We start from the raw sequence: 55892 nt of genomic DNA, 5'->3' as shown, positions 1-55892 counted from the left end.
GGCCGCGCCGAGCGCGGGAGCGGCGGAGCTGGTGGTGAGCCGGGCACCGGAGGTGTGTCTGCTGGGGACGGCGGCACCCGCCGATCCGGGCGTGTTCGAACCGGTCGTGCGGATCAAGAAGGAGCGGCCGCAGGTCGCTGTGGTGGTGCTCGGCCCGGTGCCGAACCCGCGCGGCATCGCCGCCGCGTTCGCCGCGGGCGCCTCCGGTTACGTCCGGCACGACGAGCGGATCGAGGGCGTCGAGCGCGCCATGATGAAGGCGCGCGCGGGCGAGGCGGCGGTGGCCCCGCAGCTGTTGCAGGGGGCGTTCGCGGAGCTGCTGAACCCCGCGGCCCAGCCGGACGACGAGGGGGCCCGGCTGCTGCGCATGCTGACCCCGCGCGAGGTCGAGGTCCTCATGCGGGTCGCGGAGGGCGAGGACACCCGGCTGATCGCCGCGGGCATGGGGATCGCGCCCAGCACGGCGCGCACCCATGTGCAGCGGGTGCTGATGAAGCTCGGCGTGGGGTCCCGGCTGGAGGCGGCGGCGCTGGCGGCGCGCACCGGCCTGCTGGACCGGGCGGCCACGCGCCGCACCCCCTAGATCACTCTTCCGCGTCCCCGGGCCGGGCGGGGCCCTGCTCGGGGGCGGGGTGCGGGGCGGGCAGCGGCCTGAGTTTCATCCAGAGCAGGAAGAGCAGGCCGAGGACGAGCATGCACACGCCCGTCCACAGGTTGATGTTGATGTTCTCGGCCTTTTTCAGGTCCGCGTCGGAGGCGGTGATACCGGCGATCGTGACGATGATCCCGTAGATCACGAACAGCCCGCCGATGATGCGCCGCACGTCGAAGAGCCGGGCCGCGGTCGCCGACCTCCCCTCCAGCTCCTCGACCTCGTGCTGGTACTCGTAGTCGTCACTCATGGCGCGGGTTCCTTGTCCGCAGGAGGGTCACAGGGAGAACGGGATGTAGCACAGGGCCGCGAGGACGATCGCGCTCCAGCCCAGCAGCGCGGGCCGCCGGTACCAGGCCTCGTCGCCCGGCGCCGCGGGTTCGGCCAGGCCGGGGGCGGTGGTTCCGTAGACCAGACCGGCCAGCGACTGCTCCGGCTTGGGCTTGGTGAACGGGGTGATCGCGACCATCACCACCCCGCCGACCACGAACGCCACGATGGCGGAGACGAAGTTGGCGCCCTGGTCGCTGGGGATGGAGATGACGCCCTCCTTGTAGAACCAGAAGTAGTTGATCATCGCGGCGACGGTGCCGGAGAGCAGCCCCCAGAACCCGGCCGGGGCGGTGGCCCGCCGCCAGAACATGCCGATGATGAAGACGCAGAACAGCGGCACGTTGAAGAACGAGAACAGGGTCTGCAGGTAGTTCATGATGTTGCTGAACGAGGACGCGATGAACGCCGTCCCCATCCCGGCCAGGACGCCGATCGCGGTCACCACCCGCCCCGTCAGCAGGTAGTACTCGTCCACGCGGCCCTTTCTGATGTACGCCCGCCAGATGTCGTTGGTGAAGACCGTGTTGAAGGACGAGACGTTGGCCGCCATGCCCGCCATGAAGGCGGCGAGCAGCCCGGTCACCGCCACGCCCAGCACGCCGTTGGGCAGCAGTTCGCTCATCAGCAGCGGGATCGCGTCGTTGTACTGCAGACCGCTCTTGGTGGAGCCGATCTTCGGCGCGATGACCAGGGCGATGAGCCCCGGGACCACCACGATCAGCGGGATGAACATCTTGGGGAAGGCGGCGATCAGCGGGGTGCGCTGGGCGGCCGAGAGGTTCTTGGCGGACAGCGCGCGCTGCACCTCGGCGAAGTTGGTCGTCCAGTAGCCGAAGCTCAGGCAGAAGCCGAGGCCGAGCACGATGGTCAGCCAGTTGGCGCCCAGCGGGTTGTCCGAGCCGATGCCGGTGCCGCCCCAGGCGGAGGTGAAGTTCGGGCCGTGGGACGCTTCGAGGGAGTCCTTGAGCCCGCCGAAGCCGCCGACCCGCCTGAGGCCGACGACGGTGAGCGGGATGAGCGCGGCGAGGATGACGAAGAACTGCAGCACCTCGTTGTAGATCGCCGAGGAGAGCCCGCCCAGGGTGATGTACGCGAGCACGAACAGCCCGGCGACGACGATGGCCACCCACTGCGGCCAGCCGAGCAGCGCCTCGACGACGATGGCCATCGCGTAGAGGTTGACGCCCGCGATCAGCACGGACGCCACGGAGAAGATGATCGAGCTGAGCAGATGCGAGGACGGCCCGTAGCGGTGCAGCAGGAATTCGGGCACCGACCTGACCTTGGAGCCGTAGTAGAACGGCATCATGACCAGGCCGAGGAAGACCATGGCCGGAATGGCGCCGACCCAGTACCAGTGCACGGTGTAGACGCCGTACTGGGCGCCGTTGGCCGCCATTCCCAGGATCTCCAGGGCGCCCAGGTTGGCGGCGACGAAGGCGAGGCCGGTGACCCACGCGGGCAGTGACCGGCCGGAGAGAAAGAAGTCCAGGCTGGTCTTCACACTGCGTCTGGCGGCGAATCCGACGCCGAGGACGACGGCGAAGTACAGGATCAGGATCGTGTAGTCGAGGGCATTGGTGGGGAGCCGTAGACCTGCTGCCAGAAGGTGCATAAATCACAATCCTGCTCTATTCGGACGCCTTCCTGGTGCATTGACGTCACTGTTGACTTGTGGTTCATTATGTTTAGTTGTGTTGGGTGAGGCGGACAGGAGCTGGCGGACGTGAAGAAGACGGCGACGCGGCTCGCGGACGGACGCGAGCTGATCTACTACGACGCGCGCGACGACGCGGTGCGCGACGCCGTCGACCAGCGGCCGCTCGACCCCATATCGACCCGCTCCGAGGTCCGCCACGACCGCCTCCTCGGCGACGACGTGGCCGTCGCCTCCCACCGCCAGGGGCGCACCTACCTCCCGCCGGCCGACGAATGCCCGCTGTGCCCCTCGCGCGACGGGCGGCTCAGCGAGATCCCCGCCTCCGACTACGACGTCGCCGTCTTCGAGAACCGCTTCCCCTCGCTGGCCGGTGACGCGGGGCGGTGCGAGGTCGTGTGCTTCACCTCCGACCACGACGCCTCCTTCGCCGATCTCACCGCCGAACAGGCCGCCCTGGTGCTCGACGCCTGGACCGACCGGACCGCCGAGCTGGCCCAACTCCCCTCCGTCGAGCAGGTGTTCTGCTTCGAGAACCGGGGCAGGGAGATCGGCGTCACCCTCGGCCATCCGCACGGCCAGATCTACGGGTATCCCTTCCCGACGCCGCGTACCCGGCTGATGCTCCGCTCCCTCGCCGAGCACCGTGAGCGCACCGGTCGGAATCTGTTCGATGATGTGGTCGCCGATGAGCGGTCCGACGGACGGCGCATCGTGCTCGACGGCGAGCACTGGACCGCCTTCGTCCCGTACGCCGCGCACTGGCCGTACGAGGTGCACCTCTACCCCAAGCGCCGGGTCCCGGACCTGACCGCGCTGGACGATGACGCGCGCACAGAGTTTCCACAGATGTATCTGGAACTCTTGAAGCGCTTCGACCGGATTTTCGGGGAGGGTGAGCCGCCGACGCCGTACATCGCCGCCTGGCACCAGGCGCCGTTCACGGCGGACAACCGCGACGATTTCGCGCTTCACCTCGAGCTTTTCACCATCCGCCGCACTTCCGGCAAGCTGAAGTTTCTCGCGGGTTCCGAATCCGGCATGAATGTGTTCATCAATGATGTGCCGCCGGAGGCCGCGGCCGAGCGACTGCGAGAGGTAGCGAGCAAGTGAGTGATGCGCAGCAGAAGAAGTACCTGGTCACGGGCGGTGCCGGTTATGTCGGCAGCGTGGTCGCCGCGCATCTGCTGGAGGCCGGGCACCGGGTGACGGTCCTGGACGACCTGTCCACCGGGCACCGCGAGGGCGTTCCCGAGGGCGCGGAGTTCATCGAGGGCCGTATCCAGGACGCGGCCAAGTGGCTCGACGCCTCGTACGACGGTGTGCTGCACTTCGCGGCGTCCTCGCAGGTCGGCGAGTCCGTCGTCAACCCGGAGAAGTACTGGGTCAACAACGTCGGCGGGACCACCGAACTGCTCGCGGCGATGCGGGACGCCGGGGTCCGCACCCTCGTGTTCTCCTCCACCGCCGCCACCTACGGCGAACCGGACGAGGTCCCGATCACCGAGGACGCCGCGACCGCGCCGACCAATCCGTACGGCGCCACCAAGCTCGCCGTCGACCACATGATCAGCGGGGAGTGCGCCGCGCACGGCCTGGCCGCGGTCTCCCTGCGGTACTTCAACGTCGCGGGCGCCTACGGGGCGTACGGCGAGCGCCACGACCCCGAGTCGCACCTGATCCCGCTGGTGCTCCAGGTCGCGCAGGGCCGCCGCGAGGCGATCTCGGTCTTCGGTGACGACTACCCGACCCCCGACGGCACCTGCGTACGCGACTACATCCACGTCGCCGACCTGGCCGACGCCCATCTGCTGGCGCTGGGCGCGGCGGCCGCCGGTGAGCACCTGATCTGCAACCTCGGCAACGGCAACGGCTTCTCCGTCCGCGAGGTCATCGAGACCGTGCGCCAGGTCACCGGCCATCCGATCCCCGAGGTCGTCGCCGACCGCCGGGGCGGCGACCCGGCCGTGCTGGTGGCCTCGGCCGAGCGCGCCAAGGAGCGCCTGGGCTGGCGGCCGAGCCGCGCCGACCTGAAGGGCATCGTCGCGGACGCGTGGAAGTTCGCGCAGCGCACGCACTGAGCGGCGGAACGCGCGGCCGCCCGGCCGCGGACGGAACACAAGGACAGGGGACAGCGAGTGAGCGACGTGACGGCGGGGTTCCGGGAGGTCTACGGGACCGATCCGGTGGGCGTGTGGGCGGCGCCGGGCAGGGTCAACCTGATCGGTGAGCACACCGACTACAACGACGGCTTCGTGATGCCGCTCGCCCTGCCGCACACCTGCCTGGCGGCCGTCTCGCCGCGCACCGACGGAGTGCTGCGCGTCCACTCCGGGGACGCCCCGGGCGGGGCCGTCGAGCTGCGCGTCGAGGAGCTGACCCCGGTCGCCGCGGGCGGCACCGGCGGCGACCGCGGCGGCTGGGCGGCCTACCCGGCGGGCGTGGTGTGGGCGCTGCGCGAGGAGGGGCTGCTCTCCGGCGCGGCGGCCGGCGGGGCGGACCTGCACTTCGCGTCCACGGTGCCCACCGGCGCCGGGCTGTCCTCGTCCGCCGCGCTGGAGGTGGTGACCGCCACCGCGCTCAGCGAGCTGTACGGGCTGGAGCTCACCCCGCAGCGTGTCGCCCAACTGTGCCAGCGCGCGGAGAACCAGTTCGTCGGCGTGCCCTGCGGGATCATGGACCAGATGGCCTCCGCCTGCTGCACCGAGGGCCATGCGCTCTTCCTCGACGCCCGCGACCTCACCCAGCGGCAGGTGCCGTTCGACCTCGCGGCGGAGGGGCTGCGGCTGCTGGTGGTGGACACCCGGGTCAAGCACGAGCTGGGCGACGGCGCGTACGCCAACCGGCGCGCCGCGTGCGAGTCGGCCGCGCGGGCGCTCGGCGTGCCCGCGCTGCGCGAGGTGTCGTTCGAGACCCTGGACGCGACCCTCACCACCCTCACCACCCTCGCCGACCTGGGCGAGGACGACACCGTGCGCCGCCGGGTGCGCCATGTGGTGACCGAGAACCAGCGGGTGCGGGAGGTCATCGAGCGGCTGGACGCGGGCGACACCCGGTCCATCGGCCCGATCCTGACCGCCGGACACGCCTCGTGCCGCGATGACTTCGAGATCTCCTGCGCCGAGCTGGACCTCGTGGTGGAGTCGGCGAACACGGCGGGCGCGCTCGGTGCGCGGATGACCGGCGGTGGCTTCGGTGGCTCGGCGATCGTGCTGGTCGAGGTGGCGGACGCGGACGCGGTGGCCAAGGCGGTCACCGAGGCCTTCGCCGCCGCCGGACACCGGGCCCCGCGGATCTTCCCGGCGGTCCCGAGCGCGGGCGCCCGGCGGCTGTAGGAGGCCGGGGCTTCTCTTCCCTCCCGGCCCCGGGGTCTCGCTGCCTTCGGCCGTTGACCGATCAGATTTCGCCGTTCTTGGCCTGCTTACTCCCCAAGACCGAACACAAAGACCACCGTAAACAGGCGAGGCCGGGCAGTTTCGCTCATTCGCTCCGGATGCCGGAGCCCGGTCGTACGCTGAGTACAGCGTCGGTGGGGGCCGACGTGTATCAGGGGGCGAGACAGTCAGGTACGACGCCCGGGGTGGGGTAGCGATCTCAGCACGGCGGCGGCCGTGCGGTTGCGGTGATCCCTTCCCGGGCGCCGTACCCGTACTGGTTCTCGGGGTATCCGGGTGTATCCGGCGACGTGGGGGGTTCCGTGGCACGTATTCGGGTTCTGGTGGTCGACGACCATCGCATTTTCGCCGAGTCACTGGCCGCCGCCCTCGCGGCGGAACAGGACGTGGACGTGGCGGCGGCAGGAAGCGGCCCGGCGGCGCTGCGCTGTCTGGAGCGCGGAGTGGCCGAGGGGCGACGCTTCGACGTTCTGCTGATCGACGCCGATCTGGGCTCGCTGGCCGGGGAGCCGATCCACGCCCCGCAGCCCGCGCCGGTCGAGGCGGCCCATGGCGGAGCCTTGGGCGCGGGCCCGCCGCGCGCCGTCAACGGGCGGTCGGCGGACGGCATAGCGCTGGTCGGCGGCGTGCGCACCGCCCAGCCGGGGGTGCGTACCGTGGTGCTGGCCGAGCGCGACGATCCGCGCCGGGCCGCGGCGGCCCTCCAGGCCGGGGCGTCCGGCTGGGTGGCCAAGGACTGTTCGCTGGTCCGTCTGCTCGCCGTGATCCGGGGGGTGCTGCGCGACGAGACGCATCTGCCGCCCGCGCTGCTCACCGGCGTGCTGCGGGAGCTGACGGCGGCCCGTAAGCACCGCACCGAGAGCGAGCGGCTGGTCGAATCGCTGACGCCGCGTGAGCGGGAGGTGCTGCGCTGCATGGTGGCCGGGCTCGGCCGCAAGGCGGTGGCCGAGCGGCTGTTCCTGTCCCCGCACACCGTCCGCACCCATATGCAGAACGTGCTGGGCAAGCTGGGCGTGCACTCCACGCTGGCCGCCGTGGCGCTGGCCCGCCGGGCGGGCGTCGGCCCGGTCGACCTAGCCGGGGAAATTGTCGAACGGGGCGGTCAGCTGGCGTAGCAGCGCCGCCAGTTCGGCGCGCTGCGCCTGGGACAGCTCGGCCAGGATCGCCCGCTCGTGATCCAGCAGTCCGGCCAGCGCCTGGTCGGCGCGGTCGCGCCCCTCCGCGGTGAGCCGGACCAGCACCCCGCGCCGGTCACTGGGGTCGGGCAGCCGCTCGACCAGGCCCTTCTTCGCCAGCCGGTCGATGCGGTTGGTCATGGTGCCCGAGGTGACCAGGGTCTGGGTCAGCAGCTGGCCGGGGGAGAGCTGGTACGGGGTCCCGGCCCGCCGCAGCGAGGTCAGCACATCGAACTCCCAGGACTCCAGCTGATGCTCGCTGAAGGCGATCCGCCGCGCCCGGTCGAGATGGCGCGCGAGCCGGCTGACCCGGCTGAGCACTTCGAGCGGTTCGACATCGAGGTCGGGCCGCTCCCGACGCCATGCCGCCACCAGTCGATCGACCTCGTCGTCCATGACGATCAGTGTAGTAGGTCTGTCGACATGAAGTCTCTTGACATCAAGAGAGAATCTGGAGGACGGTAAGGCCTGCTCGTACCGACCGTACCCGCTCAAGGGATTCCGCCATGCGTACGTCACCCAACTGGGACCCGGCCCAGTATCTCCGCCACTCCGGCCACCGCGCCCGCCCGTTCCGCGATCTCATCGACCGGATCCCCGCGCTTCCCGTGGAACCCGGCCGCCCGCCCCGCATCGCCGACCTCGGCTGCGGCCCCGGCAACGTCACCGTCCTGCTCTTCGACCGCTGGCCCGACGCCCACATCACCGGCCTCGACAGCTCCGCCGAGATGCTCGCCGAGGCCCAGCCCCTCGCCGGCCCCACCACCGGCGGCGGCCGCCTCGACTTCCGTACCGTCGACGCCCTGCATTGGGAGCCCGACGAGCCGTACGACCTGATCGTGTCCAACGCCGCGCTCCAGTGGATGCCGGGCCACGCCGACGCCTTCCCCGCCTGGCTCGCCGCCCTGCGCCCCGGCGGCACCCTCGCCTTCCAGCTCCCCGGCAACTTCGGCGCCCCCAGCCACACCCTGCTGCGCGACCTGTGCGCCGCCCCGCACTGGCGCGACCGCCTCGCCGACGCCCCGCGCAGCCCCGCCTCCGCCCTGGAACCCCTCGACTACCTCGACCGGCTCACCGCGCTGGGCTGCGAGGTCGACGCCTGGGAGACCACCTACCTGCAGATCCTCACCGGCCCCGACCCCGTCCTCGACTGGACCAAGGGCACCGCCCTGCGCCCGGTCCTCACCGCCCTCGCCGACGACCCGGCCGCCCGCGACCGCTTCCTCGGCGAATACGCCGCCCTGCTCCGCGAGGCCTACCCCTCGGCCCCGTACGGCACGGCCTTCCCGTTCCGCCGCATCTTCGCCGTGGCGACGAAGAAGGCGTAAAGCGCACTCACGCCTTGCGGTGGCCTATCAGCCGCGGCTTCTGCTCCAGACCGTCCAGACCGTGCCAGGCCAGGTTCACCAGATGCGCCGCCACCTCGGACTTCTTCGGCTTGCGGACGTCCAGCCACCACTGGCCGGTCAGCGCCACCATCCCCACCAGGGCCTGGGCGTACAGCGGGGCGAGCTTGGCGTCGAAGCCGCGGGCCTTGAACTCCAGGCCCAGGATGTCCTCCACCTGGGTGGCGATATCGCTGATCAGTGAGGCGAAGGTGCCCGTCGACTGGGCGACGGGGGAGTCGCGGACCAGGATCCGGAAGCCGTCCGTGTACTCCTCGATGTAGTCCAGGAGGGCGAACGTGGCCTGCTCGCACAGCTCGCGCGGATGGCCCGCGGTCAGCGACGTGGTCACCATGTCCAGCATCCGCCGCATCTCCCGGTCCACCACGACCGCGTACAGCCCCTCCTTGCCGCCGAAGTGCTCGTACACCACCGGCTTGGACACCCCGGCCTTCGCCGCGATCTCCTCCACCGAGGTGCCCTCGAAGCCCCGTTCGGCGAAGAGCGCCCGACCGATGTCCAGCAGCTGCTCCCGGCGCTCCTTGCCGGTCATCCGCACCCTGCGGGGCCGTCGGGGGCCGGATCCGGAGGACCGGACGGCCCGGGCCGTCCGGTCCTTGCTGCCGCTGGTATTACTGTCGGTCTCCACGCCCTCTATCATGCCGCTTCGGCGGGGGCCTCTTTACGGCGGGAGTCGATACGGTCCGGGCTCGGCCACCGGACGTCGTATGCCCAGCCCAGCTTCTCGAACCAGCGGATGATGCGGGCGCTGGAGTCCAGCTGGCCCTTCATCACCCCGTGCCGGGCGCACGTCGGATCGGCGTGGTGCAGGTTGTGCCAGGACTCGCCGCACGAGAGCACCGCGAGCCACCACACGTTCCCGGACCGGTCGCGCGACTTGAACGGCCGCTTGCCCACCGCGTGGCAGATTGAGTTGATCGACCAGGTCACATGGTGGAGCAGCGCCACCCGGACGAGGGACGCCCAGAAGAACGCGGTCGCGGCCCCCTGCCAGGACCAGGTCGCCAGGCCGCCGATCACGGCGGGCAGCAGCAGCGAGACGACCGTCCACACCACGAACTGGCGGGAGATGTTGCGGACCGCGCTGTCCTTGATCAGGTCCGGCGCGTACTTCTGCTGCGGCGTCTGCTCCTCATCGAACATCCAGGCGATATGTGCCCACCACAACCCCTTCATCAGGGCCGGGACCGTCTCCCCGTACCGCCACGGCGAATGCGGGTCCCCCTCCGCGTCGGAGAACTTGTGGTGCTTGCGGTGATCGGCCACCCAGCGCACCAGCGGCCCCTCCACCGCCAGCGAACCCGCGATCGCCAGCGCGATCCGCAGCGGCCGCTTCGCCTTGAACGAGCCATGGGTGAAATAGCGGTGGAAGCCGATCGTGATGCCGTGGCAGCCGATGTAGTACATGACCACCATCAGCGCCAGATCCAGCCAGCTCACCCCCCAGCCCCAGGCCAGGGGGATCGCCGCGATCAGCGCGACGAACGGGACGGTGATGAACAGCAGCAGGGTGATCTGTTCGATGGAACGCTTGCTGTCCCCGCCCAGCGTGGCGGAGGGAAGCGGGGTCTCCTGGGCCTTCGGCGCGTCGTGGGCCACGTCGGGGCTTGCAGTCATGGGATCCCTCGTGGGGCTCGGGGGCTGGGCTACGGATCCGTAACCTACGGCGACGTAAGTATGGCAGGGCGGCGAACCGGGGCAAGAGGGCTCTGGCATCCCCCGAGGGGGTGCCGCCTATCCTGGGGGCGTCGGACAGCGCGGTCCGCACATGGCCGAAAGCACCGGGTGCGGGCCCTGCGGCGCCAGCCGCGCGGGGCTCCACCCCGCTAGGAACCCCCCGTTCACTGCAAGGAGCCCGCACCTGTGAGCAGTGCCGACCACACCAACGCCGCCCTGCGTGCCGATATCCGCCGTCTGGGCGACCTCCTCGGCGAGACCCTGGTCCGGCAGGAGGGCCCCGACCTCCTCGATCTCGTCGAGCGCGTCCGTGCCCTCACCCGCAGTGACGGCGAGGCCGCCGCCGAGCTCCTCGGCGCCACCGACCTGCCCACCGCCGCCAAGCTGGTGCGCGCCTTCTCCACCTACTTCCACCTGGCCAACGTCACCGAGCAGGTCCACCGCGGCCGCGAGCTGAGCACCCGGCGCGCCGCGGAGGGCGGCATCCTCGCCCGCACCGTCGACCAGCTCAAGGACGCCGACCCCGGCCATCTGCGGCAGACCGTGGAGAACCTGGGCGTCCGCCCCGTCTTCACCGCCCACCCCACCGAGGCCGCCCGCCGCACGGTCCTCAACAAGCTGCGCCGCATCGCCGAACTGCTGGACACCCTCGCCGCCGGCGGCGAGAGCCGCCGCGCCGACCTGCGGCTCGCCGAGAACATCGACCTGCTGTGGCAGACCGACGAGCTGCGGGTCGTCCGCCCCGAGCCCGCCGACGAGGCCCGCAACGCCGTCTACTACCTCGACGAACTGCACGCCCACGCCGTCGGCGACGTCCTGGAGGACCTGACCGCCGAGCTGGAGCGCGTCGGCATCGAGCTGCCCGCCACCACCCGCCCCCTCACCTTCGGCACCTGGATCGGCGGCGACCGCGACGGCAACCCCAATGTCACCCCCCAGGTGACCTGGGAAGTACTGATCCTCCAGCATGAGCACGGCATCAGCGACGCCCTGGAGATCATCGACGACCTGCGGGCCGCCCTCTCCAGCTCCATCCGCAACTCCGACGCCTCCGAGGAACTGCTCACCTCCCTCCAGCGCGACCTGGAGCTGCTGCCCGAGATCAGCCCGCGCTACAAGCGGCTGAACGCCGAGGAGCCCTACCGGCTCAAGGCCACCTGCATGCGGCAGAAGCTCGTCAACACCCGCGAGCGGCTCGCCAAGGACGCCCCGCACACCCCCGGCCGCGACTACCTCGGCACCGCCGAGATGCTGGCCGACCTGAAGCTCATCCAGGACTCGCTGCGCGCCCACCGCGGCGCCCTGATCGCCGACGGCCGTCTCGAACGCGCCATCCGCACCCTCGCCGCCTTCGGCCTCCAGCTCGCCACCATGGACGTACGCGAGCACGCCGACGCCCACCACCACGCCCTCGGCCAGCTCTTCGACCGCCTCGGCGAGGAATCCTGGCGGTACGCGGACATGCCGCGCGACTACCGGCGCAAGCTCCTCGCCAAGGAGCTGCGCTCCCGCCGCCCGCTCGCGCCCTCCCCGGCGCCGCTCGACGCCGCCGGGGCCAAGACCCTCGGTGTCTTCCAGACCATCCGCGAGTCCTTCGAGCGGTTCGGGCCCGAGATCGTCGAGTCCTACATCATCTCCATGTGCGCCGGCTCCGACGACGTCTTCGCCGCCGCCGTCCTGGCCCGCGAGGCCGGGCTCATCGACCTGCACGCCGGCTGGGCCAAGATCGGCATCGTGCCGCTGCTGGAGACCACCGACGAGCTGAAGATCGCCGACCAGCTCCTCGACGAGATGCTCTCCGACCCCTCCTACCGGCGCCTGGTCTCGCTGCGCGGCGACGTCCAGGAGGTCATGCTCGGCTACTCCGACTCCTCCAAGTTCGGCGGCATCACCACCTCCCAGTGGGAGATCCACCGCGCCCAGCGGCTGCTGCGCGACGTCGCCCACCGGCACGGCGTACGGCTGCGCCTCTTCCACGGCCGCGGCGGCACCGTCGGCCGCGGCGGCGGCCCCACCCACGACGCGATCCTCGCCCAGCCGTGGGGCACCCTCGAAGGCGAGATCAAGGTCACCGAGCAGGGCGAGGTCATCTCCGACAAGTACCTCGTCCCCTCGCTCGCCCGCGAGAACCTGGAGCTGACGGTGGCCGCCACCCTCCAGGCGTCGGCCCTGCACACCGCCCCGCGCCAGTCGGACGAGGCACTCGCCCGCTGGGACGCGGCGATGGACACGGTCTCCGACGCCGCCCACGGCGCCTACCGCGCCCTGGTGGACGACCCCGACCTGCCCGCCTACTTCTTCGCCTCGACCCCCGTCGACCAGCTCGCCGAGCTCCACCTCGGCTCCCGTCCGTCCCGCCGCCCCGACTCCGGCGCGGGCCTCGACGGGCTGCGGGCCATCCCGTGGGTCTTCGGCTGGACCCAGTCCCGGCAGATCGTCCCCGGCTGGTTCGGCGTCGGCTCCGGCCTCAAGGCCGCCCGCGAGGCCGGGCTCGACGGCGTGCTGGACGAGATGCACCAGCACTGGCACTTCTTCCGCAACTTCCTGTCCAACGTCGAGATGACCCTCGCCAAGACGGACCTGCGGATCGCCCGCCACTACGTCGACACCCTGGTCCCGGACGAGCTGAAGCACGTCTTCGACGTCATCCAGGCCGAGCACGAGCTGACCGTGCGGGAGGTGCTGCGGATCACCGGCGAGACCGAACTCCTGGACCACGACCCCGTGCTGAAGCAGACCTTCCACGTCCGGGACGCCTACCTCGACCCGATCTCCTACCTCCAGGTGAGCCTGCTCCACCGGCAGCGCACCGCACGCGAGCGCGGCGAAGAGCCCGACCCGGTGCTCGCCCGGGCCCTGCTGCTCACCGTCAACGGCGTGGCGGCGGGCCTGCGCAACACCGGCTGACACAGCCCGGACATACGACGGCGGCCCGCTCCCCGGGGAGCGGGCCGCCGTCGTATGTCTCGTCGAGTCCTAGAACGTCAGCGTGGCGAAGGACGCCCCCAGCAGCGCCGCGCCCGCGAGCCCCAGCCCCCAGGCCGTACGGCGCATGCGGAGCCCGCCCGCCACGACCAGCGACGCCAGCAACAGCGAGCCGCCGAACGGCACCCAGGCGTGCAGGATGCCCGCCGTCCCCGTACGGACCACCTCGTCCTTGCCCGGTTTGACGGCCACCAGCAGCCGCTCGCCCCGGCCGTCCGTGACCGCCGCGTCGACCCGCACCTCGGGCCGCGCCTCACCGCCCCGGGAGCCGGGGGTGAAGCGGCCGGTGCACCAGTCGTCGTCACAGCGGGACACGGTGAGCGTGCCGCGCTCCAGTCCCTTGGTGAGCATCGACGGCTTGGCGTCGCCCCAGGAGGACCACACCCCGGCCACCAGGATCAGCAGCGCGACAAGCGTCATCGCCACGTTCTTCGCGAGCAACAGCAGCCCGTACATGCTCTCGCCCGCTCGCCGCGTGCGGCTGCGCTTGGTGATGCCGGTGGATGCCATGGCGGTAGATCTTTGCCACCGGCGGGCCCGGGGTCAACCTCCGGCCGAACAACCGCGCGAGAACCGTTCAGGAGTTGTACGTGCCCTGCGCGCGTTCCAGACCGTCCACGATGAGCGTCTCCACCGCGTCCGCCGCACGGTCCACGAAGTAGTCCAACTCCCTGCGCTCAGCGGCGGAGAAGTCCTTCAGCACGAACGCCGCGACATCCATCCGGCCCGGCGGACGGCCGATGCCGAAACGGACCCGGAAGTAGTCAGGGCCCCCCGACTTGGTGATCGACTTCAGCCCGTTGTGGCCATTGTCACCGCCGCCGAGCTTCAGCCTCAGCGCGCCGTAGTCGATGTCCAATTCGTCGTGAATAGCGATGACATGACCCACCGGAACCTTGTAGAAGTCGCGCAGCGCCGTCGTCGGTCCGCCGGACAGGTTCATGAACGACATCGGCTTCGCGACGATCACCCGGCGGCTGTCCGGACCGGGCGGCCCGATCCGTCCCTCCACCACCTGCGCACGGGACTTGTGCGCCTTGAAGCGCCCGCCCATCCGCTCGGCCAGCAGTTCGGCCACCATGAAGCCGACATTGTGGCGGTTCGCCGCGTACTCCGGGCCGGGGTTGCCCAGGCCCACCACGAGCCACGGGCTGCTCGCGTCTGCGTCGCTCATCGTCTCGTTCTCCCGAGTGACTGAGTGAGGGGATGTGCCGCACTCCAGGCGGCCTCAAGCTGGGCGGTGTCTCATGACGCGACCGCCGCCCCGCTGGCAGCAGCGGGGCGGCGGTCGCCAGGCGATACGGAGCGAGAGGGGATCAGCCCTCGGCGCCCTCACCCTCGCCCTCGGCCTCCTCGGCCGGAGCCTCGGCCTGCGGGGCGACGACGTGCAGCACCGGCGCGTCGTCCTCCACGGCCAGGGTGGTGCCCTTCGGCAGCGTGATGTCCTTGGCGTAGATGGTGTCGCCCGCCTCAAGGCCCGCGATCGAGATGGTGACACCCTCGGGGATGTGGGTGGCCTCGGTCTCGACCGGCAGCGAGTTCAGCACGTGCTCGAGCAGGTTGGCGCCCGGGGCCAGGTCGCCCTCGGTGTTGATCGGCACCTCGACGGTGACCTTCTCGCCCTTGCTCACCAGGAGCAGGTCGACGTGCTCCAGGATGCCGATCTTGATCGGGTGACGCTGCACGGCCTTGGGGATGACCAGCTCGCTCTTGCCGCCCTCGACCTCCAGGCGCAGCAGGACGTTCGGGGTCTTGAGCGCCATCAGCAGGTCGTACGCCGGAAGCGTCACGTGCAGCGGCTCGGCGCCGTGGCCGTAGACGACACCGGGAACGCGGTCGGCCAGACGGGCACGGCGGGCCGCCCCCTTGCCGAACTCGGTGCGGGGCTTGGCGGGAATCTTGACCTCGGCCATGGGGGCACTCCTCGTAGTTCGTGTACAGATGGCCGTCACCCGGCCCACGACAGACCTGCTACGAAGAGCGCGTCGATAACGGACGAGCTGTGTGAACCACAGCCTCCCTCGCCGAGCAACCCCACGAGTCTACCAACGGTCTCCCCAGCCTTGAGGCCACCCCGCCCGGGAGTGGCCTCAGCTGGGTCGGTCCGCGGCGCGGCCCGCGGTTAAGCCCATCAGGCGTGCTCCTCGAACAGGCTGGTCACGGAGCCGTCCTCGAAGACCTCCTGCACGGCGCGGGCAATGGTCGGCGCCATCGACAGCACGGTGATCTTGTCCAGCTCGACCTCGCCCGGCGTCGGCAGCGTGTTGGTGAACACGAACTCGCTGACCTTGGAGTTCTTCAGCCGGTCCGCGGCCGGACCCGACAGGACGCCATGGGTGGCCGTCACGATCACGTCCTCCGCGCCGTTCGCGAACAGCGCGTCCGCGGCGGCGCAGATCGTGCCACCGGTGTCGATCATGTCGTCGACCAGGACACAGACCCGGCCCCGGACGTCACCGACGACCTCGTGGACCGTGACCTGGTTCGCCACGTCCGGGTCGCGGCGCTTGTGCACGATCGCCAGCGGGGCGCCCAGCCGGTCGCACCAGCGGTCGGCCACCCGCACGCGGCCCGCGTCCGGCGACACCACCGTCAGCTTCGACCGGTCGACCTTGGCGCCCACGTAGTCCGCGAGGATCGGCAGCGCGAAGAGGTGGTCCACCGGACCGTCGAAGAAGCCCTGGATCTGGTCGGTGTGCAGGTCGACCGTGAGGATGCGGTCGGCACCCGCGGTCTTGAGCATGTCGGCGATCAGTCGCGCCGAAATCGGCTCCCGGCCACGGTGCTTCTTGTCCTGACGGGCATAGCCGTAGAACGGCACGATCACCGTGATGGAGCGCGCGGAGGCCCGCTTCAGCGCATCGATCATGATGAGCTGTTCCATGATCCACTTGTTGATCGGAGCCGTGTGGCTCTGGATCAGGAAGCAGTCGGCGCCGCGCGCGGACTCCTGGAAGCGGACGTAGATCTCTCCGTTGGCGAAGTCGAAAGCCTTGGTCGGGACCAGGCTGACGCCCAGCTCGTGGGCGACCTCCTCGGCCAGCACGGGGTGGGCGCGGCCGGAGAAGAGCATCAATTTCTTCTCGCCGGTCGTCTTGATCCCGGTCACGTCACGTCTCCTTGGATGTCACTTTGGTGCGCGCTTTTACGGTACGCCCCCGCATGGGCGCACCGGTTCGCAGGTCACTGCCCGCCCTCGTCCTCCTGGCGCGCGGCCGCTGCGGCTTCCGCCGCCTGCGCCGCGGCGCTTCCGGGGCGCTTGCGGGCGACCCAGCCCTCGATGTTCCGCTGCTGTCCGCGTGCGACGGCGAGCGATCCCGGGGGCACATCCTTGGTGATGACCGAGCCGGCGGCGGTGTACGCCCCGTCTCCTACTGTGACAGGAGCCACAAACATGTTGTCCGAGCCGGTCTTGCAGTGGCTGCCGACGGTCGAACGGTGCTTCTTCTCACCGTCGTAGTTCACGAAGACGCTGGCGGCGCCGATGTTGGTGAAGTCGCCGATCGTGGCATCGCCCACATAGGACAGATGCGGCACCTTGGTGCCCTCGCCGATCTCGGCGTTCTTCATCTCCACGTACGTACCGGCCTTGGACTTGGGGCCCAGCCGGGTGCCGGGGCGCAGGTACGTGTACGGCCCGGCGGAGGCGCCGGCGCCGATGACCGTGTCGAACGCGACGGTGAAGCTCGCCACCGCGCCCTCGCCGACCGTGGTGTCGGTGAGCCGCGAGTTCGGGCCGACCTCGGCGCCCGTGGCCAGATGCGTGGTGCCCAGCAGCTGGGTGCCGGGGTGGATCACGCTGTCCTGCTCGACGGTGACCGTCACATCGATCCAGGTGGTGGCCGGGTCGACCACCGTGACCCCGCTGAGCATCGCGCGCTCCAGCAGCCGGTCGTTGAGCAGCCGGCGGGCCTCGGACAGCTGCACCCGGTTGTTGATGCCGACGATCTCGCGGTGGTCGGCGGCGACGGACGCGCCGACCCGGTGCCCGGCCTCCCGCAGGATGCCGAGCACATCGGTGAGGTATTCCTCACCCTGGCTGTTGTCGGTCCGCACCTTGCCGAGCGCGTCGGTGAGCAGCTGGGCGTCGAAGGCGAAGACACCGGAGTTGATCTCGCGGATCGCGCGCTGGGTGGCGGTGGCGTCCTTGTGCTCCACGATGGCGGTGACGGCGCCGGACGCCTCGTCCCGCACGATGCGGCCGTAGCCGGTGGCGTCGGGCACCTCGGCGGTGAGAACGGTCACCGCGTTCCCGTCGGCGGAGTGCGCCCCGGCGAGCTGCTTGAGGGTCTCACCGGTCAGCAGCGGGGTGTCGCCACAGACGACGATCACGGTGCCGTCCAGGGCCACGCCGCTGTCGGACAGCTCCTCCAGGCCCATCCGGACCGCGTGCCCGGTCCCGTTCTGCTCGTGCTGGACGGCGGTACGGGCGTCGGCGTCGATCTCGGCCAGATGGGCGGAGACCTGCTCCCGGGCGTGGCCGACCACGACCACCAGATGCTCGGGCGAGAGCTCGCGGGAGGCGGCGACGACATGCCCGACGAGGGACCGGCCGCAGATGGCGTGCAGAACCTTGGGGGTCGCCGACTTCATGCGGGTGCCCTCACCCGCTGCGAGGACGACGACGGCTGCCGGGCGGTTGGCGCTCACGGGTGTGCCCTTCGGCTTCGGGTCGGGGGTGGACACCCGCAGGATACCGAGAGGTTTCCCCCCAGAAACGACCGCGGGTCCCGACCGTAAGGATCGGGACCCGGAATTGGGGCTCCCCCGCCAGGACTCGAACCCGGACTAATGGCACCAAAAGCCACTGTGCTGCCAATTACACCACAGGGGATAGCAGAGAGGTCCAAGTCGGACACCCGGTCGGGCAGTCGACTTGGCCCCCACCACTATGCCGTACCGCCGGCCTTCGATGCGACGGTATGGGTCAGTGTCCGGTCCCTCGCCCCCACGGGGCGTTCCGCTCGGCGGACACAGGCATCGAAAATATGGCCGATTCAACTGTTCGAGTTAAAACCGTTGATATCCCGACCATTCGAGTGAGACATGTGCGGCCGTGTCCCCCGGAAAAGGGCTGGCATGCGGCCGTAGTCTGGTCGCTATGAGTGCGACGGGGGCATCTGAGGAGACGAGTGCGCGCGGCGCGCCCGCCGGACCTTTGTGGTGGCCGCGGCGGCGGAGCATGGTGCTGGACATCGTGCTCGGCGTCGCGTCGGCGACCGAATGCGCCGCGGAGGGCGTCGGGTTCGCGCACGACGCCCGGATTCCGGTCGCCCTCGGAGTCGCGCTCGGGCTGATCATCGGGGCCACCCTGGTGCTGCGGCGGCGCTGGGCGATCGCCGTGGTGCTGATATCGATCGCCGTCACCCCCGCCGAGATGGGGCTGCTGCTCGGCGTCGTCGGCCTCTACACCCTCGCCGCGTCCGAGGTGCCGCGCCGGATCTCGGCGGTGCTGGCCGGGATGGCGGGGGCCGGGACCTTCCTCGTCGCGATGATCCGCTTCCAGCAGGAAAACCCACGGGAGACCTGGGGCGCGGCCGTCTGGGAGGCCCCGCTCTTCTCGTTGACGATCACCCTGGCGCTGACCACGCCACCCGTGCTGCTCGGGCTGTACGTCCGCGCCCGGCGGCGGCTGGTGGAGAGCCTGCGCGAGCGGGCGGACGGCCTGGAGCGCGAGCTGTCGCTGCTCGCGGAGCGGGCCGAGGAGCGGGCCGAGTGGGCGCGCAACGAGGAGCGCACCCGGATCGCGCGCGAGATGCACGACGTGGTGGCGCACCGGGTGAGCCTGATGGTGGTGCACGCTGCGGCGCTGCAGGCGGTGGCGCTCAAGGATCCGGAGAAGGCGTCGAAGAACGCGGCGCTGGTGGGCGACATGGGGCGGCAGGCGCTGACCGAGCTGCGGCAGATGCTGGGCGTGCTGCGGTCGGACGTCCCCGCCGAGGGGAAGCCGGTGCCGCTGGCCTCGGTGGCGGTCGCCGCCTCGGCGGCCGCCGAGGCGGCGTCGGCCTCGGCCATCGAATCCGTCGAGGACGCGGCCGCGGGTCCGGACGCGGCCGGGCCGCGGCTGGTGGAACTGGAGGCGCTGGTCGGGCAGTCGCGGGCGGCGGGGATGGCCGTGGAGCTGTCGGTGGAGGGCGAGGAGCGGCGGTACGCGGCGCGGGTGGAGCAGACCGCGTACCGGGTGGTGCAGGAGGCGCTGACGAACGTGCACAAGCACGCCCCGGGCGCCAGCACCCGGATCCGCCTGGCGCACCGGGGCGCCGAGATCGCGGTGCTGGTGGAGAACGGCCCCTCGGAGCGGGGCGCGGCGGACGCCGGGCTGCCGAGCGGGGGCAATGGGCTGGTCGGGATGAAGGAGCGGGTGTCGACACTGGGCGGCGGCTTCGTCTCGGGCCCGACGGACGCCGGTGGCTTCCGCGTCTCGGCGGTCATCCCCGACCGCACCCGCACGGCCCACCGTGCCAGGACGGCGTAGGGCTCGCCCCGCAGGGGGCGCGGGGAACTGCGCGATCGGCCACGGCGGCGCCGCGGACGGCCGACGGCGCGAGGACCAACGGCGCGAGGACCAACGGCGCAAACACCGCACCGCCGGCGCAGCGCTCAGGCGCGGGACAGACGCGGCGGCAGCGTGCCGGTGATCAGGGTGCCCAGCGCAGCGTCGAGCGTGGCGCCCAGATACCAGTCGCCGGTGTGGTCGAGGCTGTAGATCCGCCCCTCCGCGTCGATGGTCAGCAGCCCCTGCCCGTCGGCCTCCTCTCCCAGCGGGCAGACCTCCGTCTCCAGGGCGCGCCCCAAGTCGCCGAGCGTACGGGCCAGGTGGAGGCCGTAAAGGGGGTCGATGCGGAACGGGGTGGGCGCGATCTGGCGGCCGGCGCCCGGCGGCTGGACGTGCAGTCCGCCGAATTCGGCCCAGGCCTCGACGGCGGCCGGGAAGACGGTGTGCCGGTGCCCGGCGGGGGAGGTGTGGGCGGACAGGGTGTCCGCCCAGTGTTCGGCGCGCTGCATGTCCCAGCGGCCCGGCTCCCAGCCCGCCTCGCGCAGCGCGGCGTCGACGGGGACGGGGAAGCGGGTGGTGTCGGTGCGGTCGAAGGGGCGGGTCACGCTTCCTCACCCACCACCCGCACGCCGAAATGGGCCAGCAGCGCCGTGCAGGAGAGGCAGGGCGGGGCGTAGGAGCCGTGCTGCGGGTCGCCCGCTTCGCGGATGCGGCGTGCGGTCAGCTTGGACTGTTTCAGGGAGCGGCGGGCCTCACCGTGGGTGAGGGGTTTGCGGGCGGCGCGTTTGGAGCGGCCCGCTTCGACGGCGGTCAGGTGGCGGGAGAGCAGGACGGCTTCGGGGCAGCGGCCGGTGAAGCGTTCGCGCTGCCCGCTGGTGAGGGCGTCGAGGAAGTCCTGTACGAGAGGGTGGAGGGCGGGCGCCTGGTCGGCCTTGCCTCCGGTGCAGGTGAGGGTCTCGCCGCGGACGGAGAGGGCGGCCGCGACGGCGGGCAGGAGCGTGTCGCGGCGGTGGTGCAGCGGGGGCGGGCCGGCGTCGGGGTCGACGCTGCTCCATCTGAGCCGGGGGTCGCTGGCCGCGGGGGCGGCTCCGTCGCCGCCCCCGTTGCTCTGCGTGATGTGCATGTGGTGGGTCCCTCCCTGTGCAATCCACCGCAATCCCCCGGTTGCGAAAGATCAGCCTGCCAAACGCGACGGGAAATGCGGTAGTCCGGGTCCGTCGGCCCAGGTGGGCGGGTGGGGTGGTGGCCGACCGGTTCCGCTTGTGGCCCCACCGCATAGGCTGTGCCCCATACGCCAGCATCAGCAGGGGGCAACCGCCATGACGACAGGTCGGCTCGGGCAGCATGCCGCGCCACCGAACACGGCCTACGCCGGGCAGGTCGTGCACTTCCCGGATCCGGTTCGGGCCGCCCGCCACCCCATGGGCGTCCGGGTCGACGAAAACGGCTTTCCGGACTTCTCGCCGTACGCCCGCGTGGCCGCCGAAATCGCCGAGCCCCCGGAGGGGTTCGGGGTCGACGAGCTGCGGCTGACCGATTTCGTATCGGCGAACGCCGCGCTGCACGCCACCGGTCATGAGCTGTGGAACGACGTCTCCGCGGTGGCCACTCCGCACGGCTGGACGTGGCACCACGTGCCCGGCGGCCGCCGGATGGAGCTGATCCCGGTCGAGGTCAAGGCCCTGCTGCGGCATCACGGCGGGCTGGCGACGGCCCTGGTGGACCAGGACAAGCGGGGCACCCGTCCGTTGCAGGACACCCGGCCGATCCACTTCGGGCTGCCGGTGCGGGGGCTTTCGGTCACCGAGGAGCAGGTGCTGGGCGTGGAGGAGGACCTCGGTTACCGGCTGCCGGAGTCGTACCGCGCGTTCCTGAAGGCGGCGGGCGGGTGCGCGCCGGTGGGCGCGGCGCTCGATCCGGAGCTGGGGCTGCTGGTCGACCAGCCGTTCTTCACGGTGCGCGACGAGGCGGCGGTCAACGACCTCGTCTATGTCAACAAGTGCCTGCGCGACCACTTCACCAAGGACTACCTGGGCGTGGGCTTCGTCCAGGGCGGGGTGATCGCGGTGAAGGTGAAGGGTGACGCGATCGGCTCGGTGTGGTTCTGCGCGTACGACGACGCGCGGGACCGCGACGGCTGGACGGTCCAGGAGCGGGTGGAGCGGCTGATGCTGCCGTGCGGGGAGGACTTCGACGCCTTCCTGCTGCGGCTCGCGGGCAATCCGCCGGAGCTGGAGACCGTGGCGAACCTGATGGTGGACGGCGGATTCGCGTACGCCGTACCCGTGGAGGGGTGAGCGCGATGGTGACCTTCGCACAGGCGCAGGAGCGCGCCGAACTCTGGATCAACGGCGAGGTGCCCGCCTACCAGCAGCGCGAGGTGCGGGTGCGGGAGTTCGACCTGGGCTTCGTGGCCTGGGCCGAGGACCGCCCGGACGGAGCGGTCTCGGGCGCACCGGTGGACGGCGCGCGGCTGGTGATCGCGCGGGACAGCGGGGAGACGACGCTGTGGCCCGGGCTGCCGGTGGGTGAGGTGATCCGCCGGTACGAGGAGGAGTACGGGGCGAACGACGAGCGTGCCCAGGAGACCTCCGGGCGGCAGCAGCGCATCGACCTCAACGTGACGTCCTTCCTGCTGACTCCGCCGGAGTGGCTGCAGGAGGCGGCTGACGCGATGAGCGGCGGCGGTGGCGCGGACGCGCCGGACGTCCCCGCGCAGCGGTCCGCCGCGGAGAGCGCCCCCGCGGCGGACGAGGTGGTGGACGACTGGCCGTCGGGCGGTGTGCCGTCGCCGCGGAGCGATACGCCCGCGTCCGGATCGCCGTCCGTGCCCGCGTCCGGTCCGGCCGGTGGCGGTGAGCCGCGGGATGCCGTGCCCGCGCCGGAGCCGGTGGACGACTGGCCCTCGGGCGGTGTGCCGTCGCCGCGGAGCGATACGCCCGCGTCCGGATCGCCGTCCGCACCCGCACCCGCGCCCGCGTCCGGTTCGGCTTCCGGTTCAGCCGCCGACGAGGGCTGGCGTAACGGTCCGCCTCCGCCGCCGCCCGGTGTCGGTGAGCCGCGCGACGCCGTGCCCGCACCCGCGCCGGTGGACGACTGGCCGGCCGATGGCGTGGCGCCGCCGCGGCGGAACAGCGACGTGGACGACTGGCCCACGGACGGGGTGGCGCGGCCGCGCACCGATGCGCCCGCGCCGCCGCCCCCGCCCGCCCCGGCACCCGGGGGCGGTGGCCCGTGGGCCCCGCCTCCGCCCGCCCCGGCGCCCGCCTCCGGCGAGACGCCGAAGGGCTCGGCCACGCCCGGCGGCGGTACGCCGTGGGCCGACACCAACTCCGCGAGTGACGACGGCGATCGCTCGGTCGCCCCGCCCGCCACGGTGTTCGCCCCGCCGCTCGCGGGCTCGGACGACGAGGACACCCCGGCCCCCGGGGTGCGGCCGGACGCCAAGACCGAGCTGATGTCGGCGGGCAGCGCGCTGCCGCCCACCTCCGTCGCCCCGCCCTTCGGCTTTCCGGGGGCGGCGGGCGGTTCCGGCGCGTCCGGCGGCGCGTCCTCCGGCGCGGGCGACATCGCGGACGCCGCCACCCACAAGGCGGGCCCGGTGAGCGGCCCTGCGACCCCGCCGCCGCCCGGCGCGCCGGGTACGCCCGGCGCCCGGCCGGGTGCGGGCGCGCACACGCCTCCGCCGCCGAGCCCGTCCGGCCCCGGCGCTCCTGGCGCTCCGGCCGGTGGGTACGTACCGACGCAGCTGGTCTCGCAGCTCGACGCCGACAGCATGGGCGGCGGCATCCCGGGTGCCCCGGGTGCCCCTGGCGCTCCGGGTGCGCCCGGCGCCCCTGGCGCTCCCGGTGCGCAGAGCGGTCCGCCGACCCCGCCGCCGCCTCCGGCCCCCGGTACTCCCGGCGGTGGGGTGCACGCGGCGGCGACGATGCTGTCCGGCCCGGGCGGCCCCGGCGCACCCGGTCAGACGCCGCCCGGCGGCCAGACGCCGCCGCCTCCGTCCGCCCCGGGCGCGCCCAGTGCCCCCGGCGCTCCCGGCGCTCCCGGTGGCGGTATGCACGCGGCGGCGACGATGCTGGCGGGTGGCCAGATGCCACCGCCCGGCCCCGGCGCTTCCGGCTTTCCGCCGCCGCCCGGCCCGCCCGGTGTTCCGGGGCAGGCTGGGCCATCCGGCCCGCACCCGCCCGGCCCTCCCGGTGTCCCCGGTGCGGGTGGTCCGCACACCCCGCCGCCCCCGCCGGGCCCCTTCCCCGGCGCGCCCGGCGCCCCAGGTGTTCCCGGGGCTCCCGGTGGCGGCGTGCACGCGGCGGCGACGATGCTGGCGGGCGGTCAGACCCCGCCGCCGCCCGGCCCGCCCGGCGCTCCCGGAGCCCCGGGCGCACCCGGCGCCCCCCACATGCCGCCGCCCTCCGGCCCGCCGGTGCCCGGGATGGCTCCGCCGCCCGGTGCTCCGCAGCCGGGTATGGCGCCGCCCGCGCCCGGTGGCGGGTACGCGTATCCGCCGCCGCCCGCCGGGCTGCCGACCGTCGGCCCCGGCTATATGGCGGTCCTCCGCTACCGCGCGCAGGACGGCTCCGAGCAGCAGCTGATCCGCCGTTCCGCGCCCGGTACCCCGCACCCGGAGTGGCAGATCCTGCACGAGCTGCGGGCGATGAACGTGCCGCCGCAGCAGGTGCTGGAGCTGCACACCGAGCTGGAGTCGTGTGATCTGCCGGGTGGTTACTGCGCGCGGATGATCCGCGAGTCGTGGCCGCAGGTGCGGATCAGCCACACGGCGCCGTACGGGCGGGACCACGCGACCCGGCAGCAGGGTGTGCGCCACCTCATCGAGCACCAGGGCGAGCTGCACCAGGTCGCGGACGGCCCGGCCCGCCCGGCGCCCAACCGGGTGCCGCTGCCGCACCCCAGCCAGGTGCAGCCGATTCCGCCGGTGCCGCCGGAGGGGCTGGCGCACGAACTGGGCCAGGCGTTCGGGCCGCAGGGCCTCGTACGGTTCGACCAGCGCGCGGTGTCGCGGCAGGGCGTACCGGACGTGGTGGCGCAGACGCTGGTGTGGGCGGGGCTGCCCGCGGACTTCGGCCCGTTCTTCTGGGCCCAGGCGCAGCAAGGCCGTCCGGTGCCGACGCTCGCCGAGCTGGCGGCGGAGCGGGGCGTGCAGCCCGCGGCCGACGCGGGGTCGTACCTGGTGATGGGCAACGACTTCGGCCGTCAGCTGTGTGTGCAGTACGGCACGGCGCACATCGTGGCCGTGCCGCTGGAGGCCGCGCCGCAGCCGGTCCCGGCGCAGTTCGTCAACACCGGCCTGCCGGAGTTCGTGCGCTGCATGGGGCTGCTGGGCCGTATGTGGCGGCTGCGGTACGGGCTGACGCCGGAGCAGGCGGGCCGTTGGACCGTCGACTTCCAGGCGCAGCTCGCGGCGCTGGACCCGGCCGCGCTGTCCGCGCCGGACAACTGGTGGGCGGTGCTGCTGGAGCAGATGTGGGACGGTCTGCTCTGACTCCACCCCGTAGGACCGCCGGAGCGCGCTGAGCGCGTGCCCCATGCGAGGCGCCCGACCCCCGTGACGGGGGCGGGCGCCTCGTCGTTGTGGTACCCGGGCGGGCCCCGGCCGGGGAGATGGGCGGAGTGTCGCGTTATGGGCGATAAGACCCCATCCATCAAGATGTGCGCCGGAGCGCGTTGCCTACCGGACAAAGGGGTTCCAAGGATGGGCGCATCGGTGTCACGTCATGGCTTCACCATCGGCGGACGGGGCCGTGGTTACCGTCCCGCGCAGGTCGACCGCTATGTGGCGGAGCTGTCCGAGGCGCGTGACGTGGCGTGGGAACGCGCCGCGCGCCTCACCGTTCTCGCCAACGAGCTGGCCGCCGACGCCGAACGGCTGCGCGAGGTGATCGCCCAGCTGGCCCCCCAGACGTACGAATCGCTGGGCGATCGCGCGCAGCTGATCCTCATGGCGGCCGAGGAGGAGGTGGGCTGCCTGCGGGCAGCGGCCGAGGCGGCGGCGCAGGAGGAGTGGGAGGCCGCGCAGGCCGCCGCCCGGGCCGTCCGGGATGCCGCCCGGGACGAGGCGGAGCGGGTGCGGGAGGCCGCCGAGGCGTCGGCGCGCAGCACCGTGGAGGAGGCTCAGGCGCAGGTCGAGGAGGTGCGCGCGGCCGCGCGCCGGGACGTCAAGGAGTGGCGCAGCGAGGCGCTGGCGGCGTTGAAGGAGATGCGCGGGCGTACCGCGGCGCTCATCGCCGAGCAGGAGCGGGAGCACGCGGACCGGTGGGAGGCGGCCGGTCATGAGCTGGTGGAGCGCGACGCGGCGATGACCGCGCGGCTGATCCAGATGGAGGAGCACGCCCAGTCCAGGCTGGCGGACGCCAAGCGGGAGTACGCGATGGCCGACCAGGCGGCGCGGCTGCGGCAGGAGGACGCGCAGGCGCAGGCGGCGGAGATCATCGCGCAGGCCCGGGCCCGGGAGGAGCGGCTGGCCCGGGAGACCGAGCGGACACTGCGCGAGCACGTGGAGCGGCGCGAGGAACTGAAGGCGCATCTGGAGCATGTACGCGGCAGTCTGGCGGCCCTGACGGGCAAGCCGGTCGCGGAGGACACCGCTTCGGCGCCGCATCCGCGTCCGCACCCCGAGACCTGACGGCCCGGCCCCGGCGGGGTCAGGTCTCCCGGGCGGGGTTCGCCGTCAGCGGGCCGGCGGCGGATTCCGTTTCCGTTCCGCTTCCCGTTTCGGCGCGGACCGGGAAGCGGCGCGGGGCGAGGAACAGCAGGGCCAGCAGGGCGAGGACGGCCGCGGACGCGGCGCCCAGGTAGACGTGGTCGACGGCGGTGTCCACGGCGCGCCGCAGATAGTCGGCGGCCTGGGCGCTGAGGGCGCCGGGGTGGTCGAGGGCGTGGGAGATCGAGTCGAGGTCGCCGGGCAGGCCGTCGCGGATGCCGGGCGGGGCGGCGGCGAGCCGGGCGGCGAGGGTCGCGTTGGCGACGGCCCCGAACAGGGCCGCGCCGATGGACTGGCCGACCTGGCGGCAGAACAGGATCGAGGCGGTGGCGGTGCCGCGCTCCTCCCAGCCGACGGACGACTGCACGCCGATGATCAGCGGAAGCTGGAAGAGCCCGAGGGCGGCGCCGAGCAGCAGCATGATCAGCGCGGGCTGCCAGGCGGCGCCGGGGTAGGGGAGCAGGAGGAAGGCGGCCAGGATGAGCCCGGCGGCGCCTATGCCGATCATGGAGCAGTTCCGGAAGCCGACGCGGTTGTAGACGCGGCTGCTGAGGGCGGCCGATATGGGCCAGCTCAGCGTCATCACGGACAGCACGAACCCGGCGGGGATCGGCCCGAGTCCCAGCACCGACTGGGCGTAGGTCGGCAGGAAGACGGTCGGGGCGATCATCAGGAGGCCGAGCGCGCCGAGCGCGAGGTTGACCGCCGAGATGGTGCGGCGCCGCCACACCCACCCGGGGATGATGGGTTCGGCGGCGCGCCGTTCGATCCATACGGTCAGGGCCGCGCATCCGGCGCTCGCCGCGAGCAGCGCGAGGGAGGGCGCGGAGAGCCAGCCCCAGGCCACTCCGCCCTGGACGAGCGCGGTCAGCAGCAGCCCGCCGCAGGCGAAGATGGCGAGGGCGCCCGCCCAGTCGATGCGGGGCCGGGCCGCCCGCTGCCGTACCGGTTCGTGCAGATGGCGCACGATGAGGGTGAGGGCGAGCGCCCCGATCGGCAGGTTGATGAGGAAGATCCAGCGCCAGTCGGCGTATCCGGCGAGCACACCGCCGAGCGCGGGGCCCGTCACCGCGGACAGGGCCCATACGGAGGAGAGCCGGGCCTGGATCTTGGGGCGTTCCTTGAGCGGGTAGAGGTCGGCGGCCACGACCTGGATGGTCCCCTGGAGCGCCCCGCCGCCCAGCCCCTGGATCACGCGGAAGGCGATGAGGGAGGCCATGTTCCAGGCTCCGGCGCACAGCAGCGAGCCGACGACGAAGACGATGGTGCCCGCGACCAGGATCGGCTTGCGGCCGAAGGTGTCGGAGAGCTTCCCGTAGACCGGCAGGGTGACGGTGACGGCGAGCAGATAGCCGGAGAACAGCCAGGAGAAGACGGAGAAGCCGCCGAGATCGCCGACGATCTGCGGCACGGCGGTCGAGATGATGGTGGTGTCGAGGGCGGTCAGCGCCATGCTCAGCATCAGCGCGGCGACGACGGGGCGGCGGCCGCGGGGAGTGGCGGCGGCCGCGTCACCGGGAGGGGGGTTCTCGGGGAGGGGGGATATCGGGTCCGCGTCAGGCCCTTCTGCGGTGCCGCCCACCGTGGCGCACTCCCTCCGCCGGTCCGCGCCGGCTGATGTCTCCAGTTCTTGTACGACCCACCATTCCATGCCGCCTCGGGGCAGGGGAAGAACGCATCAGGGCTGCTGAGGCGCCGGACTTGCACCTTCCGTTACGTAGGGGTGCAGGGTCGACCCCGAGACGCACTCCACCCGAGGGCTTACTCCCCTAGGGGATACGTCCCCCTTCCTCCTACCCGGGGTTCGTTCCGGGGAAGGACGAGCCGGGGCGTACCGCTGCCTACTGTGGTTACGGCCAGCAGGACCGAGGGGGGTAGGGCTGGCCCCACCCGAAGACGGCGCCCGACCTCATCGTCCGGGCCGCCGGATTCCGGAAGGCTGACCGGGCGCGCGGACACATGTGATCGGACACTTGTGATCGGACATGTGTGACCTTCCCGGGTCCGACATAGACGACAAAGAGGAGAACACCGTGACAACGGCCGTATCGATTCCCAAGACCGGGGGCAGCGGAGGACATACGGCCGTCGCCGCCCGGGCACGCCAGGTGGTCAAGGCGTACGGCTCCGGCGAGACCCGGGTGGTCGCGCTGGACCACGTCGACGTGGACATCGCCCGCAGCCAGTTCACGGCGATCATGGGCCCGTCCGGGTCCGGCAAGTCGACGCTGATGCACTGCCTCGCGGGTCTGGACACCGTCTCCTCGGGCCAGATCTTCATCGACGAGACCGAGATCACCGGGCTCAAGGACAAGAAGCTCACCCAGCTGCGCCGGGACCGGGTCGGCTTCATCTTCCAGGCGTTCAACCTGCTGCCGACGCTCAACGCGATCGAGAACATCACGCTGCCGATGGACATCGCGGGCCGTAAGCCCGACCGGGCCTGGCTGGACCGGGTGGTGCAGACCGTCGGCCTGGCCGACCGGCTCCGGCACCGTCCGAACCAGCTGTCCGGCGGTCAGCAGCAGCGCGTCGCGGTGGCCCGCGCCCTGGCCGCCCGCCCCGAGATCATCTTCGGTGACGAGCCGACCGGAAACCTGGACTCCCGGGCCGGTGCCGAGGTGCTGGGCTTCCTCAAGCGGTCCGTGGACGAGCTGGGCCAGACGATCGTCATGGTCACCCACGATCCCGTAGCCGCCTCCTACGCCGACCGGGTGCTGTACCTGGCCGACGGCCGGATCGTGGACGAGATGTACAACCCCACCGCCGACCTGGTCCTCGAACGCATGAAGCACTTCGACGCGCGTGGACGGGTGTCATGACCGTCCTCAAGACCTCACTGCGCAACTTCCTCGCCCACAAGGGACGGATGGCGCTGTCCGCCATCGCCGTCCTGCTGTCCGTGGCCTTCGTCTGCGGCACGCTCGTCTTCACCGACACCACCAACGCCACGTTCGACAAGCTCTTCGGGAGTACGGCGTCCGACGTCACGGTCGGCCCGAAGGGGGCCGGCGACCAGGACAGCCAGCAGGGCCGAATCCGTACCCTGCCCGGTGCGGACCTGGAGCGGCTGCGGCGGATCGACGGCGTGAAGTCGGTGGCCGGGGACGCCACCAGCGAGGCGGTCACGGTCGTCGACCGCAAGGGCGACAGCATCGGGCCCAAGTCCGGTGCCCCCACCATCGGCACCAACTGGGACACCACCGAGCACCGCTCGGTGAAGCTCACCTCCGGCCACGCGCCGCGCGGCCCCACCGAGGTGATGGTCGACGCCGACACCGCCGACAGCAAGAAGCTGAAGCTCGGCGACGAGCTGCGGATCATCGCCCTGCCCGGTGAGTTCCGCGCGAAGATCGTCGGCATCGCCACGTTCCAGGTGACCAACCCGGGCGCCACGCTCGTCTACATGGACACCGCCACCGCGCAGCGGAAGCTGCTCGGCGCGCCCGGTGCGTACACCAGCTACGCGCTGACCGCCCGGCCCGGCGTCAGCAACGAGCAGCTGAAGAAGGCCGTGGTCGCCGACCTCGGCCCCGGCCTCAAGGTGCAGACGAAGGCCGAGTCCAGCAAGGAGGCCGAGAGCCAGATCGGGTCCTTCCTGGACGTCATGAAGTACGCGATGCTCGGCTTCGCCGGAATCGCGGTCCTGGTCGGCATCTTCCTGATCGTCAACACCTTCTCCATGCTGGTGGCCCAGCGCACCCGCGAGATCGGCCTGATGCGCGCCATCGGGTCCAGCCGCAAGCAGATCAACCGGTCGGTGCTGGTCGAGGCGCTGCTGCTCGGTGTCGTCGGCTCGATCCTCGGCGTCCTCGGCGGCGTCGGCCTCGCGGTCGGCCTGATGAAGCTCATGGGCAACGCGGGTCTGCACTTGAGCACCGATCAGCTGACGGTGAAGCCCACCACGCCCATCGTCGGCCTCACCATCGGCATCGTCGTCACCGTCATCGCCGCCTACATCCCCGCCCGCCGGGCCGGGACCATCTCCCCGATGGCGGCCCTGCGCGACGCGGGCACCCCGGCGGACACCAAGGCCGGACGGATCCGGGGCGCGATCGGCACCCTGCTCACCGCGGGCGGCGCGGCGGCCCTGGTCGTCGCGGGCAACGCGGCCAAGGCGGTCGACGGCTCGATGTTCCTGGCCCTCGGCGTGGTGCTGACCCTCATCGGCTTCATCGTCATCGGCCCGCTGCTGGCCGGTCTGGTGGTCCGGGCCCTGGCCACCGTGGTGCTGCGGATCTTCGGGCCGGTCGGCCGGCTGGCCGAGCGCAACGCGCTGCGCAACCCGCGCCGCACCGGCGCCACCGGCGCGGCCCTCATGATCGGCCTGGCGCTGGTCGCCTGCCTCTCGGTGGTGGGCTCCTCGATGGTCGCCTCGGCCACCGATGAGCTGGACAAGTCGGTCGGAGCGGACTTCATCGTCCAGGCCGGCGCGCAGCCGATCACCAAGCAGGCCGAGCGGGCGGTGCACCAGGCCAAGGGCCTGACCCACGTCAGCGACGTCAAGCGCATCATGGATGCCGAGCTCACTCTCCCGGACGGCGAAAAGGTCAAGAAGGACCTGTCCGCGGCCGACCCGACGTACGTGGACGACCTGCGCACCCCGGTCGTCGCGGGCAACCTGGCCGACGCGTACGGCAAGGACGCCATCGCGGTGCCGGAGGGCTTCGCCAAGGACCACAAGGTGACGAAGGGCTCCACCCTGACCGTCGCTTTCAAGGACGGCAAGACCGCGAAGCTCACGGTCGCCGCGATCACCTCGGACGACGTCAGCCTCGGCAAGGGCGCGCTGTACCTCAACATCACCACCGTCGAGCGCTATGTGCCCGCCGAGCTGATGCCGACGAACAGCATGATGCTGGCGCAGGCCAAGGACGGCCAGGAGGACGCGGCCTACTCCTCCCTCAAGTCCCAGCTCCACCCCTACCCGTCGGTGAAGGTCAAGGACCAGACCGATTACAAGCAGGAGATGAAGGACCAGATCGGCCAGCTGCTCAATCTGGTCTACGGTCTGCTGGCGCTCGCGATCATCGTCGCCATCCTCGGCGTGGTGAACACCCTGGCCCTGTCGGTCGTCGAACGGACCCGGGAAATCGGCCTGATGCGCGCCATCGGCCTCTCCCGGCGCCAGATGCGCCGCATGATCCGGCTGGAGTCCGTCGTCATCGCCCTCTTCGGCGCGCTGCTCGGCCTGGGCCTCGGCATGGGCTGGGGCGCGACCGCGCAGAAGCTGCTCGCGCTGGAGGGGCTGAAGACCCTGGAGATCCCCTGGTCGACCATCATCACGGTCTTCATCGGCTCCGCCGTGGTCGGCCTGATCGCGGCCCTGGTCCCGGCCTTCCGGGCGGCGCGGATGAACATCCTGAACGCCATCGCGACGGACTGACCGGAGGCAGGGAAGGGACCGCTGCCCCTTCTATTGGGGGGAGGGGCAGCACGGACCGGCCCGGTGTGCGACGGGGGAGCGCACCGGGCCGGTCTTCTTCACGCGCGGGACTCACGCCGCCGCGAGCGCGCCCCCGGACCGCAACAGCGGCACCACGTGGTTCCGGATGGCCGACGCCAGCCGGACATCACCCTCGCCCGCTGTCCAGCGCATCTGCGCCAGTTCGGCCGCCGGGCGGGGCTCCCCGTCGATGCGTGCTTCGAACACCGTCAGCCGCATCGGCACCCGCTCAAGCGCCGCCACCCCCTCGAACTCGCCCAGCAGCCGCGGCTCCAGCGGCGCCACGCCCAGCTCCTCGTCCAGCTCCCTGGCCAGCGTCTCCAGCGGGCCCTCGCCCGGATCCGGCTTCCCGCCGGGCAGGTAGAAGACCTCGGGAGCCGCCTTCTTGCTCACCACCAGCAGCCGTCCCCGCTGGACGATCGCGGCGGCGACGACGATCATCGGCTCTTCGTCCTCGTACGTCGTGTACGTCATGCGGGCGATTCTGGCAGTCGGGGGTGCGCCCCCGGCCAGCGGTTTTTCCTCGGTTGACTTGGAGTGCGCTCCAACTCCTAGCGTGCTCGTCACGACCACGAAGGAGGCACCTGATGTCCGATCTGCCCACCCGTCACCTGGGTGAACTCACCGTTTCCGCCCAGGGCCTGGGCTGCATGGGGATGAGCCACGGCTACGGCGACTCCGACGACGCGCAGTCGATCGCCACCATCCACCGCGCCCTCGACCTCGGCGTCACCCTGCTGGACACCTCCGACTTCTACGGTTCCGGCCACAACGAGGAGCTGATCGGCCGTGCCCTGACCGGGGGCCGCCGGGAGCAGGCGGTGGTGGCCACCAAGTTCGGCTTCGCCAACCGGCTGGGCGAGCCCACCGCGATCCGGGGCGACGCGGCCTACGTACGCGAGGCGTGCGACGCGTCGCTGCGCCGCCTCGGCGTCGACCACATCGACCTCTACTACCAGCACCGCGTCGACCCCGAGGTCCCGATCGAGGAGACCGTCGGCGCGATGGCCGAACTGGTCCAGGCGGGCAAGGTGCGCCACCTCGGGCTGTCCGAGGCGAGCGCCGAGACGATCCGCCGCGCCCACGCGGTGCACCCCATCGCGGCGCTCCAGAGCGAATGGTCGCTGTGGACCCGGGACCTGGAGCGGGAGACCGCCCCGGTCTGCCGGGAACTCGGCATCGGCCTCGTCCCCTTCTCCCCGCTCGGCCGCGGCTTCCTCACCGGCCGCTACACCTCGGTCGAGAACCTGCCGGAAACGGACATGCGCCGCACCCAGCCCCGGTTCGCGGACGGCAACCTCGAACAGAACCTGGCCATCGTCGACAAGCTGAACGAACTGGCCGCCGAGAAGGGCGTCACCGCCGGTCAGCTTGCCCTCGCCTGGGTGCAGCACCGGGGCGACGACGTGGTGCCGATCCCGGGCACCCGCCGCGAGAAGTACCTGGAGGAGAACCTCGCCGCGGCCGCCATCGAGCTGTCCGCCGCTGATCTGGCCGCGATCGACGCGGCGGCCCCGGCCGACCAGGTCGCCGGAACCCGCTACGACGAGAAGAGCCTCACCTTCGTCAACCGCTGAACGCCGGCGCCCCGGTCACCGCGCCCAGCGCGGTGACCGAGACGCTCGCGGTGCTGAACGACTCCACGCCCGCCGTGGGCTACACCTCGGCACCCGCCTTCAGCCGGGCGTTCCGGCGCCACCGCGGCCTCGCGCCGGGCACATACCGCAGCCGAAACCGCCGCGCATGACGTCCCGTGCCGTTCACCGGTGCCGACGCGCATGCCGCGTCCGCTCGGGGGCGACGCCGGCCGGTTCGATGATCCGTGACTGGACGTGCTCGTACGCCATGGTCGTCTGTACGTCGGCCACCTCGCGCCGTTCGGTGAGCCGGTCGATAACGAAGGCGTACAGGCCGTTCACGTCCGGTACCGCGATGTGCAGGAGGAAGTCGTGGGAGCCGGAGGTGACGAACATGGCGATCACCTCCGGTAGCTGCAGTGCCCATTCCCGGAATCCCTCGATGACCGGCCGGGCGGGGGGACGGATCCGTACCGAGATCAGGGCCTGCACGGGCCGCCCGGCTGCCTCCAGGTCCAGCGCGGCGTGGTAGCCGGTGATCAGTCCGCGCTCCTTGAGCAGCCGCACCCGCTCCAGCGACGTCGACGGGGAAACACCCGTCTTCGTGGCCAGATCCCGATTGGTCTGCCGTGCATCGTTCTGCAGCTCTCGCAAAAGAGCCATGTCGACCGCATCAAGTTCCATGTTTTCCGCTCTATGTCTTACGAAGTTCGCCAGGCCAGCCACTGAGGCGCATTAATGCTTAGCCTACGAGGCCATGAGGCAACAAAAGTACGGATTCTCCGGCGGTGCCGGTCTGATCCTGGGGGCCGCTCTGCTGTGGGGCACCGTCGGACCCGCACAAGCCCTGGCCGACACCTCGCTGGGCCCCGCCGCCCTCGGGGCCTGGCGGCTGCTGGTCGGCGGTGCGGTACTGGGTGCTCTCGCCCGCCGCCATCTGCGGGCCCTGCTCCCGGCGATGCGGCAGGGCCTGGCCCGCCCTCTGCTGATCTGCGCCGTGGCCACCGCCGTTTTTCAGGCGGCCTTCCTGTACTCCGCCGCGCGCACGGGCGCCGCGCTGGCCACCGTCGTCGCTCTGGGCGCCGCTCCCGCCGCCACCGGTCTGATCGCAAGGTCCGTCAACGGTGAACGCCTGACCCGGACGTGGCTGGTCTCCACCGCCGCCGCCGTGACCGGCTGTGCCCTGCTGCTCGCGCCCACGGGCGCCGGCGTCGACGTCCTCGGACTGCTCGCCGCCACGGTCTCAGGCGTCTGTTACGGCCTGTACGCCGTGCACGCCAAGCAGCTGACCACCGACCACCCGCACGTACACCTGCCGGCCGTGTCCGCCCTCTCGCTGCTGCTGGGCGCCGTTCCGCTGGTGCCGTGGATGGCCACCGACACCGCCGCACTCGCCCAGCCCGCCACGCTGTACCTGATCGCCTGGCTGGGACTGGTCACCACCGCCCTGGCGTACTGGCTGTTCTCCGCCGGCATCCCCGCCACCAGCGCGGCCGCCGTAGGCACCCTCAGCCTTGCCGAACCCCTCGCCGCGTCCTTCCTCGGCGTCTTCGTCCTGCACGAGCACCTCACCACGACCGCCGCCCTCGGCAGCCTGCTGATCTTCGGCGGTCTGGCCGCGGCCTGCCTCCCCACCTCCCGCGCGCGGCCCGCCACGACACGCACCGAGCCTTCCGCCGACGAGCTGGCCGCGGGAGGTTCGTTCATCCGGTGAGGCTCTGTGTCCCTATGACGGACAGCAGAGCGAGGCGGTCGGCGTCCTCGGTTCCGAGTTCCGCGGTGTACACCATGATGCGCAGGTGGTTGCCGGCCACGTGGAGGACATCGCAGTCCAGGGTGAGGGGGCCGACGGTGGGGTGGTCGATGGTCTTGCGGCTTGCCTGATGTTCGGCGGTGGTGCCGGTGTCCCACAGGCCGGCAAAACGGGCGCTGCGCCGCCGAAGCTGCGTCAGCAGATCGGTGAGGGCGGGGTCGTCGGGATAAAGGGCAGCGGTGCGCCGCAGGTCGGCGGCGAGGAGCCGCTGCAGCTGTCCGTTGGATTCGGGGGTGTGGCGCACGCGGGTGGTGGAGGTGATGAAGGCGCGCCAGACGGCGTTGAGGTCGGGCCCGTGCCATTGCCCTATCAGCGCGCAGTAGAGGGGGTTGGCGAGCAGCTGGGTCCAGGCGGCGTCGTAGACGGCGACGGCGCTTCCGGTCAGGCGGTCGAGGATGCGGTGGACGCCGGGGGTGATGTGGCGCGGGATGGTTCCGGGGCCGGGGACGGCCAGCTTCGCGAGGTGGAAGAGGTGCTCGCGTTCGGCCGGGTCGAGGCGCAGGGCGCGGGCGAGGGCTTCGGCGATCTGGGGTGAGGGATTGCTCGCGCGTCCTTGTTCGAGGCGGATGATGTAATCCGCGGAGATCCCCGCCAGCTGGGAGAGTTCTTCGCGCCGCAGGCCGGGTGCCCGTCTGCGGCCGCCGGAGGGCAGGCCGACGGTGTCGGGGCTGAGGCGGTCGCGCCAGGAGCGCAGGGCCTCACCGAGTTCTGTCCGGGGCATGCCTCCATTCTCGCAAGTGCATTTTCTTTTACCTGGTACTGATAGTCCCAGGAAGCCGGGTCTACTACCTCATGATGCGAACGGTGCGCATGCTGAGTGCATGACCGCAACGCCAGCACCACGGAACACTCCCGTGGTCGGAGCCATCGGACTGGGCGATCAGGGCCTGCCGATGGCCAACCTGAGCCGGACACCGAAAGGCAACACCCCCTCATGAGCAAGCTCGCACTCGTCACCGGCGCGACCTCCGGGATCGGCAAGGCGTTCGCCGAGCGCTTCGCCGCCGACGGTTATGACCTGATCACCGTCGGCCGCCGCCAGGACCGCCTCGACCAGTTCGCCGCCGACCACCCCGATGTGAAGGTGCGCACCGTCGCCGCGGATCTGTCCACCGAGGAGGGCATCGACGCCGTCGCGTCCTACTGCGTCGACGAGCCACTGGAGATGTTGGTCAACAACGCCGGCGTATCCCACTACATGCCGCTGGCCGACCTCCCGGCCGACAAGGCCCGTGACCTGGTCAACGTCAAAGTCCTCGCCCCCACCCAGCTGATGCGCGCCGCCGTCGGCGGCATGCAGCGGCGCGGCAGCGGCACCATCCTCAACGTCGCCGGCATGATCGCCTTCTCCGGCCCCGCCGACAAGTCCGTCATGCCGCGCCGCGCCGCCTACGCCGGCACCCTGGCCTACCTCGTGGCCATGACCCAGACCCTCGCTGCCGAGGTCGAGGACTCCGGCGTCAAGGTCGGCGTCGTCTGCCCCGGCGTGGTCGCCACCGAGTTCCACTCCTCACAGGGCCTGGACATGAGCGCTGTGCCCCGCATGAGCGCGGACGACCTCGTCACCGGCGCCCTGCGCGGCCTGGAGCTCGGAGAAACCGTCAGCGCCCCCGGCGTCGAGGACTACCAACTCCTGCAGGACGTCTTCACCGCCGACCTCGCCGCCTTCGGCGGCCAGAGCCCGCGGCTCGCCACCCGCTACACCACGTAACAGCGGCTTCCACAGCGCGGCCCACTCGTGCTCCGAGTCGTCGAGCGAGGGAGTCCTGATCGGCGGTCTCCCAGTACAGCATCGTCTCGTACAGCCGTCGTCCCATCAGGTGGACGCCGACCCGATGATCGCGCCCAGCGCGTCCTGTTCCCCGTCCGCCAGCCAGCGGGCGACGTGCACCATGCGCAGCGCGGTGACCAGCCGCTCCCGGTCCTCCTCCGTACCGAGGTCGCCGAGGTACGGCGGCAGGATCACCCCGAGCGCCCGCAGCTCGCCGCGGGCGCACAGCCGGTGCAGGAGCGCTTCGAGTTCCGCGTCGCGGCCGGTGGTGCGCAGGCCTTCGGCGATGCCGAAGCGGGTCCAGTCCGCGTAGCTCCCCGGCGGTACGTCGCCGATGCGCGCGGCGGCGCGTACGAAGTGCTCCCGGGCCTCATCCGCTGCGCCCAGCGCCCGGTACGCCGAGCCCATGTTCACGTGCAGCGAGGCATAGAAGCCGCGGACCCGGTCGTCGCCGACCGCGTCCGCGCGGTCCAGGCACTCCTGGTTCCACCGCAGCGTCTCCTCGGGGGTGGACTGGTGCCGGGCCAGGTAGTGCGCGGCCACGCACTTCTCGTAGTCGTCGGTGGCGACGTCCCACGCCTGCCGGAAGCGGGCGCGGGCGTCGGCGGCCCGCCCCTCGGCCTCGGCGGCCATGCCCTCGACGCACAGCCGGACCACCAGGTTGTCGGGATCCACGGCGGTCTCCTTCATGGGATGCGGACGGGCATGACGAGGGTCGTGAAACTGCCCTGATCGGCAGACCGGACGACAACGGGCTCACTGTCCGAGGCGATCTCCAGCAGCACATCGGGCCCCACGCCGGCCTCCAGCGCGGCCGGCAGGACGGCAGGGTCGAACGCGATGCGCAACGGCGCCCCGGTGCACAGGGCGGGCAGCACCGGCCCACCCTCGACCGTCAGTCCGCCGTCACCGGTCCGCATGACGACCGGCCCGTCACTGTCCCGTCCCGTGAGGGCCGCGCACAGCGCCGTCCGGTCGGTGATCACCCGGTGCCGGGCGGCGGCGAGCCCGTCCAGCACCATGCGGTACGCGGGGAACACCTCGTCCGCGACGGCAAGCGTCCGCTCCTCCCCGCCCCCGCGCACGCGTACGTCGGCCCCATCCACCTCGATCGAGACCTCCGCCAGCCCCCGCACCCAGCCCGCGACCTCCCGCAGCTCCTCCACCTCGACGGTCAGCCCGCACGGCTCACCGCTGATCGCGAGCGGCCGCAGCGCCCGTACGGACAGCCGGTACCGGTCGGTGGCCACCAGCCGCAGCTCCTGGTCGGCGAGTTCGATCAGGACGCGGCCCAGCACCGGGAACTCCTCCCGCACCGCGCCCGCCGCCACCGCAGGGCCCACCTGCCGTACCGCCCCCGCCAGCTCCGCCCCGCCGACCCGGACCTCGGCGCGGCGCGCCCCGCCCGGCAGCGTGCGCAACACGTCCTCGATCGCCGCGCGGGCGGCCGCCGCCGACTCCCGGGTCCGCCGCAGCTGGTCCCGCAGCACCTCCCGGGCCTCCTCGGGCGGCCCGTCCAGCACCGCGGTCGCGTCGACCAGCGGCAGCCCGGCCTCGCGCAGCCGCCGCAGCAGCGTGGCACGGGGCGCCTGCTCCGGGGCGTAGTACCGATACCCGGTGGCCGCGTCCACCCGCGCGGGGCGCAGCACCGCGCAGTCGTCGTAGAACCGCAGCGCGCTCGGCGCCAGCCCGACCCGGCGGGCGAAGGCCCCGATGCCCATCAGGGGCTCGTCGTCGTCCATGACCGTCATGCTCGGCCTTCATCCGGCTCGAAGGTCAAGCGGAACCGCACCGATGAGTTTCGCCCCGCGCCCCGGTCATACCGGTATAACCCATCACCACCAGGGAGGTCCCCATGACCGAGACCGCGAAGGGCACCCGGCTCACCGAGGTCGGCCGGGTCGCCGTCACCGTCGCCGACCAGGACCGGGCGCTCGACTTCTACGTCAACACGCTCGGCTTCGAGAAGCGTGCCGACATCCCCTTCGGCGACGGCATGCGCTGGATCGAGGTGGGCCCGGCGGCCGCCCCGACCGGCATCGCGCTCGTCCTCCCGCGCGAGGGCCAAACCGCCGAGGGCACCGAAACCGGCCTGATCCTCACCTCAGAGGACATCGACGCCGACCACGCCACCCTGCGCTCACGCGGCGTCGACACCGACCCGGAGGTCCAGCGCTGGGGCGCCCCGGTCCCGCCGATGTTCAGCTTCCGTGACGCGGACGGCAACACGCTGATGGTCGTGGAGAACGGCTGAGCCCAGCCCCACCGGGAGCCGGTCCGCACACGGGGACGGACCGGCTCCCGGCGGTGTGAGTGGGTAGGGGGCGCCAGACCTCCTTTGACGGGCCTCCTTCTGACGGGCCCGGGGGCGCGGGACGGTTTTAAGACAAGAAAGAGACGCAACTTACGTCATCCGCGCGCCTTCGACAGCCAAAAACGATCACAGGCGAAACTTGATGTGCATGTACATGCCGTGATCGTGTGTTGGTGAGGGGGGATCAAGGACATGGCTGTCACGGTGCCGGACTGGGCCGACACTTTGCTGGATGTGATCGGGGTGTCCTGGCCGAACGTCGACGAGGACGCTTACCGGGACATGGCGGACTCCTTGCGGGACTTCGCCGATGACCTCGAGGACGACGGGCAACTCGCCAACGGTCATGTGTCGCGCCTGCTGTCATCCGGCTCCGGCGAGGCACTTGACGCTCTCAACCTTCACTGGGGCCAGGTCAAGGACAAACACCTCAAGGACATCTCATCGGCTGCGCGCACCATCGCCGGCGCGCTTGATACCGCCGCCACAGCCGTGGAGGCCATGAAGGGCGCGGCAATCGTCCAGCTGGGCTATCTGGCCGAGGAGGCCGGTGTCGCGCTGTCCTTGATCCCCGTGACCGGTGGTTTGTCGGCATTGCTGGGAGCGGGGGCGATACGGGCGACCCAGGAGGTTGTCAGGCGTCTGATCAAGGAGTGCGGGGAGGAGGCCCTCGGCTACATCACCGCGGCGCTGACCGAACCGGCTGTGGCCGCACTGGAGGGCATGGCCGCCGACCTCGTGGTGCAAGTGGGTGCGACCGCCCTCGGGTTGCAGGATGGAGTCGACCTCGATCAGGCTGGGCAGGCAGGCAAGGACGGCTTCAAAGAAGGCGTTCAGGGGGCCAAGGATGCCATGCAACTGGCCTCCGCGGACGGTGCGGGGAGTGGCGGGGGTGGCGGGGCGAAGAGGCTGCGCATCGACCACAAGGAGCACGACCACGCATCCACCCAGCTCAGTGGACTGAGCGTCAACTTCCATACAAAGACGGCAGGCAAGCTCTCCACCGCCAAGGCGCATCACAGCCGCACGCGCGGCCGTGACAGCCTCGCCGAGGCCATGGATCCGGTCGCGGACAAGGCCATGGACGCCTTGGAGAAGGCGCTCAAGACCATGGGCGATCACGTCAGCAGCAAGCTGCCCAAAGCGGTCAAACAAATATCCACCGACCACAAGAACAATGACATCGACATAGGTGCCGGTTTCGGTAAGGGCCGCAGGGAGAAAGGCGGCCGGGGCGGCGGTAACTCTCGCAACGGTGACGGGAAAAGGGGCGCATCCCACGCCAAGCCGAACTCGCTGAGAGACGCCAAGGAGGATCGGCGCGGCAAGGGCATTCCGCTAGTGCTGTGACCGCATAGGTTCGCCGGGCCGGAGGTTGGGGCGTTTGGATGGGCGGCGACGTCCGTTCCGACCGCTGGGAGGTGTGGTGGCCGAGCCTGTGCGCGTGCGCAGACTGACCGACCAGGAGGGGCAGCGGCTGCAGCAGATCGTGCGCCGCGGCAGCACGAGTTCGGTGCGATACCGGCGCGCGATGATGCTGCTGGCCTCGGCCGGCGGGAACCGCGTGCCGGTGATCGCCCAGCTGGTGCAGGCCGACGAAGACACCGTCCGGGATGTGATCCACCGGTTCAACGAGATCGGTCTGTCCTGCCTGGACCCTAAGTGGGCGGGAGGCCGTCCCCGCCTGCTCAGCCTTGACGATGAGGACTTCGTTATCGAGACGGCCACCACCCGCCCGGCCAAACTCGGGCAGCCCTTCACCCGCTGGTCGGTGCGCAAACTGGTCGCCTACCTGCGGAAAGTGCACGGCAGGGTCATTCGTATCGGCCGCGAGGCGTTACGTTGCCTGCTCGCGCGCCGCGGCGTCACCTTCCAGCGCACCAAGACCTGGAAGGAGTCCCCGGATCCGGAGCGCGAGGCGAAGCTGGACCGGATCGAGGAGGTCCTGGACCGTTTCCCGGACCGGGTCTTCGCGTTCGACGAGTTCGGCCCGCTCGGGATCCGGCCCACCGCGGGCTCGGTCTGGGCCGAGCAGGGGCACCCCGACCGGCTGCCCGCTACCTATCACCGCACTCACGGGGTCCGGTATTTCCACGGCTGCTACTCGGTCGGCGACGACACCCTGTGGGGCGTCAACCGCCGCAGGAAGGGAGCCGGGAACACGCTGGCGGCACTGAAGTCGATCCGTGCCGCCCGACCCGACGGCGCACCCATCCACGTGATCCTGGACAACCTGTCCGCCCACAAGGGCGCCGATATCCGCCGCTGGGCTGATAGACACCGGGTCGAGCTGTGCTTCACCCCGACCTATGCCTCTTGGGCCAACCCGATCGAGGCCCACTTCGGGCCGCTACGGCAGTTCACCATCGCCAACTCCCGCCACCCCAACCACACCGTGCAGACCCCGGGCCCTCCACGCTTACCTGCGCTGGCGCAACGCCAATGCCCGCCACCGAGACGTCCTGGCCGCCGAACGCCGCGAACGCGCCCGGATCCGCCGTGAGAAGGGCATCCGCTGGGGCGGACGCCCCCTCAAGGCCGCGGCCTGACCACACGCCCTGCGTGTCAGCTGAGGATCTCGGCCGCCTTGGTCATCGGCCCTCCTGCGTCACCGGTGTTGAGCGTTCCCGCCGGTTCGAACAACAGGATCGCGGTCTCCTCGTCTGCCACAGGGCAGTGTTCGACTCCACGGGGAACCACGAACAACTCGCCAGGTTCCAGCACCACATCGGCATCCCTGAGCTGGATGGTGAGCCGCCCGCTGATGACCAGGAACAGTTCATCGGTGTCCTCGTGGGTGTGCCAGACGAATTCCCCCTTCAGTTTGGCCAGCTTGACCTCGTAGTCGTTCAGCACAGCCACTTTCTTCTGCGACCACAGCTCGCTGAACTGCGACAGCTTGTCGGCGAGGTTGACAGGAACAGCAGACTTGGACATACGGCATCCTTCCCAAAGCCGGTCAACCGGGAGCGACCTCTCAGGCCCTCCGGCCGGCGTCACGAGCCTGCCGCGCTCGGACTCCGCCAGTCTTGTACGTTCCTGGCATGGCAACCGGAGACCGACCCCGCACGTCCATCAGCGCCTGGAGGCCGCCAGTCCCGGGGATCGCCGAGGTCTTCCACGCGCACTTCACCGACCACGCGTACCCGGCCCACACTCACGACACGTGGGACCTGATGATCCTCGACCATGGCTCGGTCGACTTCACACTCGACCGCCGCCGCCATGGAGCGACCGGTACCGCCAGCGTCCTCCTGCTGCCTCCCGGCGTCCCTCATGACGGTCGGACCGTCACGGCGGCAGGCTTCCACAAGCGCAACCTCTACCTCGACGACTCCGTACTCCCGCAGCGTTTGGTCGGCCGCGCGGTGGACGCTCCAGTCTTCAGCGACGGGCTGCTGCGCTACCGGATCGACCAGTTACACGCCGCTCTCGTCCATGCCGGAGACGGGTTCGAAGCCGAGTCCCGCCTCTCGCTCATCCGTGAACGACTCCACTTCCACCTCGACGCGCTCCAGCCCCGCGCACCAGGGCGCGAGGCAAACCGGCTTGCCGCCGAGCTGCGGGAACTACTGGACTCACGGATCCACGTCGGTATATCCCTGCACGACGCCGCCGCCATCCTGCATGCCCACCCCACTCACCTGATCCGCTGCTTCAAGCAGACATACGGCCTGCCGCCACACACCTACCTCACCGGCAGGCGCATCGATCAAGCACGTCGACTCCTCCTCGACGGTCACCGGCCCGCTGAGGTCGCCACAACCGTGGGATTCCACGACCAAGCCCACCTGAACCGACACTTCACACGCCACGTGGGCACCACACCCGCACGTTACAAGCGCCTTCGCACCGGCGCTCCAATCTCTTCCTGACTTTGCGTCGGATCCTCAGATCCAATCGCCTCTGTAGCCTCCGCCTCGCCCATCAACCCGGCGAACCTATGCGGTCAGAGCACTAGCCAAGCGGCGTTGTGCGACCGACCCGGTCGACGTGGCATCCGGCGAGATGGTGCTGGGGCAGACCGACATGTCCCTGCCCGGGGTGTTGCCCCTCATCCTGCAACGCACGCACATCTCCAGCTACCGCTATGGGCACTTCTTCGGCCGCAGTTGGGCCTCCACCCTGGATGAGCGCATCGAACTCGATCCGCTCGGCGGAGGCGCGGTCTGGGCCCGTGAGGACGGCTCGCTCCTGGTCTACCCGCGCTTGCCGCGCCCGCAGGACACCGAGCCCGTCATGCCTGTGGAAGGCCCGAGGCTGCCGCTCTCTTTCGGTGGGACCGACAACGCGGATACCAAATACCGCATCACCGAGCCGGACACCGGCCTGACCAGATGGTTCACCGGCAGTCCGTACAACGAGTCCGTCGCCTACTGGCTCACCGACATCGAGGACCGCAATGACAACCTCGTCACCGTCGATCGCCGAGGTGACGGCACCCCGTTAGCCGTCATGCATGACGGCGGCTACCGGGTCCGGCTGACCGTTCAGGACGGGCGTGTGCGCACCCTTGCCCTGGCCGCTACCGGCGGGCCGGTCACCGTCATGACTTACGGTTACGACGAGCAGGGCAACCTGGACGCGGTCACCAACTCCTCCGGTCTCCCGTTGCGGTTCACCTACGACCCGGACGGCCGCATCACCTCCTGGACAGACCGCAACAGCTCCACCTACCGGTACGTGTATGACACGGCGGGTCGTGTTACGGACACAGTCGGCCCCGACGGATACCTCTCCTCGAGCTTCACCTACGACACGGAAGCCCGGACAACCCGCTACACCGACTCCACCGGTGCGGTCACCACCTACCAGCTCAACGAGCACCTGCAGATCATTGCCGAGACCGATCCACTCGGCCACACGGTCCGACAGGAGTGGGACCGTCACGACAACCTGCTCATGCGCGCCGACGACCACGGCCGCACCGCGGTATGGACCTGGGACGAGAACGGAGACCTGCGCGCCGTCCGCATGCCCGACGGCACGGAAGTCACCGCGCATTACAGCGAACTGCATCTGCCTGTCGAGGTAACCGATGCGGATGGGGCGGTGTGGCGCTACGAGTACGACAACCGCGGCAACCATGTCGCGTTGCTCGGGCCGGACGGAGCGACGACGCGCTTCGAGCACGATGCCCACGGAGCGATTCGAGCGATCGTGGATGCCGCGGGCGGCCGTGAGACCTTCACGACCGACGGGGCAGGCATTCCGATCTCCTTGAGCGACGCTCTGGGCACCACCACCACCGTCACCCGGGATGCCTTTGGCCGCCCGGTTGCGGTGACCGACCCGATGGGGGGCGTCACCCTCCTGGAGTGGACCACCGAAGGGTTGTTGCAGCGCAGGGTCGAGCCCGACGGCAGCGAGTGTTCGTGGACGTACGACGCAGAGGGCAACTGCCTCACGGAAACCGACCGGAATGGCGGGGTGACCCGCTACGCGTACACACACTTCGACCAGCCTGTTGCTCGCACGACGCCCGATGGCGCTCGGCATGAATTCGTGTACGACACCGAACTGCGGCTCCTCAGGGTTCTCAACGGGCGGGGCCTGAGCTGGGAGTACGAGTACGACGCGGTCGGCCGTGTTGTCGCGGAGAAGGATTTCGACGGCCGCATCCTCCGCTACACCTACGACATCGCGGGCCGGTCTCTCACTCGCACCAACCCGCTCGGACAGACCATCACCCATCATCTGGACGACGCGGGTCAACTGGTCGCCAAGGACGCGGACGGTGTGCTCACGGAGTACACCTATGGCCGGGCAGGCCGACTGCTCGGAGCTGTATCCCCGGATCCAACGGTTGTTTTCGAGCGTGTAAATCACCTGCTGGGACGGGGCGTTGCCCTGATGCGCCATGAGTTCCCGGCCCAACCCCACTTCCTGACGGGAGACTTCCATGGTCACCGTATCGCCGGACCACACCGCCCCTGAGCCGTTCGATTTCGACCAGGAGGTGCGCGCACTCGTCCTCGGCACCGCACCCCGACTCTTCGCCGGCGTCCAGGAATTCGCCCTGGAGAACGGCTGGCGGGACGCCGAGGTCGCGGCGTGGGGCATGGCGTACCAGGACGGGCACGCGGACGTCACCAGCGTCGACGGGCGGCGGAGGTTCAGCCTGCCCTCGCCCGACCGGGCGACCCGGCACTTCGCGCTGCTGGAGGGCGTGACCGCGCGGTTGGTGTGGCTCGCGCCGCCGCGTGCGGCTGCCTTCGACCCGGCCGGGGCGGCCTGACCGCCAGTTTCTGGCGCTGCTGCCGCTCTTCTGTCTAGCGATGCTAGAATCAAGTCATGTCGGTACAGGAACGCAAGGAGCGCGAACGGGCGAGCCGCGAACGGCTCATCGTGGCGACCGCCCGCGAACTCGCCGAGCAGCAGGGCTGGGACGCGGTCACGACCCGCCGGCTCGCCGAGCGCATCGAATACAGCCAGCCCGTCCTCTACAGCCACTTCCGCGGCAAGCGGGAGATCATCGGTGCCGTCGCCCTCCAGGGCTCCACCGAGCTGGCCGCGGCGGTGCGGGCCGCGACCGCCGCCGTGGACGGCCCGCGCGAGCGGGTTGCCGCACTCGCCCGTGCCTACCTCGACTTCGCGGCCTCCAACCCGGCGGTCTACGACGCCATCTTCCAGCTCGACGGCGGTCTGGCGTACGCACAGGAGGACACCCCGGAACCTCTCAAGGACGCCTTCGCCGCGCTGCTGGAGAGCCTCGGCGAGGTCGCCGGGGACGGCGTCAACCCGGGGCTGTTCACCGAGGTGTTCTGGGCGTCCCTGCACGGGCTGGCGACCCTGACCCGGGCGGGACGGCTGCCGCCGGGGGACGCCGAGCACAGGATGGAGCTGCTGGTGGACCGGCTCGCCGTGGTCTGACCCGCCATCCCGGCTGATCCACGACCCGATGCGCGCCCTAGTCGCGGGGGAGCAGGGTGCCCAGGGGGCCCAGGTCCAGGTTGAGGTCTTCCAGGGTGAGGCCGTGCTGGTCGCACAGCTCGGTCATCCGGCGGTCCAGGTGCATCAGGGTGGTGCCGATGCTGTCGATCTGGTCGTCGGTGAGGCCGCCCGCGTCGATACGGCGCAGGGCCTGGCGTTCCATCAGCTGGCGGAGGAGTTCGACCACGGTCAGGACGAGGGCGACCAGGTCGCGGCCCATCGCGGCGGGGTCGAGGTCGACGCGGGTGTCGGTCACAGCGGGCCGCCGTCGGTCCAGGGGGCGGGGACGCGTTCGTTGACGGAGGACAGCAGGGCGTGCAGGGAGAGCCGGATGAGGGGGACCTCGGCGATGGCGATGACGAGGTCGCCGCTGACGACGACCCCGGTGGCGAGCACCCGGTCGAGGAGGTCGACGAGCGGTACGCCGATCGGGCCGTGGGCCTCGGCGGGGACGGTGCCCCAGGCGGCGGTGGTCATGGGGCGGCCCCGGTGCCGGCGAAGGCGTCGGTGAAGGAGTACGGGGGCCAGGGGCCCGACAGGTCGATCTGGATCGCGGGCTCGTCCCGGCGCAGCGAGGTCAGGGCGGCGCGGAGTTCGCGGGTCCGGGCGGTGTCGAGGAGGTAGGCCGCGTTGAGGATGTGGGCGCGGTCCTTGCCGGTGACCTCGACGCCGTGCGGACGCAGCCGCCGGGTGGCCACGGCGAAGCCGCGTACGACGGCGTCCACGCGCTCGGCGGCCTGGAGGGCGGCGTTCTGGCGCTGTTCGCGGCCCTGGTGGCGGTTGCGGACGCGGTCCAGGTAGGCGCGGCCGGTGTCCACCGCGGCTGTTTCCCGGACGGGCGGGGGAGTGGTGGGGGCGTAGACCTTTACGCCCCATTCCTGGCGGCCCGCGAGCCGGTCCAGGGCGGCCAGGAAGGACGTCTCCTTCTCGCGCAGGGCCTCCCGGATCCGCTCGTCGCTTCGGTAGAGGGTGGCCAGGGGGAGAGGGACGGTCGCGGTAACGGCGGAGACCGCCGTGATCACCTCGTGGTGGGCGCGGGCGCAGCGTTCCAGTTCGGCGCGGTCGGAGAGGCGTCGGCGCAGGGCCTCTTCGGTGTGGTCGGCGGCCGGTACGTCCTGGACGACGGCGGTGAGCGGGCCCGCCGTCAGGATGCGGACGGGGGCGTCGGTGCCGGGCAGGGCCTCGTGCGGGCGGCATACGGCGTAGGCGTAGGTGAGGGTGGGGGTCACGCGCCCTCGCCTCCCCGGGCGGCTCCGGTCAGCTCGGCGGATTCGTAGGACTCCAGCTGCTCGCGCAGCCGCGCGTTCTCCTCGGCGAGCGCGTCCCGCCGGGCGCGTGAGGACAGCGCGGGGTCGGTCTCCCACCAGTCGATCCCGGCCTTGCGGGCGGTGTCGACGGAGGCGACGAACAGCCGCAGCCGGATGGTGAGGAGTTCGATGTCCAGCAGGTCGATCTTGATGTCACCGGCGATGACGATGCCCTTGTCGAGGACGCGTTCCAGGATCTCGGCGAGATCGGACGTGGGCGGGCCGGTGGTCGGGGGCGGGGTGCACAGCAGATCGCGGTCGGTGCGGTGGTCAGCCACGGGGCGTCGTCCCTCGTTCCAGCAGGTCGAGCAGTCGGTCCTCTTCGCGGTCGAACTCCTCCGGGCCGATGGCCCCGGACTCCAGGGCCTCGTTGAGGGCGGCGAGCCGGGCCCGGACCACGGACGGGTGGCAGGTCTCGCGTTCCGCGGCGTCCCGCAGGCACTCCGCGACCCACACCACGCCCCGTACGGGCGCCAGCGGCAGGAGCGCGATCTCGCTCAGCACGCCCATGCGGGCTCCACGAAGCTGTAGCAGGGCAGCGGCCCGGTCAGCCGCAGCTCGACATGGCCGCCGTGCTCGGCCGCCAGCCGCTCCACCACGGTGTGGAAGCGCCGCATCTCGGCCCGGGCGAGGAGGAAGGACGCGTTGAGCACGCACCCCGGCACCTCCGGCCCGGCCACCCGCTCGTCCGCCACCTCCGACAGCTCGGCCAGCACCGCGGCCGCGGTGGCCGTGGCCCGGCGCGTGAGCCCCTGGGCCACGGCCTCGCCGAGCCGCAGGCTGGCCTCGTAGCCCGGGGTGCGGCGGGCGGCCGCGCGCAGCCGGGCGACCTCGGGGTCCTCGCGCACCAGCGACCGCAGATCGCCCTGGGCGGGGACCGCCTTGAGGTTCATCTCGACCCGGCCGTCGACCCGGTGGAGGGCGGCGAGGCAGTCGCCGTGCGAGGACTCCAGCTGGCGGCGCACCACCTCCTCGTCGGGCGCGACCATCCCGAAGCGCATGGGCAGCACCGGCCCGTCCGCCGCGAGGGCGAGCGCCAGTTCCTGGTGGGCGAGGAGGTCGCGCCGCTTGGCGCGCAAGCCGTCCGGGGCGTCGCTGACGACGGCGGCCAGCTCACCGGCGCGCAGCGTGCGCAGCGGGGCGGGGTGCGCGCCGACGCCGGTGCGGCCGGGCGGCAGGACGCGGCGGGCGTGGACGACGCCGTAGACGTACACGCTGCGGGGCGCGGCGGTCTCGGCCATGGGTCAGTCCTCCTCGGAGCGGCGGCGGGTGCGGGGCGCGGCGCCGGTGCGGCGCCGCGGCCGGGACTCCTCTTCCGGTTCGTCCTCGTCACCGCCGCCGACGGCCTGCTTGACCTTCTCCTCCACGGCGCCGACGGCCTTCTTGGCCTTCCGCTTGCCGAGGCCCTGGGCCACCGCCCCCGCCGCGGTGCCGCCCCCGCCGCCCGCGCCGAACAGCTCGGGCACGGTGCGGCTGCTGCGGTCGTATTCGAGGTCCACGCGGTTGCAGGCCTCCGCGAAGCGCAGGTAGGTGTCCACGCTCGCGACCACGACCCGGGCGTCGATCTTCAGGATCTCGATGCCGACCAGGGAGACCCTGATGAACACGTCGATCACCATGCCGCGGTCGAGGATCAGCTCCAGGACGTCGTACAGGGTGCCCGCCCGCGGAACGCAGACGACTTCCTCGGTGTAGGTGGTGGGAGCCATGGTCGGAGGTCCTCTCAGCAGTCGTCGGCCGCACCGCGCCGGTAGCGGCGGACCCTCCGGTACTCGCGCAGCTCGCCCCGCTGGTCGAGGTCCACCTCGTAGGTGGCCAGCAGGCTCGTGGTGTCGGGGATGCGGGAGACCTCCAGCACGTCCACGCTCACCCGCCAGCCGTCCTCGGTCCGCCGCACCGCGGACACCCCCTCGGTGGGGTGGGTGATCAGCGCGGCGAGCCGTTCGCAGGCGTGCCCGGCCGCCTGCTCGGGTCCGGGTTCGGGCTCGCGCTCCCGTTCCCGCGTCCTGCGGCTGGTCTCGGCGCCGGTCGCGCGCCGCTCTCGCTCTGCCATGTGCATCAGTCTGTTCACAGGGCGTGCCGGGCCGCGCGCTGAGTTGGGCCAGATGCGGGCGTGGTGTTACTCCGGGGACGGCCGGGGGCGGCCGGGGGGCGCCGTCACCGTATGACCGGACAAACCGCGCCCGGCGGAGGATGTCGGCGCGGGGCCGTACTCTGGAAGACCCCCGGCCCGTGTGACGTGTCGGGTGATTCGCGTTGTCCGTCTCCGGGATGGAATACCCCTTTATGAGCCTCACCGGTCTGCTCGACGCCGTCGTACGGGACCCCGCGCTCGCCGAGGCGGTGCGCGCTGCCGCCGACGGGAACCGCCCCCATGTGGATCTGGTCGGGCCGCCCGCCGCCCGGCCCTTCGCCGTCGCCGCGCTGGCGCGCTCCGCCGGGCGGCCCGTGCTCGCGGTGACCGCCACCGGCCGGGAGGCCGAGGATCTGGCGGCCGCGCTGCGCTCGCTGCTGCCGCCGGACGGGGTGGTGGAGTACCCGTCGTGGGAGACGCTGCCGCATGAGCGGCTCTCGCCGCGTTCGGACACCGTCGGCCGCAGGCTCGCGGTGCTGCGCCGGCTCGCGCATCCGAGCCCCGACGACCCGGCCGCGGGGCCGGTGTCGGTGGTGGTGGCGCCGGTGCGTTCGGTGCTGCAGCCGCAGGTCAAGGGGCTCGGCGAGCTGGAGCCGGTGAGTCTGCGGGCCGGGCGGAGCGCCGATCTGGAGGAGGTCGTGGACGGGCTCGCGGCCGCCGCGTACTCCCGGGTGGAGCTGGTCGAGAAGCGCGGCGAGTTCGCCGTGCGCGGCGGCATCCTGGATGTCTTTCCGCCGACGGAGGAGCATCCGCTGCGGATCGAGTTCTGGGGCGACGACATCGAGGAGATCCGCTACTTCAAGGTCGCGGACCAGCGGTCCCTGGAGGTCGCCGAGCACGGCCTGTGGGCCCCGCCCTGCCGTGAGCTGCTGCTGACCGACGACGTACGGGAGCGGGCGGCGGCCCTCGCCGAGGAGCACCCGGAGCTGGGCGAGCTGCTGGGCAAGATCGCCGAGGGGATCGCCGTCGAGGGCATGGAGTCCCTGGCGCCGGTGCTGGTCGACGACATGGAGCTGCTGCTGGACGTGATGCCCGCGGGCAGCATGACGGTGGTGTGCGACCCGGAGCGGGTGCGGACCCGGTCGGCGGATCTGGTGGCCACGTCGCAGGAGTTCCTGCAGGCGTCGTGGGCGGCCACGGCGGGTGGCGGGGAGGCGCCGATCGACGTGGGCGCGGCCTCGCTGTGGGGGCTGGCGGACGTCCGGGACCGGGCCCGCGAGCTGGGCATGATGTGGTGGTCGGTGAGCCCCTTCGCGGCCGACGCCGAGCTGGACGAAGACACCCTCGCACTTGGGATGCACGCCCCCGAGACCTACCGCGGCGACACCGCCCGCGCGCTGGCCGACACCAAGGGCTGGCTCGCCGAAGGATGGCGCGCGGTGTACGTGACCGAGGGCCACGGCCCGGCCTCCCGCACCGTCGAGGTGCTGAGCGGCGAGGGGATCGCGGCGCGGCTCGACGCGGAGCTCGGCGAGATCAAGCCGTCCGTGGTGCACGTGGCGTGCGGGTCCATCGACTACGGCTTCGTCGACCCCGGTCTGAAGCTGGCCGTGCTCACCGAGACGGATCTGTCCGGGCAGAAGGCGGCGGGCAAGGACGGGGCGCGGATGCCCGCGCGCCGCCGTAAGACGATCGACCCGCTCACCCTCGAGGCGGGCGACTTCATCGTCCACGAGCAGCACGGCGTGGGCCGCTACATCGAGATGGTGCAGCGCACCGTGCAGGGCGCGACCCGCGAGTATCTGGTCGTCGAGTACGCCCCGGCCAAGCGCGGCCAGCCCGGCGACCGGCTCTACATCCCGACCGACCAGCTGGAGCAGATCACCAAGTACGTGGGCGGCGAGGCCCCCACGCTGCACCGGCTCGGCGGCGCCGACTGGACGAAGACCAAGGCGCGTGCCAAGAAGGCCGTGAAGGAGATCGCGGCCGATCTGATCAAGCTGTACTCGGCCCGGATGGCCGCTCCCGGCCACGCTTTCGGCCCCGATACGCCCTGGCAGCGCGAGCTGGAGGACGCCTTCCCGTACGCGGAGACCCCCGACCAGCTCACCACGATCGGCGAGGTCAAGGAGGACATGGAGAAGTCGGTCCCGATGGACCGGCTGATCTGCGGCGACGTCGGCTACGGCAAGACGGAGATCGCGGTGCGCGCCGCCTTCAAGGCGGTCCAGGACGGCAAGCAGGTCGCGGTGCTGGTGCCGACGACGCTGCTCGTCCAGCAGCACATGGGCACCTTCAGCGAGCGGTACGGGCAGTTCCCGGTCGTGGTCAAGGCGCTGTCCCGGTTCCAGACCGACACCGAGGCGAAGGGCGTCCTGGAGGGCCTGCGGGAGGGCTCGGTCGACGTCGTCATCGGCACCCACCGGCTGTTCTCCTCCGAGACCAAGTTCAAGAACCTGGGCCTGGTCATCGTCGACGAGGAGCAGCGCTTCGGCGTGGAGCACAAGGAGCAGCTGAAGAAGCTCCGGGCCAATGTGGACGTGCTGACCATGTCCGCCACCCCCATCCCGCGCACCCTGGAGATGGCGGTCACCGGCATCCGCGAGATGTCCACGATCACCACCCCGCCGGAGGAGCGCCACCCGGTGCTGACCTTCGTCGGGCCGTACGAGCAGAAGCAGATCGGCGCGGCCATCCGCCGTGAACTGCTGCGCGAGGGCCAGGTCTTCTACATCCACAACCGGGTCGAGTCCATCGACCGGGCCGCGGCCCGGCTCCGCGAGATCGTGCCCGAGGCGCGCATCGCCACCGCCCACGGCCAGATGTCGGAAGGCGCCCTGGAGCAGGTCGTGGTCGACTTCTGGGAGAAGAAGTTCGACGTCCTGGTCTCCACGACGATCGTCGAATCCGGCATCGACATCTCCAACGCCAACACGCTCATCGTCGAGCGCGGCGACAACTTCGGCCTCTCCCAGCTGCACCAGCTGCGCGGCCGGGTCGGGCGGGGCCGCGAGCGCGGATACGCGTACTTCCTCTACCCGCCGGAGAAACCGCTCACCGAGACCGCCCACGAGCGGCTTGCCACCATCGCCCAGCACACCGAGATGGGCGCCGGTATGTATGTGGCGATGAAGGACCTGGAGATCCGCGGCGCGGGCAATCTGCTCGGCGGCGAGCAGTCAGGGCACATCGCGGGCGTCGGCTTCGACCTGTACGTACGGATGGTCGGCGAGGCCGTCGCCGACTACCGGGCCACGCTGGAGGCGGACGGCGGCGAGGTGGAGGAGGCGCCGCTGGAGGTCAAGATCGAGCTCCCGGTCGACGCGCACGTCCCGCACGAGTACGCCCCGGGCGAGCGGCTGCGCCTCCAGGCGTACCGCGCCATCGCCTCGGCCAACAGTGAGGACGACATCCGCGCCGTCCGCGAGGAGCTGACCGACCGCTACGGGCCGCTGCCCGAGCCGGTGGAGAACCTGCTGCTGGTCGCGGGCCTGCGGCTGCTGGCCCGTTCGTGCGGCGTCTCCGACATCACCCTCCAGGGCTCCAACATCCGCTTCGGGCCGGTGGAGCTGCGCGAGTCCCAGGAGCTGCGCCTCAAGCGGCTCTACCAGCGCGCGATCGTCAAGCCCGCCACCCAGCAGGTCCTGGTGCCCCGCCCGGCGACGGCCCGTATCGGCGGAAAGCCGCTGGTCGGGCGGGAACTGCTGGCGTGGACGGGCGAGTTCCTGACCACGATCCTGGGATCGTGACGGGCCTGGAAGGTGGCGGGACTGAAGGGGACGGGCCTGGGAAGGTGACAGCCCTGGAAAGGTGACGGGGCCGGACGCCACGCGACACCCCCGTGGTCGCGCGGCGTCCGTCCCCGGATCGGTGGCGGCCCAGGAGACCGCGGCGCGGGCGGCCCGGCGGGCCGGGCCGGATCGCGGACCTGCGGTCACCCAGGACAGTAGGCGGGGGCAGCGGGGGCGGCGAGGAACGAACTGCACAGTGACGGCGCCGCGCGGTTGCCGTTCGAACGGTGACCGGTGAGCGGGCGGATCAGAGGTCGCCCAACGCCCGCATCGCCAGCCACAGTTCGTACTTCGCGCTCGGCGCGCTCAGCAGCGACCTCCCCAGCACGTCTTCGGCCCTCGTCAGCCGCTTACGGGCCCCGGGCAGCGAGATCCCGAGAGCGGAGGCGGCCGCGGGCAGCCGGGCGTCGGCGCGCAGCCAGGCCCGTACCGTCTCGTGACCCGCCGTCAGCTTCGCCTGCTCCAGCGGCCGCAGCTGCGCCCGCGCCCAGACCGCGGCGGTGGGCGCGGACAGCAGACCGTCCAGGGTGGCCGGGTGCCCGGCCGGGGCCGTGCCGCGGGGCGCCTGGTGCAGCCGCAGCGCCAGCCAGGCGGCGGACTGGGCGGCCAGGCTGTGGCTGACGCCCACGCCGAGCAGCCCGTCGAGGTGGCGCATCCGCGCGGCCAGCGTATTGCGGTGGATCTTGAGGTGGCGGCTGGCGGCGCTGCCGAAGCTGAGCCAGGAGCCGAGGGTGCCGAGGAGTTCCGCCGCGCCGGGGTCGGCGCGACGGGTCGGCACGTACTCCAGGCACGGCGCCAGCAGTTCGCTCGCCCAGACGTGCCCCTCCGGGCTCGCCAGCACCGTCACATCGCTGTGCCCGCCGAAACCGGCGCACCGCTGCGGTGCGTTACGGGCCACCGCCAGGGCGTGGAACGCCTGCTCGTAGCCGACCGGGGCGTCCCGCAGCGCGACCTCCGCGCTCACCCCGACCCGGCACTCCGTCTCCTGCCGGGTGATCAGCCGGTCCAGCGGCTCGCCGTCCGGCGCGACCGGCTCCCCCTGGGCCGGGACCAGCGAGATCAGATGGTTGGGGCGCACCGGACACGGCACCAGCCATGCCCGGCCGCGCACCGAATCGTGGATCCGCGCCGCGATCTCGCGCCGCCGGTCGACCGGGCACTCGATCACATACACCTGGACCACGGCGGGCAGCGCCGGGCGCAGCGCGGCGGCGATCCGCTGCGCCGCGGGCACGCTGCCGACCATGAGCAGATGCAGCACCGCCTCCCGGCTGTACGCCTCGGCCGACTCGACGCGGCGGCGCGCCCGTTCGGCCTCCTCGACCCGCCAGCTCAGGCCGAGGGTGCGGGACGCGTCGGCGAGCAGCAGCCCGCAGCGCGGCGCGGAGGGCGCGACGACCGCCAGATACGGCGCCGGGTCCCGGGTCTCGGTGGGCCCGAGCGAGACCAGGTGCACCGGGCGCGCCTCGCCCCCGCCGAGCACCCCGGACGGCACGCCGCGGCGGTGCAGTTCGACGGCCGCCTCGGCGGCGAGCCGCCGCAGCGACGCGGGCGGCGGCGGGTCGTCCGCCGTGGCCAGCACGGAACCGTCGGCTCCGATGAGCATGGCAGGGCCGCCGGTGCGCCGGGTGAGCCAGTCGAGCATGGCTCGTACCGCCCCGCGCCGGGCGGCGAGCCGGGCGAGGGCGAGCACGTCGTCGGCGCGTTCGGCTCGCGCGTCGGAGGGCGGAGCTGCCATGAACCGCACCTTAGTACGCATACTCCGGCGCTGGTGAGGTCCCTTTCGGTGGCCATTAGGGTCTACGTCGTGTCCGCTGTCATAGCCGCCATGATCACCGCCGTCGTCGGTGTCCTCGGCACGCTCTTCTCGCCCCTGCTGCACCAGCGGTTGACGGCGCGTCAGCGCGCAGAGGAGGCCATTGCCGAGGAGCGGCGACGCGGTTTCGAGGAACGCCGGGCCGCCTACACCGCCATGAACCGCGCCTCCCGGCAGTTCCACACCCTCCTCAAGGACGCGCTGCACCGCATCCGGGACGGCGTCTACACGGACGAGGACCGCGACCGGCTGGAGGAGGCCCGGCGCGACTACCGGGACCAGTACGCCGAGGCGCAGATGATCGTCCCCGAGCGGGTGCTCGCCGCGTCCCGCGACCTGAACACGGTCCTCGCCGGGATCGACGCGATGGCCAAGCGCATCGACCGGGGCGTGGCGCGGGAGGGGGAGACCGCGGCGGTGGCCCTGCTGGAATTGAAGGACGCCGAGCCCCGGCTGGCGGCGATGCGGCGGCTCATGCGGGAGGACCTGGGGCTCACGGACTGACCCACCGTTTCCCGTGCGGCCTTACGTCCGGGGTAATCGACCGTTCCCGGGCGTC

At 71.5% G+C, this 55892-nt stretch carries 51 protein-coding genes, 1 tRNA gene and 3 pseudogenes (1 of these 55 only partly in view); 25 read left to right on the top strand and 30 right to left on the bottom strand.

Annotation, left to right across the window (positions count from 1 at the left end):
* Positions 1-583: the 3' portion of a LuxR C-terminal-related transcriptional regulator gene (locus ACFZCY_RS11075; protein ID WP_391171202.1), read on the top strand. Its footprint begins 95 nt before the window's first position; the window shows 583 of its 678 coding nt (coding positions 96-678); its start codon lies off the left edge, out of view; the stop codon is at positions 581-583.
* 1 nt (position 584) lies between these two features.
* Here the strand turns inward: ACFZCY_RS11075 and ACFZCY_RS11070 are convergent, their stop codons facing one another.
* Together ACFZCY_RS11070 and ACFZCY_RS11065 are read right to left on the bottom strand one after the other, a co-directional pair.
* Positions 585-902 (bottom strand): hypothetical protein, encoded by a 318-nt coding sequence (locus tag ACFZCY_RS11070; protein WP_391171200.1) that lies wholly within the window; start codon positions 900-902, stop codon positions 585-587.
* Between the two features lie 27 nt (positions 903-929).
* Positions 930-2600: a sodium/solute symporter gene (locus ACFZCY_RS11065; protein WP_391171198.1), complete on the bottom strand. Its 1671-nt coding sequence runs from the start codon at positions 2598-2600 to the stop codon at positions 930-932.
* Positions 2601-2711: 111 nt separating this feature from the next.
* On the opposite strand from ACFZCY_RS11065, the gene galT reads away from it, so the two are divergent.
* The 4 genes from galT to ACFZCY_RS11045 all read left to right on the top strand — a co-directional run bounded on the left by galT (position 2712) and on the right by ACFZCY_RS11045 (position 7152).
* Positions 2712-3755: a galactose-1-phosphate uridylyltransferase gene (gene galT, locus ACFZCY_RS11060; RefSeq protein WP_391171195.1), complete on the top strand. Its 1044-nt coding sequence runs from the start codon at positions 2712-2714 to the stop codon at positions 3753-3755.
* A complete protein-coding gene (galE, locus tag ACFZCY_RS11055; RefSeq protein WP_391171193.1) occupies positions 3752-4723 on the top strand; it encodes a UDP-glucose 4-epimerase GalE in 972 nt (323 codons plus the stop codon). Before galT ends, galE begins: the two co-directional genes overlap by 4 nt.
* A gap of 57 nt (positions 4724-4780) precedes the next feature.
* Positions 4781-5977 carry a galactokinase gene (gene galK / locus ACFZCY_RS11050; protein WP_391171191.1) on the top strand — a complete coding sequence of 399 codons (1197 nt, stop codon included), beginning with the start codon at positions 4781-4783 and terminating at the stop codon, positions 5975-5977.
* 362 nt (positions 5978-6339) lie between these two features.
* Complete coding sequence (locus ACFZCY_RS11045; protein ID WP_391171189.1) at positions 6340-7152, top strand: LuxR C-terminal-related transcriptional regulator; 813 nt, start codon at positions 6340-6342, stop codon at positions 7150-7152.
* Here the strand turns inward: ACFZCY_RS11045 and ACFZCY_RS11040 are convergent.
* Positions 7111-7608 carry a MarR family winged helix-turn-helix transcriptional regulator gene (locus tag ACFZCY_RS11040; protein WP_009715516.1) on the bottom strand — a complete coding sequence of 166 codons (498 nt, stop codon included), beginning with the start codon at positions 7606-7608 and terminating at the stop codon, positions 7111-7113. The genes ACFZCY_RS11045 and ACFZCY_RS11040 overlap by 42 nt on opposite strands.
* 110 nt (positions 7609-7718) lie before the next feature.
* On the opposite strand from ACFZCY_RS11040, the gene ACFZCY_RS11035 reads away from it, so the two are divergent.
* On the top strand, positions 7719-8540 hold the full coding sequence (locus ACFZCY_RS11035) for a trans-aconitate 2-methyltransferase (RefSeq protein ID WP_391171187.1): 822 nt from the start codon (positions 7719-7721) through the stop codon (positions 8538-8540).
* Positions 8541-8547: 7 nt separating this feature from the next.
* Here ACFZCY_RS11035 and ACFZCY_RS11030 read toward each other — a convergent pair whose 3' ends face one another.
* Both ACFZCY_RS11030 and ACFZCY_RS11025 read right to left on the bottom strand, forming a co-directional pair.
* Positions 8548-9258: a TetR/AcrR family transcriptional regulator gene (locus ACFZCY_RS11030; RefSeq protein WP_361487222.1), complete on the bottom strand. Its 711-nt coding sequence runs from the start codon at positions 9256-9258 to the stop codon at positions 8548-8550.
* The gene (locus ACFZCY_RS11025) at positions 9255-10235 is read right to left on the bottom strand and encodes a fatty acid desaturase (RefSeq protein WP_391171184.1); all 981 of its coding nucleotides are present in this window, start codon (positions 10233-10235) and stop codon (positions 9255-9257) included. The genes ACFZCY_RS11030 and ACFZCY_RS11025 overlap by 4 nt, the downstream gene beginning before the upstream one ends.
* A 246-nt stretch (positions 10236-10481) precedes the next feature.
* On the opposite strand from ACFZCY_RS11025, the gene ppc reads away from it, so the two are divergent.
* Entirely contained in the window at positions 10482-13202 is a 2721-nt protein-coding gene (ppc, locus tag ACFZCY_RS11020; protein WP_391171182.1) for a phosphoenolpyruvate carboxylase, read from the top strand.
* A gap of 69 nt (positions 13203-13271) precedes the next feature.
* Here the strand turns inward: ppc and ACFZCY_RS11015 are convergent, their stop codons facing one another.
* The 6 genes from ACFZCY_RS11015 to ACFZCY_RS10990 all read right to left on the bottom strand — a co-directional run bounded on the left by ACFZCY_RS11015 (position 13272) and on the right by ACFZCY_RS10990 (position 18114).
* Positions 13272-13790: a hypothetical protein gene (locus ACFZCY_RS11015; RefSeq protein ID WP_391171180.1), complete on the bottom strand. Its 519-nt coding sequence runs from the start codon at positions 13788-13790 to the stop codon at positions 13272-13274.
* 67 nt (positions 13791-13857) lie between these two features.
* The gene (gene pth, locus ACFZCY_RS11010; protein WP_391171178.1) at positions 13858-14454 is read right to left on the bottom strand and encodes an aminoacyl-tRNA hydrolase; all 597 of its coding nucleotides are present in this window, start codon (positions 14452-14454) and stop codon (positions 13858-13860) included.
* Between the two features lie 142 nt (positions 14455-14596).
* Positions 14597-15193 (bottom strand): 50S ribosomal protein L25/general stress protein Ctc, encoded by a 597-nt coding sequence (locus ACFZCY_RS11005; RefSeq protein WP_391171175.1) that lies wholly within the window; start codon positions 15191-15193, stop codon positions 14597-14599.
* A 218-nt stretch (positions 15194-15411) separates the two neighbouring features.
* Positions 15412-16389 (bottom strand): ribose-phosphate diphosphokinase, encoded by a 978-nt coding sequence (locus ACFZCY_RS11000; RefSeq protein ID WP_391171173.1) that lies wholly within the window; start codon positions 16387-16389, stop codon positions 15412-15414.
* A 74-nt stretch (positions 16390-16463) separates the two neighbouring features.
* Complete coding sequence (gene glmU, locus ACFZCY_RS10995; protein WP_391171171.1) at positions 16464-17930, bottom strand: bifunctional UDP-N-acetylglucosamine diphosphorylase/glucosamine-1-phosphate N-acetyltransferase GlmU; 1467 nt, start codon at positions 17928-17930, stop codon at positions 16464-16466.
* Between the two features lie 112 nt (positions 17931-18042).
* A tRNA-Gln gene (locus ACFZCY_RS10990) sits at positions 18043-18114 on the bottom strand.
* 267 nt (positions 18115-18381) lie between these two features.
* Between ACFZCY_RS10990 and ACFZCY_RS10985 the strand changes: the two genes are divergently transcribed.
* A complete protein-coding gene (locus tag ACFZCY_RS10985; RefSeq protein ID WP_391171169.1) occupies positions 18382-19755 on the top strand; it encodes a histidine kinase in 1374 nt (457 codons plus the stop codon).
* Between the two features lie 125 nt (positions 19756-19880).
* On the opposite strand, the gene ACFZCY_RS10980 is transcribed toward ACFZCY_RS10985, so the two are convergent.
* The gene (locus ACFZCY_RS10980) at positions 19881-20381 is read right to left on the bottom strand and encodes an SUKH-3 domain-containing protein (protein ID WP_391171167.1); all 501 of its coding nucleotides are present in this window, start codon (positions 20379-20381) and stop codon (positions 19881-19883) included.
* Positions 20378-20899: a YwqJ-related putative deaminase gene (locus tag ACFZCY_RS10975; protein ID WP_391171165.1), complete on the bottom strand. Its 522-nt coding sequence runs from the start codon at positions 20897-20899 to the stop codon at positions 20378-20380. Before ACFZCY_RS10975 ends, ACFZCY_RS10980 begins: the two co-directional genes overlap by 4 nt.
* Positions 20900-21095: 196 nt before the next feature.
* Between ACFZCY_RS10975 and ACFZCY_RS10970 the strand changes: the two genes are divergently transcribed.
* The 3 genes from ACFZCY_RS10970 to ACFZCY_RS10960 all read left to right on the top strand — a co-directional run bounded on the left by ACFZCY_RS10970 (position 21096) and on the right by ACFZCY_RS10960 (position 26413).
* Complete coding sequence (locus tag ACFZCY_RS10970; RefSeq protein ID WP_391171163.1) at positions 21096-22073, top strand: HNH endonuclease; 978 nt, start codon at positions 21096-21098, stop codon at positions 22071-22073.
* Between the two features lie 5 nt (positions 22074-22078).
* On the top strand, positions 22079-25273 hold the full coding sequence (locus ACFZCY_RS10965; protein ID WP_391171161.1) for an SUKH-4 family immunity protein: 3195 nt from the start codon (positions 22079-22081) through the stop codon (positions 25271-25273).
* 210 nt (positions 25274-25483) lie between these two features.
* Positions 25484-26413, top strand: a complete 930-nt coding sequence (locus ACFZCY_RS10960) for a cellulose-binding protein (protein ID WP_391171159.1) — start codon at positions 25484-25486, stop codon at positions 26411-26413.
* Between the two features lie 19 nt (positions 26414-26432).
* Here ACFZCY_RS10960 and ACFZCY_RS10955 read toward each other — a convergent pair whose 3' ends face one another.
* Positions 26433-28073, bottom strand: a complete 1641-nt coding sequence (locus tag ACFZCY_RS10955) for an MFS transporter (protein ID WP_391171156.1) — start codon at positions 28071-28073, stop codon at positions 26433-26435.
* Between the two features lie 451 nt (positions 28074-28524).
* Here ACFZCY_RS10955 and ACFZCY_RS10950 point away from each other — a divergent pair, with 451 nt between their 5' ends.
* Together ACFZCY_RS10950 and ACFZCY_RS10945 are read left to right on the top strand one after the other, a co-directional pair.
* On the top strand, positions 28525-29313 hold the full coding sequence (locus ACFZCY_RS10950; protein ID WP_391171154.1) for an ATP-binding cassette domain-containing protein: 789 nt from the start codon (positions 28525-28527) through the stop codon (positions 29311-29313).
* Entirely contained in the window at positions 29310-31877 is a 2568-nt protein-coding gene (locus tag ACFZCY_RS10945; RefSeq protein ID WP_391171152.1) for an FtsX-like permease family protein, read from the top strand. The genes ACFZCY_RS10950 and ACFZCY_RS10945 overlap by 4 nt, the downstream gene beginning before the upstream one ends.
* A 111-nt stretch (positions 31878-31988) precedes the next feature.
* Here ACFZCY_RS10945 and ACFZCY_RS10940 read toward each other — a convergent pair whose 3' ends face one another.
* Positions 31989-32411 carry an NUDIX domain-containing protein gene (locus ACFZCY_RS10940; protein WP_391171150.1) on the bottom strand — a complete coding sequence of 141 codons (423 nt, stop codon included), beginning with the start codon at positions 32409-32411 and terminating at the stop codon, positions 31989-31991.
* 113 nt (positions 32412-32524) lie between these two features.
* Here ACFZCY_RS10940 and ACFZCY_RS10935 point away from each other — a divergent pair, with 113 nt between their 5' ends.
* Complete coding sequence (locus ACFZCY_RS10935) at positions 32525-33514, top strand: aldo/keto reductase (RefSeq protein ID WP_391171148.1); 990 nt, start codon at positions 32525-32527, stop codon at positions 33512-33514.
* A 183-nt stretch (positions 33515-33697) separates the two neighbouring features.
* Here the strand turns inward: ACFZCY_RS10935 and ACFZCY_RS10930 are convergent, their stop codons facing one another.
* Positions 33698-34198 (bottom strand): winged helix-turn-helix transcriptional regulator, encoded by a 501-nt coding sequence (locus tag ACFZCY_RS10930; RefSeq protein ID WP_391171146.1) that lies wholly within the window; start codon positions 34196-34198, stop codon positions 33698-33700.
* A 73-nt stretch (positions 34199-34271) separates the two neighbouring features.
* On the opposite strand from ACFZCY_RS10930, the gene ACFZCY_RS10925 reads away from it, so the two are divergent.
* The gene (locus ACFZCY_RS10925; RefSeq protein WP_391171144.1) at positions 34272-35228 is read left to right on the top strand and encodes an EamA family transporter; all 957 of its coding nucleotides are present in this window, start codon (positions 34272-34274) and stop codon (positions 35226-35228) included.
* Here ACFZCY_RS10925 and ACFZCY_RS10920 read toward each other — a convergent pair.
* The gene (locus ACFZCY_RS10920) at positions 35218-36048 is read right to left on the bottom strand and encodes a helix-turn-helix domain-containing protein (RefSeq protein ID WP_391171142.1); all 831 of its coding nucleotides are present in this window, start codon (positions 36046-36048) and stop codon (positions 35218-35220) included. The two genes, ACFZCY_RS10925 and ACFZCY_RS10920, sit on opposite strands and share 11 nt — an antisense overlap.
* A gap of 213 nt (positions 36049-36261) precedes the next feature.
* On the opposite strand from ACFZCY_RS10920, the gene ACFZCY_RS10915 reads away from it, so the two are divergent.
* Positions 36262-37038 carry an SDR family NAD(P)-dependent oxidoreductase gene (locus ACFZCY_RS10915; RefSeq protein ID WP_391171140.1) on the top strand — a complete coding sequence of 259 codons (777 nt, stop codon included), beginning with the start codon at positions 36262-36264 and terminating at the stop codon, positions 37036-37038.
* Here the strand turns inward: ACFZCY_RS10915 and ACFZCY_RS10910 are convergent.
* The 3 genes and pseudogenes from ACFZCY_RS10910 to ACFZCY_RS10900 form a co-directional block, all read right to left on the bottom strand.
* A pseudogene (locus ACFZCY_RS10910) lies at positions 37032-37159 on the bottom strand (dihydrofolate reductase); the annotation flags it as partial. The gene ACFZCY_RS10915 and the pseudogene ACFZCY_RS10910 sit on opposite strands and share 7 nt — an antisense overlap.
* The gene (locus ACFZCY_RS10905; RefSeq protein WP_391171138.1) at positions 37144-37773 is read right to left on the bottom strand and encodes a hypothetical protein; all 630 of its coding nucleotides are present in this window, start codon (positions 37771-37773) and stop codon (positions 37144-37146) included. The pseudogene ACFZCY_RS10910 and the gene ACFZCY_RS10905, both read right to left, overlap by 16 nt.
* Positions 37774-37784: 11 nt before the next feature.
* Entirely contained in the window at positions 37785-38840 is a 1056-nt protein-coding gene (locus tag ACFZCY_RS10900) for a MerR family transcriptional regulator (protein ID WP_391171136.1), read from the bottom strand.
* A gap of 113 nt (positions 38841-38953) precedes the next feature.
* Between ACFZCY_RS10900 and ACFZCY_RS10895 the strand changes: the two genes are divergently transcribed.
* The 3 genes and pseudogenes from ACFZCY_RS10895 (at position 38954) to ACFZCY_RS10885 (ending at position 41961) form a co-directional block, all read left to right on the top strand.
* Complete coding sequence (locus ACFZCY_RS10895) at positions 38954-39352, top strand: VOC family protein (protein WP_391171134.1); 399 nt, start codon at positions 38954-38956, stop codon at positions 39350-39352.
* A gap of 252 nt (positions 39353-39604) precedes the next feature.
* Positions 39605-40753 (top strand): annotated as a pseudogene (locus ACFZCY_RS10890) (type IV secretion protein Rhs); the annotation flags it as partial.
* Between the two features lie 85 nt (positions 40754-40838).
* Positions 40839-41961 (top strand): annotated as a pseudogene (locus ACFZCY_RS10885) (IS630 family transposase).
* A gap of 16 nt (positions 41962-41977) precedes the next feature.
* Here ACFZCY_RS10885 and ACFZCY_RS10880 read toward each other — a convergent pair.
* The gene (locus tag ACFZCY_RS10880; RefSeq protein WP_123105665.1) at positions 41978-42349 is read right to left on the bottom strand and encodes a cupin domain-containing protein; all 372 of its coding nucleotides are present in this window, start codon (positions 42347-42349) and stop codon (positions 41978-41980) included.
* Between the two features lie 107 nt (positions 42350-42456).
* On the opposite strand from ACFZCY_RS10880, the gene ACFZCY_RS10875 reads away from it, so the two are divergent.
* The 4 genes from ACFZCY_RS10875 (at position 42457) to ACFZCY_RS10860 (ending at position 46285) form a co-directional block, all read left to right on the top strand.
* A complete protein-coding gene (locus tag ACFZCY_RS10875) occupies positions 42457-43287 on the top strand; it encodes an AraC family transcriptional regulator (protein WP_123105663.1) in 831 nt (276 codons plus the stop codon).
* Positions 43288-43405: 118 nt separating this feature from the next.
* Entirely contained in the window at positions 43406-45349 is a 1944-nt protein-coding gene (locus ACFZCY_RS10870; protein WP_391171131.1) for a DUF6531 domain-containing protein, read from the top strand.
* Positions 45315-45650: a hypothetical protein gene (locus ACFZCY_RS10865; protein WP_391171129.1), complete on the top strand. Its 336-nt coding sequence runs from the start codon at positions 45315-45317 to the stop codon at positions 45648-45650. Before ACFZCY_RS10870 ends, ACFZCY_RS10865 begins: the two co-directional genes overlap by 35 nt.
* Positions 45651-45706: 56 nt before the next feature.
* Positions 45707-46285 (top strand): WHG domain-containing protein, encoded by a 579-nt coding sequence (locus ACFZCY_RS10860; protein WP_391171127.1) that lies wholly within the window; start codon positions 45707-45709, stop codon positions 46283-46285.
* 37 nt (positions 46286-46322) lie between these two features.
* On the opposite strand, the gene ACFZCY_RS10855 is transcribed toward ACFZCY_RS10860, so the two are convergent.
* From ACFZCY_RS10855 to gvpO, 8 genes are read right to left on the bottom strand one after another with little or no spacing between them, the layout of a single operon-like run.
* On the bottom strand, positions 46323-46601 hold the full coding sequence (locus ACFZCY_RS10855) for a gas vesicle protein GvpK (protein WP_391171124.1): 279 nt from the start codon (positions 46599-46601) through the stop codon (positions 46323-46325).
* Positions 46598-46822 carry a gas vesicle protein gene (locus tag ACFZCY_RS10850; RefSeq protein ID WP_055548419.1) on the bottom strand — a complete coding sequence of 75 codons (225 nt, stop codon included), beginning with the start codon at positions 46820-46822 and terminating at the stop codon, positions 46598-46600. The genes ACFZCY_RS10855 and ACFZCY_RS10850 overlap by 4 nt, the downstream gene beginning before the upstream one ends.
* Positions 46819-47574, bottom strand: a complete 756-nt coding sequence (locus tag ACFZCY_RS10845) for a GvpL/GvpF family gas vesicle protein (protein WP_391171122.1) — start codon at positions 47572-47574, stop codon at positions 46819-46821. Before ACFZCY_RS10845 ends, ACFZCY_RS10850 begins: the two co-directional genes overlap by 4 nt.
* Positions 47571-47903 (bottom strand): gas vesicle protein GvpJ, encoded by a 333-nt coding sequence (locus ACFZCY_RS10840; protein ID WP_391172117.1) that lies wholly within the window; start codon positions 47901-47903, stop codon positions 47571-47573. The genes ACFZCY_RS10845 and ACFZCY_RS10840 overlap by 4 nt, the downstream gene beginning before the upstream one ends.
* A 19-nt stretch (positions 47904-47922) precedes the next feature.
* The gene (locus ACFZCY_RS10835; protein ID WP_391171119.1) at positions 47923-48162 is read right to left on the bottom strand and encodes a gas vesicle protein GvpG; all 240 of its coding nucleotides are present in this window, start codon (positions 48160-48162) and stop codon (positions 47923-47925) included.
* Complete coding sequence (locus ACFZCY_RS10830) at positions 48150-48893, bottom strand: GvpL/GvpF family gas vesicle protein (RefSeq protein ID WP_391171117.1); 744 nt, start codon at positions 48891-48893, stop codon at positions 48150-48152. The genes ACFZCY_RS10835 and ACFZCY_RS10830 overlap by 13 nt, the downstream gene beginning before the upstream one ends.
* A gap of 3 nt (positions 48894-48896) precedes the next feature.
* Positions 48897-49361, bottom strand: coding sequence for a gas vesicle protein GvpJ (gene gvpJ, locus ACFZCY_RS10825; RefSeq protein ID WP_391171115.1), 465 nt, complete (start codon positions 49359-49361; stop codon positions 48897-48899).
* A 14-nt stretch (positions 49362-49375) separates the two neighbouring features.
* Positions 49376-49705 (bottom strand): gas vesicle protein GvpO, encoded by a 330-nt coding sequence (gvpO, locus tag ACFZCY_RS10820; protein WP_391171113.1) that lies wholly within the window; start codon positions 49703-49705, stop codon positions 49376-49378.
* Positions 49706-49938: 233 nt separating this feature from the next.
* Between gvpO and mfd the strand changes: the two genes are divergently transcribed.
* Positions 49939-53475 (top strand): transcription-repair coupling factor, encoded by a 3537-nt coding sequence (mfd, locus tag ACFZCY_RS10815; RefSeq protein ID WP_391171111.1) that lies wholly within the window; start codon positions 49939-49941, stop codon positions 53473-53475.
* Positions 53476-53764: 289 nt separating this feature from the next.
* On the opposite strand, the gene ACFZCY_RS10810 is transcribed toward mfd, so the two are convergent.
* On the bottom strand, positions 53765-55255 hold the full coding sequence (locus ACFZCY_RS10810) for a helix-turn-helix domain-containing protein (RefSeq protein WP_391171109.1): 1491 nt from the start codon (positions 55253-55255) through the stop codon (positions 53765-53767).
* A 69-nt stretch (positions 55256-55324) separates the two neighbouring features.
* Here ACFZCY_RS10810 and ACFZCY_RS10805 point away from each other — a divergent pair, with 69 nt between their 5' ends.
* On the top strand, positions 55325-55837 hold the full coding sequence (locus ACFZCY_RS10805; RefSeq protein ID WP_391171107.1) for a hypothetical protein: 513 nt from the start codon (positions 55325-55327) through the stop codon (positions 55835-55837).
* Positions 55838-55892: the final 55 nt, after the last annotated feature.

This window comes from Streptomyces sp. NPDC007983 (genome assembly GCF_042958345.1).
Taxonomy (GTDB): Bacteria; Actinomycetota; Actinomycetes; order Streptomycetales; family Streptomycetaceae; genus Streptomyces.
Note: the sequence above shows the minus strand (reverse complement) of the source record. Positions and strands in the feature narration are given on the sequence as shown.

Bases quoted from the DNA above. Each gene is read 5' to 3' on its own strand.
- ACFZCY_RS11030 (WP_361487222.1), bottom strand. From the start codon at position 9,258: ATGATAGAGGGCGTGGAGACCGACAGTAATACCAGCGGCAGCAAGGAC.
- ACFZCY_RS10920 (WP_391171142.1), bottom strand. From the start codon at position 36,048: ATGCCCCGGACAGAACTCGGTGAGGCCCTGCGCTCCTGGCGCGACCGC.
- ACFZCY_RS10960 (WP_391171159.1), top strand. From the start codon at position 25,484: ATGGGCGCATCGGTGTCACGTCATGGCTTCACCATCGGCGGACGGGGC.
- ACFZCY_RS10875 (WP_123105663.1), top strand. From the start codon at position 42,457: ATGGCAACCGGAGACCGACCCCGCACGTCCATCAGCGCCTGGAGGCCG.
- ACFZCY_RS10930 (WP_391171146.1), bottom strand. From the start codon at position 34,198: ATGGAACTTGATGCGGTCGACATGGCTCTTTTGCGAGAGCTGCAGAAC.
- ACFZCY_RS10880 (WP_123105665.1), bottom strand. From the start codon at position 42,349: ATGTCCAAGTCTGCTGTTCCTGTCAACCTCGCCGACAAGCTGTCGCAG.
- ACFZCY_RS10810 (WP_391171109.1), bottom strand. From the start codon at position 55,255: ATGGCAGCTCCGCCCTCCGACGCGCGAGCCGAACGCGCCGACGACGTG.
- ACFZCY_RS11015 (WP_391171180.1), bottom strand. From the start codon at position 13,790: ATGGCATCCACCGGCATCACCAAGCGCAGCCGCACGCGGCGAGCGGGC.
- ACFZCY_RS10935 (WP_391171148.1), top strand. From the start codon at position 32,525: ATGTCCGATCTGCCCACCCGTCACCTGGGTGAACTCACCGTTTCCGCC.
- ACFZCY_RS10900 (WP_391171136.1), bottom strand. From the start codon at position 38,840: ATGGACGACGACGAGCCCCTGATGGGCATCGGGGCCTTCGCCCGCCGG.
- ACFZCY_RS10925 (WP_391171144.1), top strand. From the start codon at position 34,272: ATGAGGCAACAAAAGTACGGATTCTCCGGCGGTGCCGGTCTGATCCTG.
- ACFZCY_RS11065 (WP_391171198.1), bottom strand. From the start codon at position 2,600: ATGCACCTTCTGGCAGCAGGTCTACGGCTCCCCACCAATGCCCTCGAC.
- ACFZCY_RS11070 (WP_391171200.1), bottom strand. From the start codon at position 902: ATGAGTGACGACTACGAGTACCAGCACGAGGTCGAGGAGCTGGAGGGG.
- ACFZCY_RS11005 (WP_391171175.1), bottom strand. From the start codon at position 15,193: ATGGCCGAGGTCAAGATTCCCGCCAAGCCCCGCACCGAGTTCGGCAAG.
- ACFZCY_RS10850 (WP_055548419.1), bottom strand. From the start codon at position 46,822: ATGACCACCGCCGCCTGGGGCACCGTCCCCGCCGAGGCCCACGGCCCG.
- gvpJ (WP_391171115.1), bottom strand. From the start codon at position 49,361: ATGGCTCCCACCACCTACACCGAGGAAGTCGTCTGCGTTCCGCGGGCG.
- ACFZCY_RS10830 (WP_391171117.1), bottom strand. From the start codon at position 48,893: ATGGCCGAGACCGCCGCGCCCCGCAGCGTGTACGTCTACGGCGTCGTC.
- ACFZCY_RS10975 (WP_391171165.1), bottom strand. From the start codon at position 20,899: ATGCACATCACGCAGAGCAACGGGGGCGGCGACGGAGCCGCCCCCGCG.
- ACFZCY_RS10835 (WP_391171119.1), bottom strand. From the start codon at position 48,162: ATGGGCGTGCTGAGCGAGATCGCGCTCCTGCCGCTGGCGCCCGTACGG.
- ACFZCY_RS11025 (WP_391171184.1), bottom strand. From the start codon at position 10,235: ATGACTGCAAGCCCCGACGTGGCCCACGACGCGCCGAAGGCCCAGGAG.
- ACFZCY_RS10915 (WP_391171140.1), top strand. From the start codon at position 36,262: ATGAGCAAGCTCGCACTCGTCACCGGCGCGACCTCCGGGATCGGCAAG.
- ACFZCY_RS10940 (WP_391171150.1), bottom strand. From the start codon at position 32,411: ATGACGTACACGACGTACGAGGACGAAGAGCCGATGATCGTCGTCGCC.
- pth (WP_391171178.1), bottom strand. From the start codon at position 14,454: ATGAGCGACGCAGACGCGAGCAGCCCGTGGCTCGTGGTGGGCCTGGGC.
- ACFZCY_RS10860 (WP_391171127.1), top strand. From the start codon at position 45,707: ATGTCGGTACAGGAACGCAAGGAGCGCGAACGGGCGAGCCGCGAACGG.
- ACFZCY_RS10895 (WP_391171134.1), top strand. From the start codon at position 38,954: ATGACCGAGACCGCGAAGGGCACCCGGCTCACCGAGGTCGGCCGGGTC.
- ACFZCY_RS11040 (WP_009715516.1), bottom strand. From the start codon at position 7,608: ATGGACGACGAGGTCGATCGACTGGTGGCGGCATGGCGTCGGGAGCGG.
- ACFZCY_RS10965 (WP_391171161.1), top strand. From the start codon at position 22,079: ATGGTGACCTTCGCACAGGCGCAGGAGCGCGCCGAACTCTGGATCAAC.
- ACFZCY_RS11035 (WP_391171187.1), top strand. From the start codon at position 7,719: ATGCGTACGTCACCCAACTGGGACCCGGCCCAGTATCTCCGCCACTCC.
- ACFZCY_RS10945 (WP_391171152.1), top strand. From the start codon at position 29,310: ATGACCGTCCTCAAGACCTCACTGCGCAACTTCCTCGCCCACAAGGGA.
- ACFZCY_RS10970 (WP_391171163.1), top strand. From the start codon at position 21,096: ATGACGACAGGTCGGCTCGGGCAGCATGCCGCGCCACCGAACACGGCC.
- ACFZCY_RS10865 (WP_391171129.1), top strand. From the start codon at position 45,315: ATGGTCACCGTATCGCCGGACCACACCGCCCCTGAGCCGTTCGATTTC.
- ACFZCY_RS10985 (WP_391171169.1), top strand. From the start codon at position 18,382: ATGAGTGCGACGGGGGCATCTGAGGAGACGAGTGCGCGCGGCGCGCCC.
- mfd (WP_391171111.1), top strand. From the start codon at position 49,939: ATGAGCCTCACCGGTCTGCTCGACGCCGTCGTACGGGACCCCGCGCTC.
- gvpO (WP_391171113.1), bottom strand. From the start codon at position 49,705: ATGGCAGAGCGAGAGCGGCGCGCGACCGGCGCCGAGACCAGCCGCAGG.